Origin of the sequence: Streptomyces sp. NBRC 109706, from assembly GCF_000974485.1 — a bacterium.
In the GTDB taxonomy this organism is placed as follows: Bacteria; Actinomycetota; Actinomycetes; order Streptomycetales; family Streptomycetaceae; genus Streptomyces.
The window spans coordinates 745278-799776 of sequence record NZ_BBOM01000004.1; the positions used below are offsets into that span (position 1 = coordinate 745278).

56 protein-coding genes and 2 pseudogenes (2 of these 58 only partly in view) are annotated in these 54499 nt (G+C 71.6%); 28 read left to right on the forward strand and 30 right to left on the reverse strand.

All coding sequences use genetic code 11. The features are described 5' to 3' along the window. Positions 1 to 104: the start of a DUF2617 family protein gene (locus AOM46_RS02930; RefSeq protein ID WP_062205097.1), read on the reverse strand. Its footprint begins 415 nt before the window's first position; the window shows 104 of its 519 coding nt (coding positions 1-104); the start codon lies at positions 102 to 104; its stop codon lies beyond the left edge, outside the window. Then, a complete protein-coding gene (locus AOM46_RS02935; protein ID WP_062205098.1) occupies positions 101 to 730 on the reverse strand; it encodes a DUF4178 domain-containing protein in 630 nt (209 codons plus the stop codon). Before AOM46_RS02935 ends, AOM46_RS02930 begins: the two co-directional genes overlap by 4 nt. Before the next feature lie 408 nt (positions 731 to 1138). On the opposite strand from AOM46_RS02935, the gene AOM46_RS02940 reads away from it, so the two are divergent. Continuing rightward, positions 1139 to 2110, forward strand: coding sequence for a DUF5937 family protein (locus AOM46_RS02940; protein ID WP_062206338.1), 972 nt, complete (start codon positions 1139 to 1141; stop codon positions 2108 to 2110). Between the two features lie 22 nt (positions 2111 to 2132). Here AOM46_RS02940 and AOM46_RS02945 read toward each other — a convergent pair whose 3' ends face one another. Further along, on the reverse strand, positions 2133 to 2555 hold the full coding sequence (locus tag AOM46_RS02945; RefSeq protein ID WP_062205101.1) for a DUF4259 domain-containing protein: 423 nt from the start codon (positions 2553 to 2555) through the stop codon (positions 2133 to 2135). A gap of 130 nt (positions 2556 to 2685) precedes the next feature. On the opposite strand from AOM46_RS02945, the gene AOM46_RS02950 reads away from it, so the two are divergent. Further along, positions 2686 to 3024: a hypothetical protein gene (locus AOM46_RS02950; protein ID WP_078856408.1), complete on the forward strand. Its 339-nt coding sequence runs from the start codon at positions 2686 to 2688 to the stop codon at positions 3022 to 3024. Positions 3025 to 3045: 21 nt separating this feature from the next. On the opposite strand, the gene AOM46_RS02955 is transcribed toward AOM46_RS02950, so the two are convergent. The 7 genes from AOM46_RS02955 to AOM46_RS02985 all read right to left on the reverse strand — a co-directional run bounded on the left by AOM46_RS02955 (position 3046) and on the right by AOM46_RS02985 (position 11501). After that, entirely contained in the window at positions 3046 to 3759 is a 714-nt protein-coding gene (locus AOM46_RS02955; RefSeq protein WP_062205106.1) for a hypothetical protein, read from the reverse strand. 148 nt (positions 3760 to 3907) lie between these two features. Beyond that, a complete protein-coding gene (locus AOM46_RS02960) occupies positions 3908 to 4822 on the reverse strand; it encodes an oxidoreductase (protein ID WP_062205108.1) in 915 nt (304 codons plus the stop codon). A gap of 41 nt (positions 4823 to 4863) precedes the next feature. Then, positions 4864 to 7167, reverse strand: coding sequence for a glycoside hydrolase family 3 N-terminal domain-containing protein (locus AOM46_RS02965; RefSeq protein ID WP_062205111.1), 2304 nt, complete (start codon positions 7165 to 7167; stop codon positions 4864 to 4866). Positions 7168 to 7217: 50 nt separating this feature from the next. Further along, a complete protein-coding gene (locus tag AOM46_RS02970; RefSeq protein WP_062205114.1) occupies positions 7218 to 8120 on the reverse strand; it encodes a carbohydrate ABC transporter permease in 903 nt (300 codons plus the stop codon). After that, positions 8117 to 9019, reverse strand: coding sequence for a carbohydrate ABC transporter permease (locus AOM46_RS02975; RefSeq protein WP_062205117.1), 903 nt, complete (start codon positions 9017 to 9019; stop codon positions 8117 to 8119). The genes AOM46_RS02970 and AOM46_RS02975 overlap by 4 nt, the downstream gene beginning before the upstream one ends. 12 nt (positions 9020 to 9031) lie before the next feature. Further along, positions 9032 to 10336 (reverse strand): extracellular solute-binding protein, encoded by a 1305-nt coding sequence (locus AOM46_RS02980; RefSeq protein ID WP_062205120.1) that lies wholly within the window; start codon positions 10334 to 10336, stop codon positions 9032 to 9034. Positions 10337 to 10484: 148 nt separating this feature from the next. Continuing rightward, a complete protein-coding gene (locus AOM46_RS02985; RefSeq protein WP_062205123.1) occupies positions 10485 to 11501 on the reverse strand; it encodes a LacI family DNA-binding transcriptional regulator in 1017 nt (338 codons plus the stop codon). Between the two features lie 132 nt (positions 11502 to 11633). On the opposite strand from AOM46_RS02985, the gene AOM46_RS02990 reads away from it, so the two are divergent. Then, on the forward strand, positions 11634 to 12719 hold the full coding sequence (locus AOM46_RS02990; RefSeq protein ID WP_062205126.1) for an endo-1,4-beta-xylanase: 1086 nt from the start codon (positions 11634 to 11636) through the stop codon (positions 12717 to 12719). 97 nt (positions 12720 to 12816) lie between these two features. Here the strand turns inward: AOM46_RS02990 and AOM46_RS02995 are convergent, their stop codons facing one another. Next, positions 12817 to 13236, reverse strand: a complete 420-nt coding sequence (locus tag AOM46_RS02995) for a DUF5980 family protein (protein WP_062205129.1) — start codon at positions 13234 to 13236, stop codon at positions 12817 to 12819. Between the two features lie 264 nt (positions 13237 to 13500). Here AOM46_RS02995 and AOM46_RS03000 point away from each other — a divergent pair, with 264 nt between their 5' ends. The 3 genes from AOM46_RS03000 to AOM46_RS03010 all read left to right on the forward strand — a co-directional run bounded on the left by AOM46_RS03000 (position 13501) and on the right by AOM46_RS03010 (position 16754). Beyond that, positions 13501 to 13770 (forward strand): hypothetical protein, encoded by a 270-nt coding sequence (locus tag AOM46_RS03000; RefSeq protein ID WP_062205132.1) that lies wholly within the window; start codon positions 13501 to 13503, stop codon positions 13768 to 13770. Then, complete coding sequence (locus tag AOM46_RS03005) at positions 13763 to 14377, forward strand: DUF6879 family protein (protein ID WP_062205136.1); 615 nt, start codon at positions 13763 to 13765, stop codon at positions 14375 to 14377. Before AOM46_RS03000 ends, AOM46_RS03005 begins: the two co-directional genes overlap by 8 nt. Before the next feature lie 76 nt (positions 14378 to 14453). Further along, complete coding sequence (locus AOM46_RS03010; protein WP_158920216.1) at positions 14454 to 16754, forward strand: tetratricopeptide repeat protein; 2301 nt, start codon at positions 14454 to 14456, stop codon at positions 16752 to 16754. Between the two features lie 4 nt (positions 16755 to 16758). Here the strand turns inward: AOM46_RS03010 and AOM46_RS03015 are convergent, their stop codons facing one another. Genes AOM46_RS03015 through AOM46_RS03025 form a run of 3 tightly spaced genes read right to left on the reverse strand, consistent with a single transcriptional unit; the run spans position 16759 to position 18244 of the window. Next, positions 16759 to 17604, reverse strand: a complete 846-nt coding sequence (locus AOM46_RS03015; RefSeq protein WP_234313601.1) for a methionyl-tRNA formyltransferase — start codon at positions 17602 to 17604, stop codon at positions 16759 to 16761. A gap of 47 nt (positions 17605 to 17651) precedes the next feature. Then, a complete protein-coding gene (locus AOM46_RS33785) occupies positions 17652 to 18029 on the reverse strand; it encodes a hypothetical protein (protein ID WP_062205142.1) in 378 nt (125 codons plus the stop codon). 20 nt (positions 18030 to 18049) lie between these two features. Beyond that, positions 18050 to 18244, reverse strand: a complete 195-nt coding sequence (locus AOM46_RS03025; protein WP_062205146.1) for a hypothetical protein — start codon at positions 18242 to 18244, stop codon at positions 18050 to 18052. A 35-nt stretch (positions 18245 to 18279) separates the two neighbouring features. Between AOM46_RS03025 and AOM46_RS03030 the strand changes: the two are divergent. The 8 genes and pseudogenes from AOM46_RS03030 (at position 18280) to AOM46_RS03060 (ending at position 23065) form a co-directional block, all read left to right on the forward strand. Further along, positions 18280 to 18963: pseudogene (locus AOM46_RS03030) on the forward strand (DUF5753 domain-containing protein). Then, complete coding sequence (locus AOM46_RS03035; protein ID WP_062205151.1) at positions 18960 to 19187, forward strand: DUF397 domain-containing protein; 228 nt, start codon at positions 18960 to 18962, stop codon at positions 19185 to 19187. The pseudogene AOM46_RS03030 and the gene AOM46_RS03035 overlap by 4 nt, the downstream one beginning before the upstream one ends. After that, on the forward strand, positions 19168 to 19389 hold the full coding sequence (locus AOM46_RS33790) for a hypothetical protein (protein ID WP_158920218.1): 222 nt from the start codon (positions 19168 to 19170) through the stop codon (positions 19387 to 19389). Before AOM46_RS03035 ends, AOM46_RS33790 begins: the two co-directional genes overlap by 20 nt. Positions 19390 to 19659: 270 nt before the next feature. Further along, the gene (locus tag AOM46_RS03040; protein WP_107079961.1) at positions 19660 to 20964 is read left to right on the forward strand and encodes a WXG100 family type VII secretion target; all 1305 of its coding nucleotides are present in this window, start codon (positions 19660 to 19662) and stop codon (positions 20962 to 20964) included. Then, a complete protein-coding gene (locus AOM46_RS03045) occupies positions 20961 to 21536 on the forward strand; it encodes a hypothetical protein (RefSeq protein ID WP_062205155.1) in 576 nt (191 codons plus the stop codon). The genes AOM46_RS03040 and AOM46_RS03045 overlap by 4 nt, the downstream gene beginning before the upstream one ends. Positions 21537 to 21564: 28 nt before the next feature. Then, positions 21565 to 22140: a hypothetical protein gene (locus tag AOM46_RS03050; RefSeq protein ID WP_062205158.1), complete on the forward strand. Its 576-nt coding sequence runs from the start codon at positions 21565 to 21567 to the stop codon at positions 22138 to 22140. Beyond that, on the forward strand, positions 22140 to 22775 hold the full coding sequence (locus tag AOM46_RS03055) for a hypothetical protein (protein WP_062205160.1): 636 nt from the start codon (positions 22140 to 22142) through the stop codon (positions 22773 to 22775). Before AOM46_RS03050 ends, AOM46_RS03055 begins: the two co-directional genes overlap by 1 nt. After that, positions 22772 to 23065, forward strand: coding sequence for a hypothetical protein (locus AOM46_RS03060; protein WP_062205163.1), 294 nt, complete (start codon positions 22772 to 22774; stop codon positions 23063 to 23065). Before AOM46_RS03055 ends, AOM46_RS03060 begins: the two co-directional genes overlap by 4 nt. Before the next feature lie 14 nt (positions 23066 to 23079). Here AOM46_RS03060 and AOM46_RS03065 read toward each other — a convergent pair whose 3' ends face one another. The 3 genes from AOM46_RS03065 to AOM46_RS03075 all read right to left on the reverse strand — a co-directional run bounded on the left by AOM46_RS03065 (position 23080) and on the right by AOM46_RS03075 (position 26697). Beyond that, positions 23080 to 23829: an SDR family oxidoreductase gene (locus AOM46_RS03065; RefSeq protein ID WP_062205166.1), complete on the reverse strand. Its 750-nt coding sequence runs from the start codon at positions 23827 to 23829 to the stop codon at positions 23080 to 23082. A 133-nt stretch (positions 23830 to 23962) separates the two neighbouring features. After that, positions 23963 to 24496 carry a gamma carbonic anhydrase family protein gene (locus AOM46_RS03070; RefSeq protein WP_234313602.1) on the reverse strand — a complete coding sequence of 178 codons (534 nt, stop codon included), beginning with the start codon at positions 24494 to 24496 and terminating at the stop codon, positions 23963 to 23965. Between the two features lie 197 nt (positions 24497 to 24693). Continuing rightward, positions 24694 to 26697, reverse strand: a complete 2004-nt coding sequence (locus AOM46_RS03075; protein ID WP_267887789.1) for an NB-ARC domain-containing protein — start codon at positions 26695 to 26697, stop codon at positions 24694 to 24696. Between the two features lie 167 nt (positions 26698 to 26864). Here AOM46_RS03075 and AOM46_RS35975 point away from each other — a divergent pair. The 4 genes and pseudogenes from AOM46_RS35975 to AOM46_RS03095 all read left to right on the forward strand — a co-directional run. Further along, positions 26865 to 27029, forward strand: a pseudogene (locus AOM46_RS35975) (DUF6879 family protein); the annotation flags it as partial. Further along, positions 27005 to 27292, forward strand: coding sequence for a hypothetical protein (locus AOM46_RS33795; protein WP_062205171.1), 288 nt, complete (start codon positions 27005 to 27007; stop codon positions 27290 to 27292). The pseudogene AOM46_RS35975 and the gene AOM46_RS33795, both read left to right, overlap by 25 nt. Positions 27293 to 27362: 70 nt before the next feature. Next, positions 27363 to 27635, forward strand: coding sequence for a tetratricopeptide repeat protein (locus tag AOM46_RS03085; protein WP_062205174.1), 273 nt, complete (start codon positions 27363 to 27365; stop codon positions 27633 to 27635). 425 nt (positions 27636 to 28060) lie between these two features. After that, on the forward strand, positions 28061 to 28705 hold the full coding sequence (locus AOM46_RS03095; protein ID WP_078856411.1) for an OsmC family protein: 645 nt from the start codon (positions 28061 to 28063) through the stop codon (positions 28703 to 28705). A gap of 6 nt (positions 28706 to 28711) precedes the next feature. On the opposite strand, the gene AOM46_RS03100 is transcribed toward AOM46_RS03095, so the two are convergent. From AOM46_RS03100 to AOM46_RS03125, 6 genes are all read right to left on the reverse strand, one after another. Further along, positions 28712 to 29551: a DUF1684 domain-containing protein gene (locus AOM46_RS03100; RefSeq protein ID WP_062205180.1), complete on the reverse strand. Its 840-nt coding sequence runs from the start codon at positions 29549 to 29551 to the stop codon at positions 28712 to 28714. After that, positions 29548 to 31215 (reverse strand): ABC transporter ATP-binding protein, encoded by a 1668-nt coding sequence (locus tag AOM46_RS03105; RefSeq protein WP_062205184.1) that lies wholly within the window; start codon positions 31213 to 31215, stop codon positions 29548 to 29550. Before AOM46_RS03105 ends, AOM46_RS03100 begins: the two co-directional genes overlap by 4 nt. Beyond that, positions 31212 to 32117 carry an ABC transporter permease gene (locus AOM46_RS03110; RefSeq protein ID WP_062205186.1) on the reverse strand — a complete coding sequence of 302 codons (906 nt, stop codon included), beginning with the start codon at positions 32115 to 32117 and terminating at the stop codon, positions 31212 to 31214. The genes AOM46_RS03105 and AOM46_RS03110 overlap by 4 nt, the downstream gene beginning before the upstream one ends. Before the next feature lie 93 nt (positions 32118 to 32210). Next, the gene (locus AOM46_RS03115; protein ID WP_062205189.1) at positions 32211 to 33161 is read right to left on the reverse strand and encodes an ABC transporter permease; all 951 of its coding nucleotides are present in this window, start codon (positions 33159 to 33161) and stop codon (positions 32211 to 32213) included. Continuing rightward, the gene (locus AOM46_RS03120) at positions 33158 to 34861 is read right to left on the reverse strand and encodes an ABC transporter substrate-binding protein (protein WP_234313603.1); all 1704 of its coding nucleotides are present in this window, start codon (positions 34859 to 34861) and stop codon (positions 33158 to 33160) included. Before AOM46_RS03120 ends, AOM46_RS03115 begins: the two co-directional genes overlap by 4 nt. Positions 34862 to 35336: 475 nt before the next feature. After that, positions 35337 to 36044, reverse strand: coding sequence for a TetR/AcrR family transcriptional regulator (locus AOM46_RS03125; RefSeq protein ID WP_062205191.1), 708 nt, complete (start codon positions 36042 to 36044; stop codon positions 35337 to 35339). A gap of 149 nt (positions 36045 to 36193) precedes the next feature. On the opposite strand from AOM46_RS03125, the gene AOM46_RS03130 reads away from it, so the two are divergent. Then, complete coding sequence (locus AOM46_RS03130) at positions 36194 to 36670, forward strand: nitroreductase family deazaflavin-dependent oxidoreductase (RefSeq protein WP_062205194.1); 477 nt, start codon at positions 36194 to 36196, stop codon at positions 36668 to 36670. On the opposite strand, the gene AOM46_RS03135 is transcribed toward AOM46_RS03130, so the two are convergent. Together AOM46_RS03135 and AOM46_RS03140 are read right to left on the reverse strand one after the other, a co-directional pair. Next, the gene (locus AOM46_RS03135; RefSeq protein WP_062205197.1) at positions 36642 to 36980 is read right to left on the reverse strand and encodes a DUF1330 domain-containing protein; all 339 of its coding nucleotides are present in this window, start codon (positions 36978 to 36980) and stop codon (positions 36642 to 36644) included. The two genes, AOM46_RS03130 and AOM46_RS03135, sit on opposite strands and share 29 nt — an antisense overlap. Continuing rightward, positions 36977 to 40165, reverse strand: a complete 3189-nt coding sequence (locus AOM46_RS03140; protein WP_062205200.1) for a DUF6531 domain-containing protein — start codon at positions 40163 to 40165, stop codon at positions 36977 to 36979. The genes AOM46_RS03135 and AOM46_RS03140 overlap by 4 nt, the downstream gene beginning before the upstream one ends. A gap of 202 nt (positions 40166 to 40367) precedes the next feature. Between AOM46_RS03140 and AOM46_RS03145 the strand changes: the two genes are divergently transcribed. From AOM46_RS03145 to AOM46_RS03155, 3 genes are read left to right on the forward strand one after another with little or no spacing between them, the layout of a single operon-like run. Beyond that, on the forward strand, positions 40368 to 41837 hold the full coding sequence (locus AOM46_RS03145; protein WP_062205203.1) for a serine/threonine-protein kinase: 1470 nt from the start codon (positions 40368 to 40370) through the stop codon (positions 41835 to 41837). Continuing rightward, positions 41818 to 42378, forward strand: a complete 561-nt coding sequence (locus tag AOM46_RS34510; RefSeq protein ID WP_062205207.1) for a hypothetical protein — start codon at positions 41818 to 41820, stop codon at positions 42376 to 42378. The genes AOM46_RS03145 and AOM46_RS34510 overlap by 20 nt, the downstream gene beginning before the upstream one ends. Beyond that, on the forward strand, positions 42356 to 43501 hold the full coding sequence (locus tag AOM46_RS03155; protein ID WP_062205211.1) for a caspase family protein: 1146 nt from the start codon (positions 42356 to 42358) through the stop codon (positions 43499 to 43501). Before AOM46_RS34510 ends, AOM46_RS03155 begins: the two co-directional genes overlap by 23 nt. A gap of 34 nt (positions 43502 to 43535) precedes the next feature. Here the strand turns inward: AOM46_RS03155 and AOM46_RS31335 are convergent, their stop codons facing one another. Then, entirely contained in the window at positions 43536 to 44420 is an 885-nt protein-coding gene (locus tag AOM46_RS31335) for an RDD family protein (RefSeq protein WP_067225851.1), read from the reverse strand. Positions 44421 to 44571: 151 nt separating this feature from the next. Further along, entirely contained in the window at positions 44572 to 45282 is a 711-nt protein-coding gene (locus tag AOM46_RS03165) for an SDR family oxidoreductase (RefSeq protein WP_062205215.1), read from the reverse strand. A gap of 170 nt (positions 45283 to 45452) precedes the next feature. Between AOM46_RS03165 and AOM46_RS33800 the strand changes: the two genes are divergently transcribed. Further along, complete coding sequence (locus AOM46_RS33800; RefSeq protein ID WP_158920220.1) at positions 45453 to 45629, forward strand: hypothetical protein; 177 nt, start codon at positions 45453 to 45455, stop codon at positions 45627 to 45629. Positions 45630 to 45651: 22 nt separating this feature from the next. On the opposite strand, the gene AOM46_RS03170 is transcribed toward AOM46_RS33800, so the two are convergent. Continuing rightward, on the reverse strand, positions 45652 to 46566 hold the full coding sequence (locus tag AOM46_RS03170; RefSeq protein ID WP_062205219.1) for a 5-dehydro-4-deoxyglucarate dehydratase: 915 nt from the start codon (positions 46564 to 46566) through the stop codon (positions 45652 to 45654). Positions 46567 to 46704: 138 nt separating this feature from the next. On the opposite strand from AOM46_RS03170, the gene AOM46_RS03175 reads away from it, so the two are divergent. Then, a complete protein-coding gene (locus AOM46_RS03175) occupies positions 46705 to 47469 on the forward strand; it encodes an IclR family transcriptional regulator (protein ID WP_062205222.1) in 765 nt (254 codons plus the stop codon). Between the two features lie 1070 nt (positions 47470 to 48539). On the opposite strand, the gene AOM46_RS03180 is transcribed toward AOM46_RS03175, so the two are convergent. Beyond that, the gene (locus tag AOM46_RS03180) at positions 48540 to 49835 is read right to left on the reverse strand and encodes an SGNH/GDSL hydrolase family protein (protein ID WP_062205225.1); all 1296 of its coding nucleotides are present in this window, start codon (positions 49833 to 49835) and stop codon (positions 48540 to 48542) included. Positions 49836 to 50124: 289 nt separating this feature from the next. On the opposite strand from AOM46_RS03180, the gene AOM46_RS03185 reads away from it, so the two are divergent. After that, on the forward strand, positions 50125 to 51096 hold the full coding sequence (locus tag AOM46_RS03185) for an alpha/beta hydrolase (protein WP_062205228.1): 972 nt from the start codon (positions 50125 to 50127) through the stop codon (positions 51094 to 51096). Positions 51097 to 51109: 13 nt separating this feature from the next. On the opposite strand, the gene AOM46_RS03190 is transcribed toward AOM46_RS03185, so the two are convergent. After that, positions 51110 to 52240 carry a CdaR family transcriptional regulator gene (locus tag AOM46_RS03190; protein ID WP_062205231.1) on the reverse strand — a complete coding sequence of 377 codons (1131 nt, stop codon included), beginning with the start codon at positions 52238 to 52240 and terminating at the stop codon, positions 51110 to 51112. A 41-nt stretch (positions 52241 to 52281) separates the two neighbouring features. Here AOM46_RS03190 and AOM46_RS03195 point away from each other — a divergent pair, with 41 nt between their 5' ends. The 3 genes from AOM46_RS03195 to AOM46_RS03205 form a co-directional block, all read left to right on the forward strand. After that, a complete protein-coding gene (locus AOM46_RS03195) occupies positions 52282 to 53643 on the forward strand; it encodes a PHB depolymerase family esterase (RefSeq protein WP_078856413.1) in 1362 nt (453 codons plus the stop codon). 178 nt (positions 53644 to 53821) lie between these two features. Continuing rightward, a complete protein-coding gene (locus AOM46_RS33805) occupies positions 53822 to 54340 on the forward strand; it encodes a hypothetical protein (protein ID WP_062205234.1) in 519 nt (172 codons plus the stop codon). 59 nt (positions 54341 to 54399) lie between these two features. Further along, on the forward strand, positions 54400 to 54499 hold the 5' end (the start) of the coding sequence (locus AOM46_RS03205) for an iron ABC transporter permease (RefSeq protein ID WP_062205237.1). Its footprint extends 947 nt past the window's final position; only the first 100 of its 1047 coding nucleotides appear in the window; it begins with the start codon at positions 54400 to 54402; the stop codon falls past the right edge of the window.

A 54499-nucleotide genomic window follows, 5' to 3' on the forward strand; every position in this document is an offset into this window, starting at 1 on the left:
GGCTGCCGGGGCCGGTCCAGGGCGAAGCGGAGCTGTTCGGCGCTGGTGTCCCGGTAGGGGGCGGCCAGCCGGATGCCGCCGGTCGTGCGTATGCCGCCGGTCATGCGTCGCCCCCGGGGTAGATCACCAGGGTGCCGCGTGGCACGCGCTCGCCGAGGGAGACCTCCCAGTTCCCGCGTCCCTGCGCGCCGAGGAAGCGTTCGAACGCGAGGCCGCGGCCGCCGGGGGCCTCGAAGTCGGCGTACTCGACGCGGCCGCTGTCGCCGAGGCCCGTGGTGCCCTCGGCGCGGTAGCTGGCGGTGCCGTGTTCCGAGCGGCGGTAGGTGACCCCGTCGACGGTCAACGTCTTCTTGTCGGGGAGGAGTTCCGCATCGCCCCGGTACTCGGACCAGAGCATCACCTCAAGGTCCGGGTCCTCCTCGACGGAGATCCAACGGTGGCCGCTCTCGCCGTCGGCGCCGTCGTCCATCGGGTCGACGAAGTGTTCCGACCAGCTGAAGCCGCCCTCGGTCAGCCGGAGCGAGCCGCGGACGAAAAGCCGCTCGCCCAGGTACTCGACCATGTCGCCGGCCTTCAACGTCCGTGGGTCGCCGCCCGTCTCGCCGTCCGGCGCGAACGGGTCGCGTGGCACCTTGGGTGCGGTGGCCGGTGGTGTGCGGCGGGTGCGGAGCACCAGCGCGATGGCCACCGCCGCCGCCACCAGTCCGACGAAGGCCAGAACCAACCCCATGACAAGCCCCCCGTGACAACAACCGCTCGTCGTGTGCGGCTTTTTCGGCTGAGTATGGCACGAGAGTGGCTGGCTTTCGTGCCTGCGAACGGGAATGGTACGCCGCGCCCGGTGGTAGGGCATCAGCCGGGGGACAGGCCGGCGGCCGCTCGGGGGACCGTGCCGGGACGGGGTCGGGGCGCAGGCCCTTCTCCCCGTCGCGACGATGCGCTGGTCACTGGCGCTTGGTCACTGCGTGTTTCCCCCCGACCCGAGCGGCGCCGGACGGCAAGAGTGGCTTACGGCCGCCCGGGTGACCAGTCGTTTCGACGTAGGCTGAAACCGCCGGGTAGTCGCCGATCGCCGTACTCTCGCGCCGAGTTGGGGATGTCGCCGTCGCCCGGCCCGGTCGCGACGGGAGGGCTGACCATGGCACTGCGGGTGCTGTTCACCGGCGAGGATCTGGCCAGGGTGCGGCTGGCGAGCCGTGCCGATCCGCTGTGGGAAACGGTGCTCAGCGTGCATCGGTTACGGGATCGGCAGGCCGACCATGTGTACGGGCCCTGGCGGCGGCAGCAGTTGCGCGCGGGCGAGCCGGTGCCCGGCAGCCTGCGGGCGCTGATCCCAAGGCGGGGCTATTTTCCGGACTTTCTCAATCCGCCCGAGGCGTCGGCGGGCTGGCACGCCGGCCTGGAGGCGGTACGGGCCACCCCCCGGGCCCGGTTGCGCGCCGAGTTGGCCCTGGTGGGACGGGAGGCGCGGGCGTCGGGCTGGCCGTCGGCGCTGGTCGACGGGGATCCGGCGGCGCTGGTGCGGCTGACGGACGATCTGGACCGGCACTACCGGCGGGCGGTGGGGGCGACGTCGACCTGGTCCGGGATCGAGACCACGGTGGCCGCCGATCTGGCCTCCCGCACCCGGCAGTTGCTGGCCGGTGGGGTGCACGAGCTGCTGCAGGGGCTGCGTCCGGTGCTGCGGTGGAATCCGCCGGTGCTGGAGGCGGACTATCCGGTGGCCAGGGAGGTGCGCCTGGGCGGGCGTGGGCTGTTGTTGATTCCTTCCTACTTCTGTTGGCGCGGTCCGGTGATGCTGGCGGACCAGAGGCTGTCGCCGGTGCTGGTGTATCCGGTGCGGCACGAGCCGCGGGAGCCGGCGGACTTCGGGGCGCTCGGCCGGCTGCTGGGGGCGACCAGGGCGCGGGTGCTGCGGCGTGCGGCGACCGGGGCGACCACCGGGGACCTGTCCAGGGCGCTGGACATCTCGTTGGCCTCGGCGAGCCAACACGCCCGGGTGCTGAGGGAGTCGGGGCTGGTGCACTCGGTGCGTCGGGGCAACGAGGTGGTGCACAGCCTGACCCCGGCGGGCCGGGCGCTGCTGCCGCACGACGACGGGCGTCGTTGAGCCGCGACGCCCCGCCCCGCCGTCAGCCGACGGGCGCCACCGGCTGGCCGGGCGCGGCGAGCAGGGCGCGCAGCCGGGCTATGTCGACGGCCCAGTCGTCGCCGCCCGACTCGGCCCAGAGCTCCCGCAGTTCGGAGTCGTCGGCCACCACCCGGTCCAGCGCGCGGACGGCGAGGCCGCGCAGCGCGGTGAGGTCGGGCAGCGGCTCCTTGGGGCGGTAGTGCCGGTTGTCCGGCGTGCCGCCCGGCAGCTGCTCGACGATCAGTGCCGCCGCGGCGACGGCGCGACTCGCCTCGTAGGAGTCGAGATAGTCCTGGTGGTCCGCGGCCTCGGCGAGGGCGGCGCGCACCCGCTCGGCCCGCTCGGCCGGCTCGGCGTCGTCCAACGCGCCGCCGAAGTCCGCCGCCATATCGTTGTCGAACGGACCGACGCCCCAAGCGCCCATGGTTTTCTCCTCGTTGTGGTGCTCTGCGCTGTACTGCTTCGCATCCTGCCAGCCACCACTGACAACGCCGGTGCGGCCGCCCGCCGTCCGGGGTCTGTTTCAAGACGCGTCGAGCGGTAACCCGATCGGTATGACTGCGAAGAGCAAAGCCAAGAGGAACGACGAGTCGATGGCGACCAGGCTCGGCGCGCTCGGCCGGTCGACGCCCGCCGATGGCGAGTCGACGGGGCGCGCGGGCCGCGTGGCGGCCGCCGGTTGGGAGCGCGGTCAGCGGGCCGTCAGGTCGACGGCCGGCCGGGCGGCTTCCACGGCCGCCGTCGCCTGGGCCGCCGTCCCGCACCGCAGGAAGATCGCCGCCGGTACCGCCGTCGGCGTGGTCGGCCTGGCGGGCGGGGCGTTCGCCCTGGGGCGGCAGTCGGCCCACTCGCACGCCGGTCCGCTGACCCGACTCACCGGTGGCCGGATCTGATCCCGGAAGCAGCCGTCCCCGTCAGCGAGTTCGGCGCCTCCGCCGGTCGACACGGGTGCGGGTGTCGGTGTAGCTGTCGCTGCCGCCGTCGGAGATGTCCGCTCCCTCGACCGCGCGACGCCACCATGTCGGGCCGCCACCCGCCCGGCGCCCGAGCAGCCCGGACCAGGACAGGCCCCACACCACCGCGACGCCCGCGCCCCAGTAGCCGGCCCAGCGCGCGGTGTGCAGATCCTCCGGCAGGATCGGGGGCGTCGCGCCGTCCGGGTCCTCCACGACGGTGACGCGGTCGAGCACCTGGAACGAGGCGGATTCGGGCCGCAGTTCACCGCCCCTGACCTGGCCCATCCCGTTGGCCCGCTCCAGGGTGTAGCCGGTCCCGTCGGACGAACCGGCCTCGTTCGTCACCATCACCACGGCCTCGACCCGCTCGCCGCGCCGTTCGGTCATCAGATCGGCCCAGGCGGCGGCGCCACAGGCGCCGATCGGCCAGCAGCCGAGCGCCAACACGATCGCGACCAGCGGCCCGGCGGCGCGCAGCGCCCTGGCCAGCGACCACACCAGGGCGACGAACGCGGCGCCGAGCAGGGCCCCGCCGGCTAACCAGCCCCACGCGTCGGCGGCCACCCACACGGCTGCGAACGCGCCACCCGCCAGCAGTGCCAGAAACAGTGCCCGGCCCGCGCCCGGGCGCTGTGTCGTCGTCGCCCGCCGCGCGGACATCGCGGTCTCCATCGACCGTTCCCCCTTATGTCGTCGGGGCGAACGATACGGGCCCCGACGGGTCGGATGAGGTGTGCGAAGTGAGGCAATGGGGGAGACCGTTCGCGCGTCCTGGAACGATCGATGGAGTTTCCGTTCGCAACGCCCCCGCCGGGCCCTGCTAGCCGGAGAGCGCGTCGTAGCGGATGCCGGTGAGTTCCTCCGAGGCGCGCCAGAGCCGGATGGCGACCGCGTCGTTGACCGTCCAGGGCGCGCGGATCGCGCGCGGCGCGCGACCGGCGCGCAGCTGCGCCGGGCCGGTGAAGGAGTCGGCGGTGACCTCGGGCGCGGTGGCCGCGTAGAGGGTGGGCATGGCGCCGGCCTCGGGCCGGGAGGCGAGCAGCCTGTTGCCGAGCCTGGCGACGCGTTCCTTGATCTGGTTGCGTTCCAGCCGGGCGGCCCTGGTCTGGAGTTCGGTGTCGGCGTAGCCGGGGTGCACGGCGGCGGCCAGCAGATCGTGGTCGCGGCTGCGGCGGGCCAGCTCGTGGGTGAACAGCAGGTTGGCGGTCTTGGAGCGCCCGTAGGCGAGCCAACGACGGTACTGCTGTTCGGCGTTGAGGTTGTGGATGTCGATGTTGCCGAGCAGGTGCAGCATGCTGGAGACGGTCACGACGCGGGCGCCCGGCGCGTTGAGGAGGGCGTCGACGAGCAGTCCGGTGAGGGCGAAGTGCCCCAGGTGGTTGACGCCGAACTGGGACTCGAAGCCGTCGACGGTGGTGGCCTTGGGGACGGCCATCAGCCCGGCGTTGTTCACCAGCAGATGGAGCGGCGCCTCGCCCCATTCGGCGGCGAAGCCGCGTACCGAGGCGAGATCGGCCAGATCGAGGAGGCGCAGCTCGGCGCGGGCCTCGGGCACCTCGTCGAAGAGCCGGTTGAGCGCGGCCTCACCGCGCTGCCTGCTGCGGCAGGCCAGCACCACCCGGGAGCCGCGCCGGGCCAGTTCGCGCGCGGTGACATAGCCGATGCCGCTGTTGGCGCCGGTGACCACCGAGGTGCGGCCCTTGAGGTCGGGGATGTCGCGTGCGGTCCAGCCCATGGCCCCAGCGTAGGCCGCGCCTCGGTGGCGTGCGAGCCACCTCAGGAATCGACGTCCGTCGGTTCGGGGGTGAGGGTCGCCGGGCAGGTCATCCGCCGGTCGTGGCCGAGGCGCCGTTCGGGCCCGGTGAGGGTCAGCGGCAGGACGTGCCGGAGATCGCCGCTGGACGCGCCGAGGCGCAGCTCAAGCGCGCCCGGCTCCACGATCCGCCGCCCCGGCGTCGCCGTGTAGCCGGCGAGGTCGGCGTGGAAGGCGAAGTCGACCCGGGCGGACGCGCCGGCGGCCAGCGGCACCCGGGCGTAGCCGACCAGTTGGTTGACGGGGCGGGCGATCCGGGCCACCGGATCGTGCAGATAGAGCTGCACCACCTCGGTGCCGGCGCGTTCGCCCGTGTTGGTGACGGTCAACGAGACGGTGGTTCCGTCGGCGGTGTCCAGGCGGTCGGTGGCGATGGCGGGTTCGGTCCAGGCGAACTCGGTGTAGCTGAGGCCGTGGCCGAAGGGATGGAGCGGGGTCGGGTCGATGTTGCTGGCCTCGCCGGCGTGGCCGAGCGGCGGCGCGAGATAGGTCCAGGGCTGGCCGCCGGTGCCCCTGGGCACGCCGACGGGCAGCCGGCCGGCCGGGTTGGTCCGGCCGGAGAGCACGCCGGCGACGGCCTGGGCGCCCTCCTGGCCGGGGAAGAACGCCTGGACGGCGCCGGCGAGCCGGTCGGCCCAGCGGCCCAGCGCATAGGGCCGGCCGGTCAGCGCCACCAGCACGACGGGGACCCCGCCGGCCACCAGCTCGTCGAGCAACGCGCCCTGCTCGTCCGGGAGTTCGAGGTCGGCGGCGTCGCAGCCCTCGCCCGAGGTGCCCCGGCCGAAGAGGCCGGAGCGGTCGCCGACCACGGCGACGCAGACGTCGGCGCCCGCGACCTCGGCGGCGTTCCCCGCGCGGGTCACGGTCGCGTCGGGGAGTTCGGCCCCGAGCGCTTCGAAGAGGGTGGGCACGGTGACGCCCAGCGGCAACTCCGGGTGGTGGACGCCGACATGGCGGGGGAAGGTGTAGCAGCCGAGCAGCGGCGCCACATCGTCGGCGAGCGGTCCCGCCACCGCGATCCTGGCGCTCGCCGGCAGCGGCAGCGCGCCGTCCCGGTTGGCCAGCAGCACCACGGACTCCTCGGCGAGCCGGCGGGCGACGGCCCGCATCTCCGGCGGGTCCAGATCGACCCGTTCGCCGGCGGCGAGCGCGGTCGGCTCGGGGCTGTAGTCGGCGTCGAGCAGGCCGAGTTCGGCCTTCTGGGCGAGGACGCGCAGCACCGAGCGGTCCACCAGCTCCTCGGTGACCTCGCCGTTGCGGACGGCGTCCAGCAGCGGCGGGCCGTAGCAGCGCTGGGCGGGCAGCTCCACGTCGATGCCGGCGGCCAGCGCGGCGGCGGCGGCCTCGGCGGGGGAGCCGGCCACGCCGTGGTTCACCTCAAGGAAGGAAACCCCGAAGTAGTCGGAGACGACCGTGCCCTCGAACCCCCAGTCGTCGCGCAGCAGTTCGGTGAGCAGCGTGCTGTCGGAGCTGGCGGGGACGCCGTCGACATCGTTGTAGGCGGCCATCACGGAGCGGGCGCCGCCGTCCCGCAGCGCCATCTCGAACGGCGGCAGCAGCACGTCGGCCACCTCGCGCGGGCCGAGCGAGACGGGCGCGTGGTTGCGCGCCCCCCGGGAGGCGGAGTAGCCGACGAAGTGCTTGAGCGTGGCGACCAGACCCGAGGTCTCCAGGCCGCGCACATAGCCGGTGGCGATGGTGGCGACCAGGTACGGGTCCTCGCCGATGGTCTCCTCGGTGCGGCCCCAGCGCGGATCCCTGGTGACGTCGAGCACCGGGGAGAGGCCCTGGTGGATGCCGACGGAACGCATCGACTCGCCGATCAACCGGGCGGCACGCTCGACGAGTTCGGGGTGGAAGGTGGCGCCCCAGGCGAGCGGGGTGGGGAAGATGGTGGCCTGCCAGGCGGTGAAGCCGGTCAGGCACTCCTCGTGCGCCAGCGCCGGCACGCCGAACCGTCCCGCCGCGACGATGCGGCGCTGGTCCTCCGCGAGCAGCTTCGCCTTCTCCGTGGGGTCGACGGGCAACGTGCCGAAGGGGCGGGTGAGTTGGCCGAGGCCGGCCGGCAGCAGGGTGGCGAGGTCGGGCGTCCCGTTGTTGATCTGGCTCTGCAGCGGGGCCACATCGGCGTCCTCGTCGGCGCCGACATCCGAACCCGGCCAGATGCTGCCCAGTTGGGCAAGCTTCTCTTCCAGCGTCAACCGGGACAGCAGCGCCTCGGCCCGCGCGCGCGGGGAGAGGGCGGTGTCCTGCCAGGGGTGGTGCATGGCACTCCTTGTCTCGGCGGCCACGGGAGGGCGCGCCCCGGAATCGGGCCTCATTTGCCACCCACTCCCATCAGCCCGTTGATCAGCTGGCGCCGGGCGAAGAGATAGGCGGTGAAGATCGGCACGATGGACAGGACCACGGCGGCGAGCAGCGCCGGGATGTCCACCCGGAACTCGCCGACGAAGTCGTAAAGGCCCAGGGTGAGCACGCGGTTCTCCCGCGACTGGGTGAGGATCAGCGGGAAGAGGAACCCGTTCCAGGCGCCGAGCGCGGAGAACACCCCCGCGGTCGAGATGCCCGCCCGCGACATGGGGATGACCAGCTGGAACAGCATCCGCACCGGGGTGGCCCCGTCGAGCGCCATCGACTCGTAGAGCTCCTCGGAGATATCGCGCATCGTGCCCACCAGGATCAGCACGCTCACCGGCAGGGAGAACGCGGCGGTGGGCAGAATGATCGCCAACAGCGTGTCGTACAGCTGGAGTTCGGTGATGATCAGATAGATCGGGATGATCACCGCCTGGGAGGGGATGGCAAGCCCGAGGAGGAACAGCTGGAACACCCGCTGCGACATCCGGGACCTGGTACGCACGATGCTGTAGCTGACGGTCACCGCGAGCGCGATGACGATCAGCGCGCAGGAGGCGGTGACGATCAGGGTGTTCAGCAGATAGCGCGGGAAGTCGCCCTCCAGCACCTGCCGGTAGCTGTCGAAGGAGATGCTGGTGGGCAGCGACAGCGGCCCGTTGTCCAGATACTCCTGCCGGGTCTGGAGGGTGGACGCCACCAGGATGTACAGCGGCACCACCACGATGACCAGCCAGATGAACGCGCCGAAGCCCGCAGGGTAGTTGGCCTTCCGCCACTTGCTGGAACGGCGGCGCGGCGGCGGTGTCCTGGGCCCCTCCTGGCGCTGCGCGCGGGGGGCCTCGCGGAGGTCGAGGTCGGTCACATTCCCTCCCGGGTGCTGCGCATCCTGTTGAACCCGGTCAGCCGCACCAGCAGCAGCGAGACACCGGTGGCCGTGATCACGAGGGCGGCGGCGACCGCGCTGGCATAGCCCAGGTCGAAGGCGCGGAAGCCGGTTTCGAACATCAGATAGGGCACGATCGACGTGGAATCGCCGGGACCGCCCCTGGTCAGGATGAGCACCGTGTCGAAGTAGGTGAGCGCGCCCACCACCATCAGCACGGTGGAGGTGACGATGGTGTTCCGCAGCTGCGGCAGCGTCACATGGAAGAACTGCCGGACGGTGCCGGCGCCGTCGATGGCCGCCGCGTCGTAGAGGGACTGCGGGATGTTCCGCGCCCCGCCCTGGTAGATCAGCGTGTGGAAGGGCGCGAACTGCCAGCCGGTGACGAACAGGATGGCCACGAAGGCACCGGTGGGCGAGCCCAGCAGATCGGAGCTCTCCAGGTTGAACCAGTCGGCGATGTCGGGCGCCAGGCCCAGATTGGGGTCGAAGATGGTGCGCCAGAGCAGCGCGAGCGCCACCGAAGAGGCCAGCAGCGGCAGGAAGAAGATCGCCGAGAGAACGGCCCGGTTGCGTTGCCTGCCGGCGGCCCAGACGCCGAGCAGCAGCACGATGGGGGTCTGCGTCAGCCAGGTGAGCGCCGTGAGCAGCAGGCTCAGCCAGATGGCGTTGCGCATCCCGTCGTCGTTCCACAGCCGGGACCAGTTGTCCGTGCCGGTCCAGCTGGGGTCGCTGAGGCCGTCCCAGTCGGTGAAGGAGAGGTAGCCGACGATCCCCATCGGGGCCGCGGCGAAGAACACGAAGAAGAGCACGGCCGGGAGCGCCCAGGCGATGCCTGGGCGCCCGGCGCGCGGGGTGTGGGTCGTCTCGCGCTTCACGTGGCGTTACCCCTACAGGTCCAGCATCGCGTCGACGAACTGCTGGGCGCTCAGCTGGCCGCTGAACAGCTCCTCGATGTGGTTGATCATGGGCGTGGACTGGCTGGCGGGCAGCGCCTGGTCCCAGGAGAGCGTGAAGCTGGGGGCGTTCTGCACCATCTCGTACTGGAAGCGCGCGTACTCGGGCGTGGGCGCCTCGTCCAGCAGGTCGGCGGCGTCGGCCGTGGTGGGGATGTCGCCGTTGGCGATCAGCGCGCTGGCGTAGTCCTGGGTGGCGTGCAGCTTCAGGAACTCCAGGGCGGCGTCCAGCTTCTCGCCCTCGACCTGGGCGTTGACCGACCAGTAGTTCGTCGGGTTGCCGACCAGCGCGGCCGGGTCGCCGCTGCCGCCGGCGATCTCGGGGAACGTCGCCCAGGCCAGGTCGTTCTCGGCGAACTCCTGCTGGTTCGACAGCTGGTTGGCGAACTCCCAGCTGCCCATCAGGTGCATCGCGGCCTCGCCCTGGGCGAAGAACGTCGAGGCGCCGTCGGTGGTGTAGCTGACCGAGCGGAAGTTGTTGCCGAACGCCCCCGCGTCCACCAGGTCGATGGCGTCCTGGGCGGCCTGGAGCACGGCCGGCTCGCCCCATGCCCCGGAGTCGCCGTTGCGGATGCGGTCGAAGATGTCGGCGCCGCCCCTGCGGTCCAACAGGTACTCCAGCCACATCAGTTCGGTCCACGGATCGGCGCCGGCGAGCACCGAGGGGGTGATGTCCTGCTCCTGGAACGTCTCCACCAGGCCGAACAGATCGTCGAGGGTGGCGGGCGGCTCGACGCCGGCCTCGTCGAAGAGCGTCTGGTTGTAGAACAGGATCACCGGCTGCACGCCGCGCATCGGCACGCCGTAGTGCCGGCCTTCGATCGCCCCGGCGTCGAGGATCGAGGGGATGAACGCGCCGCCGAACTCGGGGTCGTCCGCGAGATGGTCGGTGAGGTCGATCAGCATGTCCTCGCGGACGAAGTCGGCGATGCTGCCGCCGCCCCAGTTGAAGAAGATGTCGGGCGCGTTGGAGCTGCCCATCGCGGTCCGCATGCGGTCCTGGTAGTTCTCGCCTGGTATCTGCGTCAGCGTGATCTGGACGTCCGAGGTCTCGTTGAACCGCTCGACGAAGTCCTCCTGGATCGTGGTCGAACCGTCCTGGTAGACCCAGACCTGCAAGCTGTCCGAACCGCCGCTGGGGCCGTCGCTGCCGCAGGCCGCGAGCGTCGTCGCGGTCACCACGGTGGCGGCGGCCACCGACAGGACACGAAGTCGTGGTCTCAGGTTGGGGCTTCGCATCGCGCACCTTCCGGAAAATCGCCGATAATTATCGGGTGAATGCCGATGCAAGTTACGGCGATGTCAGCGCTCCGTCAACGGTGCGGACAAAACTCCGGCCCCCGTGGCCAAACGGTGATCAGAACCGGCCAACCCCCAGCGGGTTGGATCAACGGGCCGGCGGCGGCGCCGTCGAGGCCCTGACCACCAGTTCCGTGGCCAGCTCCAGCCGGGGCGTGTCGATCTCCTCGCCCCTCGCCTGCCGCAACACCGTCCGCGCCGCCACCTTGCCCATCTCGGCCAGCGGCTGGCGGACCGTCGTCAACGGCGGCGCGGACCACCGCATTTCCGGAAGATCGTCGAAACCCACGACGCTCACCTCCTGCGGAACCCGCAGCCCACGCCGCCGCAGCGCCTCCATCGCGCCCATCGCCATCTGGTCGCTCGCCGCGAACAGCGCGGTCGGCGGGTCCGCCAGCTCCATCAGCCGCTCACACCCGGTGAACCCCGCCTCGTGGTAGAAGTCGCCCGGCACCGTCAACGCCTCGTCCACCGGTACCCCCGCGCCCTCCAGGGCCGCCCGGTAGCCGTCCAGCCGCGCCCGGCTGCACAACAGCCTCGGCGGCCCCGCGATAAAGCCGATCCGTCGATGCCCGAGCGAGAGCAGATGCTCGGTGGCCGCCAGACCGCCCGCCCAGTTGGTCGCCCCCACCGTCGGCGCGTCCAACGGCGGCGCGCCCGCCGGGTCCACCACCACGATCGGCACCCCCAGCCGGTGCAGCTCCTTGTGCAGCAGCGGCTCCAACACCGAGGTCACCATGATCACGCCGTCCGAGGCGCGGGCCCGCAGGTTGGTCATCCACTGCCGCGCCGCGCCGGCCCGGTCGTGAATGGCCGAAACCACCGTGCCGACGCCGGCCGCGTGGGCCACCTCCTCCACGCCCCTGATGATCTCCACGGCCCAGGGGCTGTCCAGATCGTTGAAGACGAGGTCGACCAGCGCCGCCCGGTCGCCCGGGGCGTGGGTACGCCGCCGGTAGCGGTACTGCCGTAGCAACTCCTCGACCTTGGCGCGGGTTTCCGGCGCCACGTCGGAGCGCCCGTTGACCACTCGCGATACCGTGGGCACGGACACCCCGGCCTCCCTTGCGATGGCCGTGATCGTGACCTTGCGCTCCGCTGCCATGGGGTACCTCTTCGTTGGTTCTCAGTCTCCGGAAGTTTTTCAACATTATTCCGGAAGGGTTGACGGTCTCCCAAGTGCCCCATAGAACGGATCCGTCAGCCTGCGGGGGCATGACAACGAAAGGGGTACCGTATGTTCCCCCTGGCACGCGGAGCCGCGGTCGCCGTCACGGTGGGAGCCCTGCTCTCCGGCGTGGCGCTGGTCAGCGCCCAGGCCCAGGAGACACCGGCCCAACAACCCAACGCACAACAACCCTCACCGGCGGCGGAGACGCTGCGCGAGGCGGCGGCGGCCCAGAACATGTTCGTCGGCACCGCCATCGCCGACCACCGGCTGAGCGACAGCACCTACAACGCCATCGCCTCAACCGAGTTCTCCAGCGTCACCGCCGAGAACGTCATGAAGTGGGAGTCGATCCAGCCCAACCGGGGCCAGTTCAACTTCGCCGGCCCCGACCGACTGATCGACTTCGCGAACGCCAACGACCAGCAGGTGTGGGGCCACACCCTGGTCTGGCACAGCCAACTGCCCAGCTGGGTACAGAACGGCAACTTCAGCGCCCAGGAACTGGACCAGGTGGTCCAGGAGCACATCAACGGCGTGGCCGGCCGCTACGCCGGTGACATCGCCTACTGGGACGTGGTCAACGAGGCGTTCAACGAGGACGGTTCGCTGCGGCAGTCCGTCTTCCTCAACACCCTCGGCGAGGACTACATCGCCGACGCGTTCCGCTACGCGGACGCGGCCGACCCCTCGGCCAAGCTGTGCATCAACGACTACAACACCGAGCACGGCAACGCCAAGAGCGACGCCATGTACCAGCTGGTCTCCGACCTGCTCCAGCAGGGCGTGCCGATCGACTGCGTCGGCTTCCAGTCCCATCTGATCCTCGACAACAACTATCCCGACAACATCAGGACCAACCTCCAGCGGTTCTCCGACCTCGGCCTCGAACTGGTCATCACCGAGCTGGACATCCGGATGAACACCCCCTCCGACCCGGAGAAGCTGCAGCGCCAGGCCGAGCAGTACCGCGACGTGGTCGCCGCCTGCGTGGCCGTCTCCGGCTGCACCGGCGTGACCATCTGGGGCTTCGGCGACGCCGACTCCTGGGTCCCCGACACGTTCCCCGGCGAGGGCGCGGCCCTGCCCTGGGACGAGAACTACCAGCCCAAGCCGGCCTACAACGGCATCCTCCAGGGCTTCGGCGCCAGCTGACCCCGGTTGCCGCCCGTACGACATCCCCCAACGGGGCCCCGGTGGCACTCCCCAGGTGCCACCGGGGTCCTGGTCGTCGCAGCGGGAGAACCCGGTATCAGTAGCAGTCCTCGCTGAACGAGATCGTCACCGGGGCCGTCTGGATTTTCGTTCCGTCATCGGCCCAGAGCGTGGCGATATAGTCGCCGACGGGCGCCGGGGCGATCGACACATGGACCATTCCGATGTACTTGTCGCCATTCCCGTCCCCGGGATGAATCGCCCCACCGTTGCTGTACGAGCCGGGCGGCAGATCCGAAAGCCCGGTCGTGATGACGGTGGACCAGGTGCCCCGCACCGGAACGAGGAAATAGGTGTTGGGCCACCCCTGCTCCGGATGAACACAGACCCGCTGCGGCACCTGCTCCAACTCCCACGTGGCAGCCGACGCCGACGCCGGCGTCGCGCTGACCAGCGTCAGCGACAGCGCGGCGACCAGCCCGAGAAATAATCCGGTCACGCGACGGATGAGCTTCATCCATACCTCCTGAGAAAACGCGGAAATCCGCCGGAAGGGGGGTTATGGATGAGTGTCACCGAGCAAGAGCAAGGAAACAAGAGGTAGTTGAGCAATAAATTGCCCCTATTCCGCGCCGGCCGACATCCCCTTTCGAGACGGACGGGAAATGGCCGCGGAACGGCTCACGGGGCGATAGGACGGGGCCCGTTCCAGCCGCAGTCATGCCGACACGGGGAGTGATAACCTCGACGATGCGGCCAAGACCTCGTCAGGGGAGGGCACATGACCGACAGGTGGCAGGCGGACCCGGAGGCGCCGTTCGCGCGGCGGCTGGGGAAGTCCTCACACGAGCTGGGGCAGACATCGGGGAACGCCAGCTGCCCGGATGTCTGGGAGCTGGAGAACGGGGACGTCGCCGTCATCGGCAGCGATCTGACCCGGGCCTACGAAGGGCGGCTCCCCGAAGGGGTGAGCGTCGACCCCGGCGAGCGGCTGGTCATCATCCCCCGCGCGACGATCGTCGCGGCGAAGGCGGACATCCCGGATGCCTAGTCCGCTGGCCGGCACGGCTGGCGAGTTGATGCCGCTCGACGCCTACTACGCCGACTTCGAGAAGCACTTCTGGCGCAGCGCCGATCTCGGCTTCTGGAAGCTGGAACGCCAACAGACGTTCCGCGAGCCGGGCTACGACAGCTGGGAGGCGTTCGCCCGTGGCGACTGGGACGAGTCCCTACGGCTCCTGGAAGCGGGCCGATCCGATATGGCGGACTACCACCGCAGGGCCGAACGCCATGGCTTTTCACCTCGCCGGATCCGGGTGGTCAAGGAGCCGTTGACCGCCTATATGCAGTGGGAGTTGCACGCGCTACGGGTCCGGGACGAGTGCGGCGGCTCCATCCGCGTCATCGATGCGGACAAGGTCGTCCGGCACGAGGCCGACGGCCCCCTGCCGGAGATCTACACTCTCGGCTCCCAGGTGCTGTACGAGGCGGTCTACGACGAGCGCGGCGTCCTGGAGGCCGCGCGGAGGTTCGTCGATCCCGACCTGATTCGTCGATCCCAGCGGTTCATCGAGGACCTGTACGACGCCGGCGAGCCGCTGGCCGGCTGGTTCGACAAGCATGTCGCGCACCTGCCGCCTCCGCCGGCACAGCCATAGCGGGTCCGCCGAGACGATGGGCGAGGTGCCGGGGCACGCCAATCGGATCGAGGGCCGTGCGACCGTACACCAGGTCGTGCAGACCCGCGACGTACACGGTGGGGTGCACATACATCAGCACCCCGCGACATCCTCGCTCGTCATTCCCCACCAACTTCCGGGAAGTGTAAGGCACTTCGTCAACCGTTCCCGGGAGCTGGCTCGGCTCACCACCCTCCTCGCGGGCCGGGACGCCGAACCGCACGCGGCGCGCGTGGCCGTCATCACCGGCACCGCCGGCGTCGGGAAGACCTCGCTCGCGCTGCACTGGGCCCACATCTTCAGATCCCACTTCCCCGGCGGAGAGCTGTACGCCAGCCTGCACGGCTACGCCGCCCCGGCTCCGACACCACCGGAGGTGGTGCTCGGCCGCTTTCTGGAGGACCTCGGCGTTCCCACCGCACAGGTGCCGGTCGCGCCCGAACGAAGAGAGTCCTTGTTCCGCTCGCTGTTGGCCGACCGCCGCATGCTGATCATCCTCGACAACGCTGTCGACAGCACCCAGGTACGACCCCTGTTACCGGGAACGTCCCGGTCCCTGGCGCTCGTCACCAGCCGGGATGATCTGACGAGCCTGGTCACCCAACAGGACGCGGTGCGCGTCCGGGTGGCGACGCTGCCGGCGTCCGATGCCGTCGAACTGCTCCGCGTGACCACCGTGGACGACCGCCCAGGCGATCGGGTCGCCGATCTGCGTGAGCTGGCCCTGATGTGTTCGGGGCTGCCGCTGGCGTTACGTATCGCGGCCGAGCGGGCGGCCGGTTGGCCGGCACTGCCGCTCGGCGAGTTGGTCGACGAACTGCGGGACGAGACGGCACGGTTGAGCGTGCTCACCGCCGATCCCGAGTACGGAACCCAACAGGAGGTCGACGCCGTGCGTAGCGTCTTCGAATGGTCCTATCGGGCGCTGCCCGAGGAGGCGGCGCGGCTGTTCCGGCTGCTGGCCCTGCACCCGGGGAACGAGTTCGGGCTTCCGTTGGCCGCCAGTCTGGCCGGCCGTGAACCCTCCCGCGTGCGCGCGTTGTTGGAGATCCTGGTCCGCGCCCATCTGCTGCGGCGGCGCCCGGGCGGGCGATATGAGTTCCACGATCTGACGAAGGCATACGCCGGCGAACGCACACGACGGGAGGAGAGCGAAGGGGAACGGTCAGCGGTCGTCGAACGCTGTGCCGCCTGGTACCTGCACACCGTGGACGCGGCACAGCGGTCCATCGCGCCCCATGACAGCTGGCCCATGGACGACCGGGTCCCGGCCCCGAACGGCACATTGCACTTCGCCGGCTATCAGGACGCGTCCCAGTGGTACCAGGCCGAGGCCACCAATCTGGTGGACTGCACCCGCGCCGCCGCCGACGCGGGCCTACCGGCGACCGCTTGGCGCCTGGCCGTGGCGGCGCGGGCTATCCATATGCACCAGAACACGTTCGACGCCTGGCGCACCACGGCTCTGGTCGCCGTCGACGCGGCACGCACCGCAGGCGAGGAGGACGGGGAGGCGGAAGCGCTGGAAAGCCTGGGCAAGGTCGCCTTCCAGGCGATGCGGCTCGACGAGGCCGAGGAATGCCACCGGGCGGCACTGGCCATCCGCCGACGCGTCGGCGACCGGCGTGGCATGGCCGTTTCCATCAACGCCCTTGGGCTGCTCGGACTCCGGCGCCGCCAACTGGCCGAGGCAAGGGCCCACTTCACCGAGGCACTGGGGCTCTTCCGGGAGCTGGGCGACCGACGCTGGAGCACCCTGCTGCGGAGCAACCTCGCCGAGGCGCTGTGCGAACTCGGCCGGGGCGAGGAAGCGGTTGCCCTGATCGAGCCGGCGCTCACCGACTTCAGGGAGCTCGGCGACCACGCCGGCGAGGGGAACGCGCTGTGGTTGCTGAGCTGGGCCCACCGCGAGGCGGGCGACCCGGGCAGAGCCGCGTCCGCGATCGCCGAAGCCCTGGCCCTGGCCGAGGCGCGGGACAACCAGCTCTGGCGAGGCCATTGGCTCGCAGAGTCGTCCCGGGTGGAACTTGCCCGTGGCAACGCGGCTGCTGCGCTGCGCCAGAGCCGGGAGTCCGCCGAGGTGCAGCGACATCTGGGGGACGCCGCCCGCGAAGCCGTCGCCCTCGACGGCGCGGGCCGGGCCTGTCAGGTCCTCGGCCGCTACGACGACGCCGTAGAACTGCACCGCCGCGCCGTCGCCGGCTTCCGTGCCGTGGATGCCCGGTGGCAACTCGCCCACGCCCTTGCCCACTTGGCCGACTCCCTCGACGGATGCGGCGAGGGAGTGGCGGCCCTGGCCGCCCGGGAGGAGGCGGCGGGGATACTGGGCCGGGCTCCGGATCCGGACGTCGGCTGAACCGTCAGCTCGCGGGCTCGCACTCGGTGATCCACAGCGGTCCGTCGGCGCAGTCCAGACGCGGTCCGTCCGCTGGAACGAGGCTGGTGCGCAGGACCTTCAGCCGTTGGCCCCCGACCTGGGCGACCGGCCCCCGGCCCGCGCCGATGTACCGGAAGGTCCGCACCTGGTTGTGCACCTCATGCGCGGTCCTCGTCGGATCGACGACGAAGAACGCCGGCTCCAACAACCCGCCGTAACTCGCCCCCTCCTCCGACTGGGGCTCGCCGGCCCCCGGGTCCGCCGCGCGGCTCAGGGCGCGGGCCACGACGCGGCGCAGCACGGGGGACAGCTCGGGCCACAGACGTTCGGGCGTCACATCGTCGACGATCGGGACTCCGTCCTGCTGGGCGAGGATCGGCCCGGTGTCGAACCCCTCGTCCATGCGGTGAGCGGTCACCCCCAGATGCGTGTCGCCGTTCCGGATCGCCCACAGCACCGGCGCCGGGCCACGGTACTTCGGGAGCATCGAGGAGTGGACGTTGACCACACCGTGGCGCGGGATACGCAGCACCGATCTCGGCAGACGCCACGAGAACCCGAAGCAGACAAGGAGATCGAGGTCGTATCCGCGCAGTGCCGCGCCCAGCCCTTCGGAGCTTCCCGGCAGCAGGAGATCCATGCCGGCCGGCAAGGCCGCTGAGATCTGCCCGATGGACTCGGCGGCCCCGGCGTCGGTGGCGCGCCTCGGCCGCATGGAGCGGGAGTACGCGTAGACCACCGGGAGGTGCCCCTCCTGGACGCAGGTCTCGTGCAGCGCGGCGAACTCGGCCGCTCCGAACGAGAGCAACCCGATACGCATGCCGTTCATGGTGGCTCAGCGTAGTGGGATCGCAGGGAGGTTCGTTCACATCCGGTTTATGTGGTGGGGAGTTGGATGCTGGTGTCGGATTCGATGGCGTCGAGGGCTTCCTGGGCGGCCTGGTCCTGGGCGAGGGAGGTGAGGGGTGCCCAGCGGGCGTCGGGGTGGGTGTCCTCGGTGACGTCGGGGACGGTGTCGAGGGTGCCGCCGTCGAGGACCCACAGCTCGCCGTCGTTGTCCGGCCCGGTGGCCCGGACGGTCCAGGCGCGGGTGATATCGGCGAGAAGTCCCGTCTGGCGGGCGAGCGTCAGCCTGCCGGTGAGGGCGAGGTCGCCATGGGCCGGCACGGGGGCCTGCGGCAGCCGGTCGTGGTGCAGAAGGACATAGCCGTTACGAGTGGTGAGGAGGACGAGGACCTGGATCTGCTGAGACATGCGCTTCTTTCGGCTATCGGTTAGCAGTAGGCGGCGTCGGGACGCTGGCCGTTGACGAGGACGGGCAGCCGACGGCGTTGGGTGGCGGCGCTGAGGGCGTACTGCACAATCCCCGGCGGCTCGTGCAGCTCGCGCAGCGGAAGCCAACCGGCGTTGGCGGGCAGGCGTTTGTGCGCGTTGCGGGGGATGGTCGGCGTATGCCCGCCGTCCAGCACAGCGGCCCTGCTCGCAGGAGATCTTCGGGAAGTTGATGCACGTCTTCGGAGTGCCCACGGACGAACGCGAGGAGTTGGCTCAGCTGCAGGCGGCCTCGAACGAGCGTCGCCCGCCGTGGTGGCACAGGTACCGGGAGGTCGTGACGTTCAGCTACGAGCAGATCATCGCCTTCGAGGACGCTGCGGAAAGCGTCTCCGAGTTCCAACTGGGCCTGCTTCCGGGGCTGGTGCAGACGGAGGACTATGCCAGGGCGGTGACCGGTGTCGGTTTCGCCTCGCTGGGCCCAGACCAGGTGGAGGGGCTGGTCGAGGTGCGCATGGTCCGCCAGCGCAAGCGCCTCCTTGAGACGGAGAACCCGATCAGGTGCCACTACCTGATCAGCCAGGCTGCTCTGGAGTTCCGCGTCGGTGGCGAGGATGTCTACCGGCGGCAGCTGCAACACCTGCTTGACCTCTGCGACCACCCGAGCCTGACGATGCAGGTCATCCCCTATGACAGGGGCGAGGAAGCCTGCTAGATCGCTGGGTTCACCATCTACCAGTTCCCGAAAGGCGACCTGCCCGACGTAGCTATTGGCGAGTCCGTCTCAGGTCGCCTGACTATGGACGATCCGCGTGACCTTCGCCGGATGCACCGCCTCCTCCGAAGCCTCACGAAGGTCGCCCTGTCTCCCGGTGAGACACGTGACCTCGTGGCACGCATCAAGGACAGGGAATGATGGAGAAGGACGATCTGTACTCGCTCGACACGGCGGCGCTGACCTGGCAGAAGAGCAGTCTGACGGCCAACAACGGACAGTGCTTTGAGTTGGCGCCGTTGCCTGATGGTGGTGTGGCGGTGCGTGATTCGAAGAACCCCGGCCGGCCGCACCTCTGCTTCACGGCGGGTGAGTGGGCGGCGTTCAAGGGCGGAATGGCGAAGGGTGACTTCGACAACCTCTGACCAACCAGCCGACCGGCGCCGGGGCCAGTGGGTGGTGCGTCCGGGCGGGCCGCTCAGGCTCTGGGACGACATCGAGGCGGCGGTCGGCTCCTGGCAGAACGTGGGGTCACCGCCCCAGTCCGCCTTCACCATGACCATCGCGGAGAACACCGGCCAGCGGGTGCACGCACCCGGCGGGCTCAGCTGGCTCCTGCCGGAGTGACGGCCGGCATCTCGCGGCAGCGCGACCGGGTTTGATCAGCGGTCTGTCATCGAATGCATACCCAGTGGCAGAGTTGATCGATGTGTTGGCAATACTGGTCACTGTCTCTCTGGTGCGTGCGCGTCACCATGCGTGACAGTCCCTTTGGGCTGCCCGCGCGCACCGTGGGGGCGCGGCAGTCGGAGTTCGGGCTGCCGCCGATGAAGTCACGAGGGGGGACCAGATGACGGATGCCGTGCTGTTCGAGAAGCGGGGCCAGGGGGGTGCCGGATGAACCTCTTCCCGTCGGTACCGGTGGAGCCGGACGCGGAACAGGCCGGCCTGTACCCGGCGTTGGGGTTTGTGCCCTGTCCCGGGAGGCAGAGCGCCATCGACGATGTGGCCGGTGAAGTCAGAAGCACCGCCACCGCGCTCAGCGACATCGTCGCGCTGCTTCGCGGGACTGGGCAGGGGCAGTGGCGTGGCCGGTCGGCCGAAGCCTTCCGGGAGCGGTTCGACGACGATTTCAAGCCCAAGGTCGAGCAGGTTCGCGAGTCGTTCATGATGGCCGCCCAGGCTCTGGAGGAGTGGGCCGGGTTTGTGTCGGGGGAGCAGCGCGCGGCGCTCGCCCTGGAGGAGCAGGCGCAGACGATCCAGACATCCCTGGACGCCCTGCCGCCCGCGCCCAGTTGGAACGAAATCCTCGGCCGCGAGGACGACGAGGCGGACGAGGCGGAGGCGGAGCGCGCCGCCCAGGAGCGGATGCGGCTGCTCCAGGAACGCCAGCAGTTGCAGGACCAGCTGGCCGCGTTACGCGAGCAGGCCGAGCGGCTGCGCGACAGCTTTATCGAGTACGGGGACGGTGTCGCCGACCGCATCGCCCACGCCATGGCGATGGCCCCGAACGAGCCGGGCTTCTTCTCCCAACTGGGCGGCATGCTGGTGGATGCGGCCAACGACATGGTCGAGTCGATCGGCGAGATCGCCAGCGGGCTACGCGACTGGATCGTCGAGAACGCGCGGCACATCGCGCTCATCGGAGATGTCCTCGCGGCGGTGAGCACGGTGCTGGGGGTGATGTCGCTGTTCGCGTACGCCTTCTCGCCGGCTACGAGTGGGGTGGGAGCATTGGTCGGGGCAGCCCTCAGCGGGGTGTCCGCAGGGTTCGCGGCGGGCGCGCTGGTCTGTCATGGGGTGGCCAGGCTGGCCGGCGCCGATGTCTCTTGGCGGACCATTGGGCAGGACGCGATCGGTGCCATTCCGGTCGTCGGTGTCTTCGCCCGGGTGGGCGGCACGATCGGCCGCGCCGCCACCTCCATCAAGGACAGCGCCCATGTCACTGGCCTGGGGAACATCGCGCTTGTGGACAGTCTCGTCGGAATGTTCGGAAGTTCTACCAGCATCAGTGATCTTATTCTCCAGGACCCCAGCCTCTGGCCGGACTCCGAGGTGACGGGCGGGGCGCTGCTGATCGGCTTCGAGAACGCCTGGCGTCTCGGTGGGGCCGTCCGCCCGGGGGAACGGGCCGGAGGCGTGGGTAGGGAGGACCTGACTCGCCCTGCCGAAATGGCCGAACCCTATGGGAGCCCCGTGTGAAGGATCACCAGATCATCGCGCACTTCGATGGGTCTCCCGAGGTGAAGGTGGTGACGCAGAGTCGGATACTTCCGGTGCTGGCGATCGCCCATGAGTTTGGCTATGTGCTGACCTCGCACCAGTTCAGTACGACCGGAATCACCAAGTTCATGTTCACGCGTGACGACAGTGAGTTGGCGCGGCGGCGGGCTGCTTGGGCGCGGTATCACTACGAGATCAACGGTGCCTGGTGGGCGACGGCCGCGCCGCGCCCGACGGACCCGATCTCGCCGATACAGGCGGGCGGCGCGAGGCTGAGCCTGTACCAGATTGAACGAACGCCCGCGCCGCGATATGTGCGGAAAGTCGCCGCATTCACTGCGGTGGCCGTGGTGGCCGGCGTCGTGTTTCTCGCCAACGACGCTATGGGGTACGCCGTGTTCTGCCTGCTGGCCGCTCTGGGGTCGGGCGCGCTGTTGCTCTGGGGGCCGGGTCTTCGGGCGCGGAAGGAAGTGGAGTATCGGCAGACTCTGGAGACGTTCGATCGGCAGCGGTTGTTCTGGAGTTATGACGAGGGAGGGGGCGGCAGCTGATGCGTCTCGCGTTCGATGGGAGCCCGGTGTGAAGGACCACCAGATCATCGCGCACTTCGATGGGTCTCCCGAGGTGAAGGTGGTGACGCAGACCCGGATGCGTCCGGTGCTGGCGATTGCCCATGAGTTCGGGTATGTGATGACCTCCTGCCGGTTCAGAACGAGCGGGGTCGCCAGTTTCATGTTTGCCCGCGACGATAGTGAGTTGGCGCGGCGGCGGGCTGCTTGGGCGCGGTATCACTACGAGATCAACGGTGCCTGGTGGGCGACGGCCGCCCCGCGCCCGACGGACCCGATCTCGCCGATTGCTGCGGGAGAGGCGCGGCTCGGACTCTACACGTATGAAAAATGGCCCCTGCGGCGATATATGCGGATGGTCGCCGCATTTACTGTGGTGGCCGTGGTGGCCGGCGTCTGGTTTCTTTCCAGCGACGCTCTGCCGGCGGCTGTGTTCTGTCTGCTGTCGGCTCTGGGGTCGGGCGCGCTGTTGATCTGGGGGCCGGGTATTCGAGCAAAGAAGGAAGTGGAGTATCGGCAGACGCTTGATGCCTTCGATCGGCAGCGGTTGTTCTGGAGTTATGACGAGGGAGGGGGAGTCGGCTGATGTATGTCGCGTTCGATGTGCCAGAGCATTTTCGGCAGTTGCCGATCGGGATGAGCCCGGAAGAGAGCTACGCGCACGCGTCCGCCAATGCCAGGGAGGTGGCGGCCGGGGACCCGGAGGTGGAGCGGCGCATTCTGCGGGAGGTGCACGGCAGTTCGCAGGCGCTGGCGCGCGTCGGAGCCCTGTATTCGGGCGCGGTGGTGGGGACGCTGGGAGGCGAGCCGTCGCTGGCGACGCTGACGGTCACGGCCACGGAGTTCCCGTACGGGGACAGCGCGCGGATTGCCGCCGAGGGCACGTTGCAGTCGTTGGTGGCGTCCCGGGGTCCGCTGTGGAGCGGCAATGTCTATCCGTTGCCGTGTGGTCAGCCGGCCACGGTGGTGACGGGGCCCCGAGTGTATCGGGTGCCGCAACTGGAGCCGCCCGACGTGCGGTTCGCAGAGTTGCAGGCGTACGTTCCGGTGCCCGACGGGCCGTCGTTGCGGGAGCAGCACATGTTGACGGTCGGCTTCGCCACTCCGGCCGCCAAACACTGGGAGCAGTACATGCCCGCTCTGGTGCGGTTGTTGCGCAGCCTCGTCTTCACCACCCAGCCCAGTCCAGTGAGCACGGCCGAACTCCAGGAGTCCGCATGAGTGACAGCGATATCTATCTCGACTACGAACTGCTCGGCACCAATCGCGACAACATTCGCAGTATAGCGAACCTGTTGGAGGGGCCCTGCCGGTCGATGGCCAATGTCAACGGCTCCGATATGGGCGTGGACCGGCTGGAGCAGCGGATGGACGATTTCGGCGACGAGTGGGAGTACGGCATCGGAAAGCTTGCCGAGTTCTCCGATGCGGCGGCGACCTGCCTCGACGAAGTGCTGAACGGATTCCGTGATATCGACGAGGAGTTGTCCCGCGCCTTCCAGGAGAACTGACGGGCCGGGAGGTGTCAGCGGGTGGTGTACCCGCCGTTGGGGAAGAGCGTCTGGCCGGTGAACCAGCCGCCGTCGGTGACCAGATAGGCGATGAACCGGGCGATGTCGTCGATCTGGGTGAGCTGGTCGCCCATCGCCTGCGATCGGTGGAACTCCACCCGTTCGGGGGTTTCCTGCGGGTAGAAGAACGGGGTGTCCATGGGCCCGGGGGCGACCACGTTCACGCTGATCCGCCGTTCGGCGAACTCCTTGGCCGCCGCCCGGCTGAAGTGCTCCAGGGGGGCCTTGCCGCCGGCGTAGGTGGCGTACCCGTCGGTGAAGGCAGCCAGCAGCGAGGTGCCGAGGCTGACGATCCGGCCGTTGTCGTTGAGTCGGCGGCCGGCCTCCTGGATGAAGAAGAAGCCAGCCTTGGCGTTGATGCCGAACATTTGGTCGTACTCGTCCTCGGTGGTCTCCAGGATCGGCTTGCGCAGCACCATTCCCGTGGTGTTCACCGCGATGTCGGCGCCTCCGAAGGACTCCACCGCCGTGTCGAAGACGCGGCTCACCTCGGCGGGCCGGGTCAGGTCGCCCTGGACGGCGACCGCTTCCCCGCCGGCCTCCTTGATCGCCTGGACCGTCTCCTCCGCCTCGTCCCGGCCGTGGTGGTAGTGCACCACCACGCGGGCGCCGCCATCGGTGAAGGTCCGGCTGAGCAGGCCCCCCAGGTTCTTCTCGCCGCCGCCGATCACCGCGACCTTCTCCCGCAGCGTGCCTTCCGTCATACCGCACACCCTCTCTTCCAGCGTCTGTTCCGTTCGGGCTCTCTGTTCAGCCCCATGGTGGGGGATGCGGGCATGCACGGCATTTCGATCTTCACGGGTGTATCGGGTCGTGAGTACGTGGGCGGGGGAGGCGTCAGCCGAGGTTCCGCACCTCGTCGTCCGCCTGGGTGCCGAACTCGGCGACGCGCACCTCGGCGATGTGCTCGTACCGGCTGATCCGGTCGGCCCACTCCGCGTCGACGCCGAACGCCACCCGCGCGAAGCCCACCCGCCCGACGGCCTCGGCGAGGCCCGGATCGCCGGGGGCCACCAGCCGCACCGGCGCGTCGAGCGCCACCGTGTTCGGCGGCACGAAGTACTCATCCGGCAGAACGGTGCGCGCATGAACGAGCGCGCCGACCGCGACAACCGAGCCGGCCCCCAACCGCGCGCACCGCAGGACCGTCGCCCCGGTCGCCCCATAGACACACCTGCCGACCTCGCAGCCCAGCAGCGTGGCCTGCGGCCCCACGAAGCCATGGTCGCCGATCAGCACCGGCTGATCACCGGCGACCGCGGACCCCCGCAACACCGCGTTCTCGCAGATCACGGTCGCCTCCCCGACCTCGATCCGCGACCCTTCGGCGTCGAGCACCGCGCCGTACATCACCCGCGCCCTCGTCCCCACGCGGACATCACCGACGAGCGTGGCCGTCGGGGCGACATAGGCGGTGGGTTGAACCTGCGGTACGTGTCCGCGATGCCGGATACGGATTCCCTACGTTCCAGCGATCATGGAACCAAATCCCTACCCGCCCGAACACGGACACCCTGGCGGATTTCGGGCGTCACGGCCGCCGCGACCCGCGCCGCCAGCGATCTGAATCACCTGCTCTCCGCGGCCGGCAGCCAGCGTCGTGCGTCGGCCGCCGCCTGGTGGAAGCTCGCCGCCTCTGCCGCCCGGTCGGTCCGGAGCAGGGCATCGCCGGTCGCGTCCCAGGTGGCGGCCTGAAGGTCGGATCGGCCGACGCGTCGGAAGAGCGTCGCCGCCTGATGGAGGTGGCTGAGCGCGTCGGGGGCCTCGTCGCCGGCCAGTGCGATCCGGCCCAACTCCAGCAGTGCCAACGCCTCGAACAGCGTTCCGTCGGATTCGGTCGCGAGCGCCAGCGCCTGTTCGGCCGTCGCGTTCGCCTCGGCGATCCGGTCCGACCGCCGGTACACGGCCGCCAGCAGTGTGAGCGCTTCCGCCAACTCCAGTGGTTCGCCGGCCCGTTGCAGGATGTCGGCGGCCTCGTGGAGCGTCGCCTCGGCGCGTGGGAAGTCCTCGTTCTCCAGCAGCGCCCAGCCGACGTTGCGGGTGAAGGCGCCGACATAGGTCGGATCGTCGGCGTCGCGGGCCAACGTCAACGCCTGCTCGAAGCAGGCTCTGGCCTGGTCGACGCGGCGTCCCAACATATGGGTCACGCCGAGACCGTTGGCCGCCCGGGTCGCCCCGACGGGCTGGCCCAACTCCTGGAAGGCGTCCAGGGCGGCCTGGAAGCACTCCGTCGCCTCCGGGAGCCGGAAGAGATGCCGGTGGGCGATGCCCAGATTGTCGAGGGTGATCGCCTCGCCGTAACGGTCGCCGGCTCGACGCGCCGCGTCGAGGGCCGTCTCCTGGGCGGCGAGCCAGGTGCCGGCGGGTTCCCGGTCGGCGACGACCATGGTGAGGACGGCGGGAATCTGCCAGGCGATCTCGAACTCTTCGGTCGTGTGCGCCGTGTGCACGGCGGCGATCAGGTTCTCCCGTTCGGTCTCGTACCAGGCGATGGCGGCTCTGGCGTCGTCGAACTCCTGGCTGACGACGCCTTCGGGCAACGGCGCCAGGTCAACGGGCAGGGTGTACGCACCGGCCCCGGCCCGGGCCGCCGCCGCCGCGGTGTGCGTGTACCAGCCGAGAACGCGACGCCGGGCCGACGCCAACTCCGCCGTGGACAACTCGGTTTGGGCCTGATCCAGGGCATAGGCGCGCAGCAGGTCGTGGAACTGGTAGCGATCGTGGCCGCATTCGTCCAACAGATGCGCGCCCGCCAGGGTGTCCAGCTGCAGACGGGCCCGGGACGGGGTGAGTTGGGCCAGGGCCGCTACCGCGCCGACGCCGAAGTCAGGGCCGGGGTGGAGCCCCAGCAGGCGGAAGAGGCGGGCGGAGGCCGGGTTGAGGGCCCGGTAGGACCAGCCGAAGACCGTGCGGACCGCATCGGCCTCCTCCGCGCTCTGACCGTCGTCCACCGTCAGCGCCTCCCAGAGCCCGCTTTCGTCGCGCAGATCCGTGATCAGATCCCGCAACGGCATCCGGGGCCGAGCGGCGGCTCGTTCGGCGACGATCCGCAGTGCCAGCGGCAGATGCGCACAGAGCCGCGCCAACTCGGCCAGCTCCGCCTCGTCATCACCGCTGCGGTAACCGGCGAGGACCGTGCGCAACAGCTGGACCGCCTCGATCGACGAAAGCGTCTCAACACTCACGCGATGCGCTCCTTCACGTGCCACTAAACTGGACATACGGGTGCGGCTAGTAATCATTGCCAGGCATTGAGGCGCACCGGGGAGCAGCGGACGAATCTGCGCCACCGTTGCCGCGTTGTCCAACAGCAGCAGCATCCGTCGCCCGGCCAGCAGAGTCCGAAAGAGGTCTGAACACGCGTCCTCGGTGGCGGGAACCCGGTCGACAGGCGTCCCCAGTGCACGCAGAAAGCGCCCGAGCGCGTCATGCGCGGTCACCGGCGCGCCGGGATCGTAGCCTCGCAGATTGACGAATAACTGCCCATCGGGAAATGCGTCTTGCGCGCGGTGGGCCCAGCGCACCGCGAGCGATGTCTTGCCAACGCCCGCTGTTCCGACGATCGCCAGCACCCACAACGGACTCGTGCCCTCGGCGCCAGCGTGGGCCCCGCCACCGGCCAACGCGGCGTCCAGGAGCGCCAACTCCCGTTCGCGATTGACGAAGCCACGTGCATTCAGCGGCAGTTGGGCGGGCCGGCCGCTGGGGGCCGGAGGAGGACGCGGCGAGCAAGGCCGGATGGCTTGCCCTGATGCGGGGCACGGCGGCGCGGGGTGTGCGGTTGCGGAGGGCGCGCGTTGTGTCCGAACCGGTCTCCGAATACATCAGGTTCGAGCATGAGGGGACGCCACAGAACATCGATGCGGGGGAGGACGTGCGATGGCTGCCGCGCACTCGTGCGTCAGGCGCATCGCCTTCTATGAGGAATACGGCCTGTTCAACGATCTGGGGGTGCTGCTGGTGCAGGACGTGGTCGAACGAGCGCGGACGTTTGGCCCCGACCACCCGGAGACGCTGACCATCCGCCGTATCCATGCCTCCGCACGTACGGAGATCGGTTTGTATCGGGACGTACCAGCGCTGCTCCGCAACCTGATCTCGGATTATGAGCGGGTGGCGGGGTTGACCATCCGGACGTTCTGCGTCTCCGACTCGACCGCGCCCTGAGTCTTGAGGAAACGAGAGAACACGCGGAGGCCGCACGGCTGTTCGCCGAGTTGGTCGAGGTTACCGGCGGTTGGTCGGCGCTGATGATCCGGAGCTGCTGCGGGCTCGTTACCGCCAGGCGGTGTGCCTTGGGGAGACGGGGGAGCATGCGCAGGCGTCCCGGCTGTGGGCGGGGGTCGCGGAGGATCGGGCGCGGCTGTTGGGGCTCGACCATCGGGAGACGCTGGACGTGCGCTACGACCAGGCACGGAATCTTGAGCGGGCAGGGGAGTTCGTTGAGGCTGCGCGGTGGTTCGGTGAGGTGGCGGCCGGTCGAGAGGGGGTCATATCCTCAGGGGCCTGAGATGCCCTTCATCGGCAGGCGCTGAATCTCGCGAAGGCGGGGCGACGGGCTGCGGCGGCCCGCCTGTTTGTGGAGCTTTTCGCGCTGGCGGAATATCGGGTGACGTCCCCCGGTCCTCGCCCGCTCGCGGACTTCCGCAAGAATCAGGCGTGGAATCTTCAGGAGATGGGGGAGTACGTGGAGGCGGCGGGGACGGCCATCCGGAAACGGAGCGTGCTCGTCGGGCCCGTGACGGATTTATGTCGGGTAATGGCGGTTAATGGGGGCGACATATTGTGTCGCATCGCCGGGGGCAATTCGGCCTTGACGTAGGGGAATTCGGGTGGTTATCGTCGGCGGCGGGGTGGGGATGGGGGGATCGTATTTCCCTTGATGTCGCGTGGCGGCGGGGTTTTTCGCTCGTGGCCCTGGAGAGGAAGAAATTGATGAGTACCGCGCAGCGCAATGCGAAGAAGGTCCAGCCGGCGGAGTCGGCGGAACGGGAAGAGGCCGCCGAGGAAATACTGTTGGAGACCGCGCCCGATCCGCAGCCCGGGTTGCGGGAGTATCTGACGGTGAAGCGGGCCGCGTTGTTGGCCCGGGAGGAGGCGGCGCGCGCCAACCCGCCGGGGCAGCCGCACCGGTTGCGGGCCAGGGCGGCCGCCGAGGCCCGCAGTGGGGTGCGTCGTATCCGGATCCGGCACCACCAGATCGTCAGTGACTCGCCGTTGGACTTCGCGGGCTACGATCTGGGCCCGTCCTCGCCGGAGATCCAGCTCGGGGTGCTCTCCAGCTGCCTCACCCATGTGTTCCTGATCCAGGCGGCGCGGCTGCGGGTGCCGCTGGACGCGTTGGAGGTGCAGGTCGAGGCCGACCAGGATCCGCGGGCCGGGGAGTCGGGCCATGAGCAGGTTCCGATCTATCCGCACAACATCAGCTACACCGTCCATCTGACGTCGCCCGCCTCGGCGGAGCGGATCAGGGAGCTGCACGAGACGGTCGAGCGGGAGTGCCCGATCTACAACCTGCTGATCAACCCCCAGGAGATCACCGGTCGGGTGGTGTTGACCGGCAGTCCCCGGGAGGTCTGAGCGGGGTCAGTCGGGGGTGCCGCCGCGTTCCAGGGGGAGGCGTTCGCCGGCCTCCACGGCGATGGGGAGGCGGTTCCCGGCCGGCGGCAGCGGGCAGGTGGCGTGGTCGGTGTAGGCGCAGGGCAGGTTGGCCGCGCGGTTGAGATCGACGGTCAGCCGCCCGTCCGCGTCCGGCGGGTCGATGGCCAGGGAGCGGCTGGCCGCATAGGTGGTCACCCCGGAGGTGGCGTCCGTGAACAGCACCAGCAGCGCGTCCGGGCGGCCCCCGTTGAACGCGGTCAACCGGTGCGTCCGGCCGTCCCGTTCGAACTCGACCGCGCCCGGTGCCTGGTAGACGTGCTCAAGCCCGGGGACGGCCGCGCCCACCGTCACGGAGCGGGGTTCGTCGAACGGTACGAACCGGCCCCGGAGCACCCAGGCGGGGTCGGGGGCGTAGGTGGGGGTTCCGGTGTAGCCGGTGCGCAGCGGGTGGTCGGGGTGGCGGGGGCGGAGGATGTCGTGGCCGCCGCGTTTGGCGATCTCCAGCACGGTGTCGCCGGCCTCGGCGGTCACCCCGCCGCGTTCCGGGAGGTGGCCGAAGACATGGCGGCCGACGATCGTCCGGCCCTCGAAGGTCAGCTTCTCGTCGTCGGCCAACTCGACGACCACGCCCTCGTGTTCGGTGCTCGACCAGGTGCCGGGCGCGTCCTCGAAGCGTTCCGGGTCCTGGCCCAGCCAGTGCAGTCCGGTGACCGCGAGGAAGCCGTGGGGCGCGGTCAGCGCGGCGTCACGCTGCTCGCGCCACCGTCGCCAGGCGGCCTCGAAGGCGGCACGGTCGGCGTCGAACGCGGTCTCGGTGGTCGTCATGGTGTTCCTCCGTTGCTGGTGAGGGACGAGGGGGCGGCGGTCTCCACCGGTGCGCTCCGGTCGCCGCCGGGGATGGCGGCCAGCAGCTCCTCGGTGTAGGGGTGTCGGGGGTGGGTGAACACATCGGCGACCCGGCCGTGTTCCACGATCCGGCCGTGCCGCATCACCAGCACCCGGTCGCATACCTGCCGGATCACGGCCAGATCGTGCGAGATGAAGACATAGGAGAGGCCCAACTCCCGGCGCAGCTCGGCCAGTAGGTCGAGCACCCGGGCCTGTACGGACACGTCCAGCGCGGAGACCGGCTCGTCCAGGACCAGCAGCCGGGGGGTGAGGGCCAACGCGCGGGCGATGCTGACGCGTTGCCGCTGTCCGCCGGAGAGTTCGGCCGGTCGCCGGTCGCGCACCGAGGCGGGCAGCCTTACCAGGTCCAGGAGTTCGGCGACCCGGGCGGCGCGGCCCCGGACGCGGAAGGCGCGCAGCGGTTCGGCGATGGCCCTGGCCACGGTGAACGTGGGGTCGAGCGAGCCGTAGGAGTCCTGGAAGACGGGCTGCACATGCCGGCGCAGCGCGCGCAGTTCGGCGGGGGAGACGCCGGCCAGATCGGCGCCGTCCAGCACGATACGGCCCGCGTCGGGGCGGTCGAGGCGGAGCAGCAGCTGGGCCGTGGTGGTCTTGCCCGAGCCCGACTCGCCGACGATGCCCAGCGAGCCGCCGCGCGCCAGGGTGAAGCTGATGCCGTCCACGGCGGCGATCTCCTGGTGGCCGCCGGTGGGTTTGCGGACCCGGTAGACGCGGCGCAACTCCTCGACGGTCAGCAGGGGTTCGGCGTCCTCGGGGGTCTCGACGGCGGGCGGCGACGTCATGGAGGGGGCGGCGGCCACCAGCTCCCTGGTGTAGGCGTGGGCGGGCGCGCCGATCACCCGGGCGCTGGGCCCGGACTCGACGATCCGGCCGCTGGACATCACCGCGACCCGCGCCGCGCGTTCGGCGGCCAGCGCCAGATCGTGGGTGATCAGCAGCATTCCGGCGCCCGTCTCGGCGGTCACCTTCGCCAGATGGTCGAGGATGCGGCGTTGCACGGTGACATCGAGGGCGCTGGTCGGCTCGTCGGCGATCAGCAGCTTGGGCCGGCCGGCCAGGGCGATGGCGATCAGCACCCGTTGGCACATGCCGCCGGACAGCTCGTGCGGGAACTGCGCGGCGACCCGGGCCGGTTGGGGCAGTCCCGCGTCGGCCAGCAGTTGCCCGACGCGTTCCGTGGTCTCGGCCGCGCCCGTCACCAGGCCGTGGATGCGCAGCGCCTCGGCGACCTGGGCGCCGACCCGTTGGACGGGGTTGAGGGACGCCTTGGGGTCCTGCGGGATGAAGCCGACCTCCCGGCCCCTGAGGTGGCGCAGCCGCCGGTCGGGCAGGCCCAGCAGCTCCCGGCCGGCCAGCCGTATCGTGCCGCGCACCGTTTCGGTGCCCTCGGGCAGCAGGCCCAGCACGGCGAGGCCGAGCGTCGACTTGCCGGATCCCGACTCGCCGACCAGCGCGACGGTCTCGCCCGGTGGCACGGTCAGTGAGGCGCCGCGCACCGCGTCCACGACCGAGCGCCTGGTGCGGTAGGTGACATGCAAGTCGTCGACGGAGAGCAGGGGTTGGGGGTGCGGGTCGTTCACGACGGGACTCCGGTGCGCTCCAGGGCGCGGGCGACGCGGCTGGTGGACAGGACGAGCAGGGCGATGGCGACGCCGGGGAAGGTGGTCAGCCACCAGGCGGTGGCGATGTAGTCGCGGCCCTGCGAGACCATCGCGCCCAGCTCGGGGGCCGGCGGCGCGGCCCCGAAGCCGAGGAAGCTCAGCGCGGCGATGGACAGGACCGCGCCGCCGATGTCCAGCGCGGCCAACACCAGCACGGGCGGCGAGGCGTTGGGCACCACATGGCGCAGCAGGATCGACGGGGTGCGGTGGCCGCTGGTGACGGCGGCGCTCACATAGGTGCTGCCCCTGATGCGCAGCACCTCGGCCCGCACCACCCGGGCGAAGCTGGGGATGCCGGCGATGCCGACGGCGATCGCCACATTGGTGGTGCCGAAGCCGAGGATGGAGACCACCGCCAGGGACAGCAGCAACCCGGGGATGACGACGAGGACTTCGACCAGCCGCATCAGCACCTGGTCGAGCCAGCCACCGGCATAGCCGGCGAGCACGCCCAGCAGCGAGCCGACGACCAGCGAGAGGGCGACGGCCAATATGCCGGCGACCACCGAGACCCGGGTGCCGTGCACCACCCGGGTGTAGATGTCACGGCCCAGGTTGTCGGTGCCGAACCAGTGCGCGGACCCGGGCTCCGACAGGCTCTTGGACGCGTCGGTGAGCAGCGGGTCCTGCCCGGTGAACAGCCCGGGCGCCACGGTCCAGCCGGCCACCAGCAGGAGATAGAGCACCGCGAGCAGCAGCAGCGGGCGGCCCAGCAGCTCCCGGGGCCGGAACCCGAGCCGCGCCAACGGCCGACGCCGGGGCGAACGGCCGGTGGCCGCCTGGGACTTGGCGAGGGTGACGGCTGGTGACTCCTGGGCCATGGTGCTACTCGTCTCTTCTCTGGCGGGCCGCGGTCTCCGGCCGGATCGGGGCAGGTCTCCGGCCGGGTCCGGTCAGACGCCGGCCGGGTCCGGTCACGCGCCGGTCGACCGCAGGACGATCCGGGGATCGACCTTGGGATAGATCAGGTCGACGGCCAGGTTGACCGCCACATACAGCGCGCCGGCGAGGAAGACCAGCGCGCGGATCACCGGGAAGTCATGGGCGCCGATGGCCTCGGCCGTCAGCCGGCCGAGGCCCTGCCGGGAGAAGACGCTCTCCGTGATGATGGCGCCGGCGACGATGCCGCCGATCATCAGCCCGAAGAGCGTCATCGCCGGGATGGCCGCGTTGCGCAGCGCGTGCACCGTCACCGCGCGCAGTTTCGACGCGCCCTTGGCGCGCGCCGTGCGCACATAGGGCTCGGCGAGCGCGGTGCGCAGGCTCCGGCCGAGCACCTGGGTCAGCAACCCGATGCTCGGCAGGGCCAACGCGATGGCGGGCAGCACCAGTTGGGCGAACTCGCCGTTGCCGTAGGCGGGGAACCAGCCGAGGCCGAAGGAGAACACCTGGAGCAGGATGATCCCGACCCAGAAGCTGGGCAGCGCGTTGCCCACCACGGTCGACGACAGCACGGCGGACCGCAGCCGGGCGGTCGGCAGCAGGGACGCCCCCACCGCCGTGGTCACGCCGACCAGCAATGCCAACAGCAGGGAGGCGCCCGCCAGTTCGAGGGTGGCCGGCAGCGCCCTGGAGAGCACCGAGGTCACCTCGTCCCCGGTCTGGAACGAGGTGCCGAAGTCCAGCCGGAGCGCGTTTCCGACAAACTCCAGATACTGCCGGTACAGCGGCTGGTCCAGGCCCAGATCGGCACGCAGCTCGTCGGCGAGGGAGCGGTCGACCGCCACCGCCTCGGAGCCGCCCGTGCGCAGCATCACCGAGACCGGGTCGCCCGGCACCAGGTGCAGCACCAGGAAGGAGACGGTCAGCGCCGCCCACAGCACGAACAGGCCGTTGACGATCCGGACCAGGACATAACGCGTCACGATGCCAGCCAGACCTCGTTGAGCAGCGCCTTGCCCTCGATGTCGGTGGCGAAGCCGCCCAGTTCGTTCGGATAGCCGTAGGCCCACACCCGGTCCAGCACCGGCACCGAGTAGCCCTGCTCGATGATGCGGCGCTGCGCCTGCTCGGCGATCTCCTGCCGTTCCTCGGTGTCGACGGTGGTCTGCAACGAGCTGAGCAGCGCGTCCAGTTCCTCGTCGGGCTGGCCGTAGAGCATGCTCATCTCGGGGTGGAACGAGGAGTAGACCAGCCGGATGACATCCACGTCGGCGCGGGTCTGGCTCCAGGTGGCGATATCGCCCGGGTACTCGTCCATGTTGACCAGCGGCAGATCGGAGACCGGGTCCAGCTTCAGCTCGATGCCGACCTCGGCCCACTGCTGCTGGGCGAGCTGGTGCTGCTGTTCGGACTCGGGGTTGCCGCTGGCGTAGGTGATGGTGAGGCTCAGCCGCTCGCCGTCGGCGCGCTGTCGCACCCCGTCGTCGCCGATGACGTTCCAGCCGGCGCGGTCCAGCAGCTCCTCGGCCGCCGCCGGGTCGTATCTGACGTCGTCCGACTGGTCGAGATAGCCCGGGTTGGTGGTGGTGAGCACGCCGGTCGCCGGCTGGCTGACGCCGTTGTAGACGGCGGTGACGATGGCCTCCCGGTCCAGCGCGAGACCGAGCGCGCGGCGGGTGTCGGGATCGCTCAGCTTGGGGCTGTGCACCAGCGGCACATAGGGGATGGCGATGGCCGGCAGCACCACGCTGTCCACGGTGAACCGGTCGTCGCTCTCCAACTGGGCCAGCCCGGCGGCCGGTACGGACTCGATGACGTCGACCTGGCCGCTGGTGAGGCTGCCCTGCCGGACGCTGCCCTCCGGGATGCCCTCCAGAACCACCCGTTCGACATGCGCCGCGCCCTGGTTCTCGGCGATGGGTGAGGCCCAGGCGTAGTCGTCGCGGCGGACCAGCTCGACGGAGGACTCCGGGGTGAACTTGTCCAACGTGAACGGGCCGGAGCCGGCGAAGTCGCCCTGGCACAGATCGGCCGGGTCGTTGCCCAGGGAGGCGGGGGAGAGCTGGATCAGCGACTGGGTCGCGGTCGCCTGGAGGAACTGCGCGTTGGGCTCCTCGAACTCGACGGTGACGACGAAGTCGTCGTCGACGACGCTCTGTCGGTAGCCGGCGAGGAAGCTGCTGCCCTGCGGGGCGAGCGCGCCCAGCTCGACGACGGCGTCGAAGTTGGCCTTCACGGCCTCGGCGTCGAACGGTTCGCCGTCGCTGAAGGTGACGTCCTCACGCAGCTCGAAGGTGAACGCGGTGACATCGTCGCTGACCGTCCAGGAGGTCGCCAACCAGGGCAGCAGCTCGCCGGTCGCCGGGTCCTGTTCGGTCAGGGTGTCGGCCAACTGGCGGCCGATCGTCCGGGAGTTGAGCTGAGGGCGCTGCCGGGAGTCCACGCAGTCGGGGGCCGCGGTGAAGCCGTAGGTGAGGGTCCCGCCCTCGGTCGGCTCGCCGGACGTGGCACCGTCGGAGGTGTCGGAGCCGCCGTCGGAGCCGCAGCCGGTCACGGCGATGGCGAGGGCCACGGTGATCGCGGTGGCGACCGTCCAGCCTCGTCGGCCGGGCCGACGCCTCGGGCTCGGCAGCTCTCTCGGGTCGGGCAGCTGTCTCGGGTCGGGCAGGGGGGAGGAGGGCACGGCGAAGGACTTCCTTCCAGGGGAACGCACCCGGACGCGGCGCGACGGCGGCGCGCGGGCAGGCGGGGCGATGGGGCACCACCCGCGCCCACGCGCCGCCGTGCCACGGCGGGCAGGCGGACGGGGGCTCGGGCGGTGGGGTGACGAGCGTCGTCTGTGGGCCGCGCCGCGCGGGGCGGCGGGCGGTTGCCTCAGGTCAGGGGCGCGGGTCGCCGAACGGCTGGCGCGCGGCGCCGACTGGCCCGGGCGGGGCCGGCGTCAGAAACGACAGGAGGCCGAGGTGACACGTCCGAAGTCGACATGGCGGCGCAACGTCAGAAGCGGTTGCATGGGGAGAGATTGCGCCACGCGGGGCGGAACGTCAATGGCGCGTATCACACGCGGCGCCGGGAATGCGGGCGTTCGTTCGGGTGTGGACGCCCAACGAGCCATGGCGGGACGGGAGTTGCCCCCCGCGCGATCGGGCGGGCGCGGCCTAGGGAATCTCGTCGCCGATGCCGACGCCGGCGGCGATGCGGGTGGTGGCGTCGGTGAGGAACGCTCCGCCGTCCGTGATCACCCCGTTGAACTGGCCGAAGACCTCGGCGCTGAGCAGGCCGAGGAGCTGCCCCCAGGCGGCGAGCAGCAGCGCCAGGGTGGTCGGGTCCAACTCCGGTGCGTGCTCGGGGACATGGTGCGCGATATCGGCCAGCACCTCGGGCGGGGGCGGGCCGCCGGGCGGCTGGTGCAGCCGGCCGGCGCGGCGCGCGTCGGTGGCGATGGCGACCAGCGCGAGGGGGAGCCGCACGCCGGGGCCCGAGGTGTCGTCGGGCGCGGCATAGCCGGGGACGGGGGTGCCGTGGATCAGTCCGTACTCGTGGGGGTGGGCGACGGCCCAGTCGCGGGCCGCATGGCAGGCGGCGAGCCAGCGGACCAGCGGCGACTCGTCGCGGGTGCGGTGCACGGCGGCGTCCACGGCGTCGCCGAGCGCGTTGTAGGCGTCGACGATCAGGGCGGTCAACAGCTCGTCGCGGCTGGGGAAGTAGCGGTAGAGCGCGGAGGAGACCATGCCCAGCTCGCGGGCGACGGCGCGCAGCGAGAGCTTGGCCGCGCCCTCGGCGGCGAGCTGCCGGCGGGCCTCGTCCTTGATCGCCCGGGTCACTTCCTGTCGCGCGCGTTCCCGCGCCGTGCGGATGGCTGCCATGGGGGCAGTCTGCCAGCTTTCGGAGCAGTGGCCAACTTAGAGAGCGGTGCTCTTGTTTTTCGGCGCCATCGATGTCACAGTTGCTCTCGACGGAGAGCGGTGCTCTCTCTGTTCGCCAGGGTTTCTCAGGTCCCGCTACGGAGGTTGTCATGGACGCGAACCACCCTCATGTGATCAAGCCCGACTGGGTCACCCGCAGGGTCGCCAACCCGCTGGTCTCGCTGCTGCACCGGTTCGGTTTCGGCGTCGCCGGCTCCCGCCAACTGGCCGTCCGGGGACGGAAGTCGGGGGAGCTGCGACACGCCCCGGTCAATCTGCTGAAGGTCGAGGGACGCTACTACCTGGTCGCCCCCCGCGGCCATGTGCAGTGGACCCACAACCTCCGCGCCGCCGGCGAGGGCCAGCTCACGCTGGGGCGGAAGGTCACCCCGTTCACCGCCGTCGAGGTCCCCGAGGACGCCAGGCCCACCCTGCTCCGCGCCTATCTGGCCCGCTGGAGCGGCCAGGTCGGCCGCTTCTTCAAGGGCGTCACCGCCGACTCCACCGATGACGAGTTCCGCGCCGTCGCCGGTGACCACCCCGTCTTCGAGCTCACCTTCACCAAGCCGACCGGCTCCGCCGGCTGACCAAGGGCTGCTGGTCGTCGGACAGTTCGGCGCGCATCTCCTGGGCGGTGGCGGCCGGGTCGTACCCGTCGGGGACCCCCTCGACCAGGATGATGTCGCCCTCGATATGCCGCGAGCGCAGCGGGGCGATCTCCTGGTACGCCGGCGAGTCCCACCAGGCGCGGGCCTCGCTGATGCCGGGGAAGCCGATCACGACGACAGCTCCCGGCCAGTCGCCCTCCTTCACCTCGTGCTCGGTGACGTGCACAAGGAACCGGCCGCCGTACGGCTCGAAGGTGGCGCCGATGCGCTCAAGACAGGCGGCGATCAGGGTGCGGGGCGCGTCGGGAGCAGGGGCCCGAAGGGGTCGGTGGGGTGCGGAAGCGGCGCGAGATAGCGGGCGTTGACGGGGTCGTAGGGGCGGTGGCCCCGGTGGAAGTCGTAGAAGAGACCGGTCTCCTCGTCATAGAGCTGGCCGGCGAAGCCCAACGGGCAGTGCGCGGTGTCCGAGCCGAGACCGGTGGGGGCGCCGAACGGGGTGGCGCGGCGGCGCCAGGCGATATCGCCCCGGATATCGACCAGTTCGGTCGGGGCGCCGTCCGGATCGGTCACGATGCCATGGAAGACGGGCGCGAACGAACCGGCGATCCCGGTCTGGGCCAGCGGCCGACGATGATCCCCAGGGGCCCAGTGCCAGCTGGTCACCGCCCCGTCCGGATAGGTCTGTTCGACGGGCAGCCCGTCCTCCCAGTCCAGCAGCACCCGTTCCCGGACCTCGCCGAAGTCGTCCAGCAGCTGTTTGGCCACCCGCCGGCCCAACGGATCGTGCACATAGTGCCAGTGCCGGCCGTCCGGCATCACCACGTCCGTCAGCCGGTCCAGCGCGTCCCAGGTGTAGTGGCAACTGCCCACCGACCCGGACGGCAGCCGGCGGGGCGCGGCCACCACCCGGCCCCTGGCGTCATGCCGATAGGACACCCCCTCGGTGTCGACGACCAGCAGCGGGCCCTCGAACTTCCGCCCTTCGCCGCCCAGTTGGCCGAGCGCGTCATAGGAGTAGGGGTGCGAGCCGGTCCGGTCCCGCACCAGCAGCGGGCGGCCGGCCGGATCGCGTTCGAACTCGACCGTCCCCGCCACCTCGTCCCAGGTCCGCCACAGCCGGCCGTCCACCCCGTACTCCCAGGTGCGGCGGCGGCGCGACGAGCCGGACAGCAGGGTCTGGTCGGCCAGCCGGCCGGCCGGGTCCCAACTCTGCCGCACCGCGCCGGAACCGCCGATGGTGGCCCGGCCCGACTCCCGCCCGCAGGCGTCCAGTTCGATGGCGACGGCATGCCGGTCGACGCGCAGCCCCACCAGCCGGCCCACCGCGTCATAGGACCAGGCCGTCTCCGTGCCGGACGGGGTGCGCCGCCCAGCGCGGCGCCCGGCCGCGTCGTAACTCAGCGCCACCGTGCGGCCGTTGACCGTCTCGGTGAGCACCGCACCCGAGCCGTCCAGGGTGCGGGCGACGGTGACCTCGCTGCTCTCCGCGCCGACCAGCCGGCCGACCGGATCGTAGTGGAACAGCTCCCGATCCAACTCGCTGCGCCGCTCGACGAGTCGGCCGCGCGCGTCGAAGCGCAGCGAGATCCGCTGGGCCGCGCCATTGGTCACCCCGACGCACTGTCCGGCCGCGTCGTACCGCAGCCGGATGGGCCGTTCGCCCAGGTCGGACGCCTCGACCAGCCGGCCGGCCGGATCGTGGACGTACTCCCAGTGCCGGCCGGTCGGATCCGTGATCCGCACCGGGCGCGCCTCCCGATCGTGGCGGTAACGCACCACCCGCCCGTCCGGATGGCACACCGCCCGGCACAGCCCCAGCGGGCCACGTTCCCAACGGGTGGTGCGGCCGGCCGTGTCGGTATGCGTCAGGGTGCGGCCCAGGGCGTCGCGGGTCCAGCGTTCGACGGCGCCCGAGGGGTGCGTCAGGGCGGTGACGCGCCCCAACGCATCGCGTTCCAGGCCCAGTCGCTCGCCCTGCGGGCTGATGATCCGTACCACGGCCCCGAGATGATCACGCTCCAACCGGGTGGTCTCGCCCACCGGATCCGTCACCGCCGTGGGCAGCCCGGCCCGGTCGCAGGCGTAACGCCAGACCGCGCCCAGCGGATCGGTCAACGTGGCCAGGCCGCCGCCCGGATGGTGGCCGATCCGGGTCACCCGTCCGCCCGGGGTGGTGATGCTTTCGAGCCCGCCCTGATCGTCCCAGCTCAGCAGGGTGGTGCCGCCGTCCTCCGCGATCCGGACCAGCGGCCGGCCGCGCGGATCGTAGCGGGTGGCCGCCCGGGTGTCGTCCGGGAACCTGCTCGCCACCCGGTTCCCCAACCGGTCGTACCGGTGGGCGGTGGTCCGCTCCAACGGGTCGGTCACGGCGCCGGGGCGGCCCGCGCGGTCCCTGGTGTAACGGGTGGTGTTCCCCGCCGGATCGGTCTCCGCCACCAGATGACCACGGGTGTTGCGTTCGAACGTCCAGCGGTGCCCCAGCGCGTCGGTGACCGTGGTGCGCCGCCCCGCATAGGAGACCGTGCGCGACAGCAGACCGTCGGGCCCATCAACCGTGCACACCCGCCCGTTGCCGTCATAGCCATACCGGAAGGTGTCGCCGGCCCGGTCGGTAAACCGCACCATGCGTCGCGTCTGGTCATAGGCGTACCGTTCCACGCCCCCCGCCGCGTCCTCCGCCTCCGCCAGATTGCCCGCCTCGTCATAGCGGCAGCGCAACAGCGGTGCCAGGTCGGGGGCGTTGAGCAGCCGCACCGACGCCACCCGTCCGGCTCCGTCGCCGTCGATCGCCAGCCGGTGCCCCGCACTGTGCACGATCTCCACGGGGCGGCCGAACGCGTCGTGCCGCAACGCAAGATGGTTGCCCCGGCCGTCGGCCAGCGACGTCAACGGCAACTCGGCCCCCGGGCCGCCCGGCAGGGGGCGGAACCGCAGGGTCTGCCCGGTGTCGGCCCGCCAGACCGTGATCGGACCGCCCGGGGTTCCGTCCCAGGTCAGCGGCCAGTGCGGACCATGGAACGGGAGCACGGGCCGGCCCGATCCCGGGCGCGGCGACGGATAGGTCAACAGCCGGCCGTCCTCGGCGACCAGCAGCACCGACGACTCGCGCAGCAACAGCCGGATGTCCAGCGTGGACGCCCAGACCGCGCCGAACGCCCGGCCGGCGCGCGTCCGGCCGTGATGCCAACGCGCCAGCACCAGCGGCAGCACCCCGGGCAGCCGGACATCCTCCGCCCGCAACATCAACCGGCCCCGCACCGGGTCGAGGCCGGTGGTTGTGGCGCGCAGCGCGTGTCGGGGCCCGGAAGCGGGGGGCGGCGCGGTTGTGGTGGACGGCGCCGGCAGCAGCGCGGCCGCGTCGAAGGGGCCGAACGGGTCGACGGGGGCGAACCGCAGATGCGGCGTCAGCAACTCGGGTTCGACGGACGGCGGCGCCGGCACGCGGGGCGCCCACCCGTCGGTCGGCCCGGTCATCACGGTCCTCCCGCCCGGCTCGCTGTCCACACACGCCGTTTGTCGTGCGCACCGACCGTAAGCCCGGCCGTGCGAGCGTTCAACAGACGTTCGGCACAACGGACTTGGCTGTTAGGGTGGGCCGGTTTCCGGCCTTGCCTCCCGGTGGCGGCCTCGTTCGCCAGGTTGCTCGTGGTCACCGGGGCGCGACAGGATGGTGCCCATGGCAGAGGGGGAGTTGCTGGGCGGGCGTTATCGTCTGATCCGCGTGGTCGGCTCCGGCGGCATGGGCGTCGTCCACGAGGCCAGGGACGAGATGCTGGGGCGGCGGGTCGCCATCAAGCGGCTGCACCGCTCGGTCGGCGACGGCAGCGTCGACATGCGGCGCTTCGAACGCGAGATGCGCGCGCTGGCCCGCATCCGGCACCCCAATGTGGTCACCCTCCATGACGTGGGCGCCGCCGACGGCCAGCCGCATCTGGTGCTCGAATGGGTGCCCGGCGCTGACCTCTCCCAGCTGCTGCGGGAGCACGGCACCCTCTCCGCCGAGGCGACGCGCGCGGTGGTCATCGGCGTGGCCGAGGCGCTGGGCGCCGCACACCGGGCCGGCGTGCTGCACCGGGACGTCAAACCGTCCAATGTGCAGATCGACATGGGCGGTCGGGTCGTGCTCGGGGACTTCGGCCTCGCCCGGCTGGCCGAGGATTCGACGGTCACCCAGACCGGCGCCTTCGTCGGCAGCCCCGGCTATATGGCGCCCGAGGTGATCCAGGGCCAACCGCCCCTGCCCGCCTCCGACTTCTACGGCCTCGGCATCTGCCTCCACCAGATGCTGACCGGCCGGCATCCGCTCGGCGGGAGCGACGAGATAGGGGTCATGATCATGCGCGCGGTGGTCGAGGGGGTGCCCCCGCTCGCGCTCGACGACCCGCGCCGGCTCGCCACGGACCTGGTCGAGCTGGCCAACGGCCTGACCCGGCGCGACCCCGCCGCCCGCCCGTCCACCAGCCAGGAGATCCTGGAACGACTGACCGAGGCCGATCCGCGCCCGGGCACGGACGAACTGTGGCGGCTGATGGCGCTCTCCACCCTGCGCAGATCGCGGCCGGGCGGTGGCCGGCCGTCCGGTGCGCCGGGCCGGCCGGCCGGAGGGCGGAGCTGGGACACGGCCGGGGGTCCGGACGGGCCCGCCGGGGAGCCGGCCGGGGAGCCGGAATACCTCGATGTCGCGCCCGAAACGCTGGTCGTGGACGGCCCGGGGAAGCCGGACGGCGAGGGCCTGGCCCTCCAACTCGGCTCGCCCCCGGCCGCCGGGGACAGCTCGCCCGAGGGGGCGCTGTCGTTGAGCGATGTCACCCGCAGCTTCGTGCTCAGCCGGATCACCCCGGCGAACGCGGTGTCCCGGCTGCGCGAGGCCGTCGGCATGGTGCGCCGTGGGGAGATCCAGCAGGCCGTGGACATCCTGAGCACCATCGACACCGTCTGCTCCGAACGGCTGGGGCCCGACCACCCCACCACGCTCACCGCCCAGTTCTGGCACGGCGTCTGCCTGGCGCGGCTGGGCGCGGGGAGCGCGGCCATCGCGCTCTTCTCCCATGTCAACGCCCATACCGAGCCGGGCGGTTCGGCCGAGACCGACACCGACCCCGTCGGGGAACGGGAAGGGATGGACAGTGACCAGCGGCAGGAGTGAACCGGAGCGGACGGTGCGGGTGTGGCTCCGGGACCCGGACGGAGCGCCGCCCGGCGGCGGCCTCGACCGGGAGGACGAACTGCGCTCGCTGCGGCGCTGGCTCGACGAGGACGAGAGCCTGGACGGCGCGCTGCACACCCGGCTGGCGAGCGGGACGCGGACCCGGCCGGGCGAGATGGGCACGATCATCGACGTGCTGTCGCTGGCCATCGGCTCCGGGCTCTCCTCCGGGGCGCTCGCCGTCTCCCTGCTGCAGTGGCGCGACGCGCGGCGCACCCGCCGCACCGTGGTGCTGCGCCGGGGCGAGATCGAGATCGAGATCCCGGCGACCGGCCCCAGGGACGACGGCGCCCTCGCCCGGGTCATCGCCGGCCTGCTCGCCCCGGCGCCGGTGCCCGGCTCGCCGCCGCTCCCGGTGCCGGCGCCCGCGCCGCCCCCTGCGGCCGCCCCGCCGGCGCCGCCCGCACCGCCCCCGCCGCGCCCGGTCGGTGGGTCGGGGGGCGAGGGAGGAGACGGGGATGACCGGGCCGAGCCTGCCTGATCCGGCGGCCTCGCGGGCGGTGCTCATCGGCGGGGCCGAGTACGAGCGGCTGGACCAACTCCCGGCCGTGCGGGCCAATCTGCGGGATCTGGCGGCCAGCCTGCGCGATCCGCTGCTGTGGGGGCTGCCGGAGCAGCACTGCGTGGTGGTCGGGGACCCGACCTCGGCCGTCGGCCTGCTGGACCCCGTGCACCGGGCCGGGGAAGAGGCCGAGGACACGCTGGTGGTCTACTACGCCGGGCACGGCCTGCGGGACCCGGACTCCGCCGACCTCTATCTGGCGCTCAGCGGCTCCCGGCCCAACACCGGTTACACCGCCGTGGCCTACGAGCATCTGCGGACCGCCCTGCGGCAGAGCAGGGCGCGGCGCAAGGTGCTCATCCTGGACTGCTGCTTCAGCGGCCGGGCCGCGCGCACCTTGAACGGCACCGAGGACATCGCCGCGCTGGCCGCCGTCGACGGCACCTATGTGCTGACCGCCTCGCCGCCGAACCGGGCCGCGTTGGCCCCCGTCGGCGAGACCTACACCGCGTTCACCGGGGAACTGCTGCGGCTGCTGCGGTCGGGCATCGCCGATGGGCCCGAGGTGATCGATCTCGACACGATCTACCGGGAGTTGGCCGACCGGCTGCGCTCCCGATCACGGCCGAGCCCACGGCGCAGCCAGGAGAACGACATCGGCCGGCTGCCGCTGGTCCGCAACCGGGCCAGGGCGGCGCCCGACGTCCCGGCAGGACCGGTGCTGGACGCCGATGTCCGCACCGCCATGACCGCAGCGGGCCTGCGCCTCGGCCGCCTGCTGCGCGGCAGCGGACGCAACCGCGACGCGCTGAGCGTGCTGCGCATGGCCTTCGACGAACGCGTCGGCAGCGACCGGGACACCACCTTCGCGCTGCAACTCGAACTCTCCGAGCTGCTGGCCGACTCGGGACGGGCCAGGGAGGCCGTCGAGGTGCTGGAACAGGCGTTCCACCAGACCAGGGAGACGACCGGACCCGAGGCCGTCCAGGTCTGCCGCCGGCTGGCCGAACTGCTCCAGGAGTCCGGCAACCATGTCCAGGCGTGCGAAGTGCTCAAACACGCCCTGGACCTGGTCGAATCACGCTCTCCCACGCCCCGTTGACGACCAGGGACGACCGGCACCGACATCCGAGGGCTCAGGGCGCGTCGACCTGGCTCGCGCCGTCCAGCGGGGGCTCCGCCGGGCGGCGCCCCGGTATCAGCCGGCGGCCCCGCGCCATGGCCGCGCGGGTGCGGTCCGCCTCGGCGACCCGCTGGGCCGCCTGCCGGGCCGCCCGACCGCTCTGCGCCGTGTAGTGCGCCGTGAAATGGGCCGTCCGCCGCGCGGTGGCCTGGAGCAGCCCGCCGCTCACCTCCGTCCCGGCCAGCCGGTCGGCGAGGGAGCGCCGCGCGCCCACCGCAGCCGGTATCCCGTTGACCAGGAAGACCACCACCGCCAGCACCACCACGAACCCCGCCAGGAGGAACGCCCCCGCCACCAACAGACAGCAGGCCAGGGCCAGCAGACCCACATCCGCGACCGATGTCACCGCCGCCCGCACGGCCGCCGAACGCCGCGCCGGCCGACGGGACCCGGCGCCCGCGGCCGCCGGCACCACCCGCAGCCCGAGCAGCGCCTTGCCCAACGTGGTGCCGGCGAACGCCAGCGCCAGGAACTGATAGAGGAAGGTGCCCAGGAACAGCAGCACAAAGCCCTGTTGGACCGCGCGCAGCGAGCGGTTCCAGAGCGATTCGCCCAACGCCTGCCCGGCGCCGGCCAGATCGCCGTCCGAGGTGATGACCTTCCACACCCCGGTCTCGGCCAGCCCCGGCGCGTCCGTCAGCATCGCGCTGATGCGGTTGAACGTGAAGAAGCCGAGCAGCACCGCCAGCGCGATCACCAGCGAGAAATCCACCGCCCAGGCCAGTCCGCGCCGCCAGCCCGAAGCCCGCGCCAGCTCCGGCGGCACGCCGCCGTCCTCCGGCGCTCCCGCGCCATGGCCCTGCCAGCCGGCGGCCCCCGCCGCCCCGTCGTTACTCATACCGATCCCCCGACCAGTGCTCATCGCAGCCGAACGCCGCGCCCATCCGGCCGCCACGCTCCGGCTCCACCCCGAAAGCCCCGGACCCGCCTACCCGTTCCGGAGGCCCACATCGTAGCGACCCGCACTGACAACGGCGCCGGGAGCGACGTCAGACGGGCTGTCCCACCGGCCGGATCGTCACGGTGTTCACATCCACTCCGGCCGGCTGGTCGAGCGCCCAGACGACGGAGGCCGCGACCTCGTCCGCGCTGAGCAGCCGGCCCTGCGGCAGCCCGCCGGGACCGTCCCAGAAGGGGGTCTCGGCGCGCCCCGGCGCGATCAGCGTGACGCCGATCCCGTCGGCCGTCACCGCCCGCCTGGTGTTCTCGGCCAGCCCGGTGACCGCCCACTTGGTGGCGCCATAGAGGTTGCCCGGGGTGTGGATCATGCCCGCGACGCTGCCGACCAGCACGATCCGCCCCGCCGAGGCGCGGAGCGCGGACACCGCGGCCCGGATCAGCAGGGCGGGCCCCAGCACATTGGTCAGCACCATTTCCCGCCACTTCTCCGGATCGCCGTCCACGACCGTGTCATGGGTGGCCACCCCCGCGTTGGCGACCACCGCGTCGAGCCGCCCGAAGCGCTCCACCGTGACGGCCACCGCGTCGCGCACCGTCGGCCAATCGGAGCTGTCGCCGGAGATGGTCAACAGCTCGTCGGGCGCGTCCAGTTCCCGTTCCAGGGCGCTCAGCCGCTCCCTGCCCCGTCCCATCACCGCGACCCGCTGCCCGGCAGCGCGCAGCCGCCCCGCCACCGCGGCGCCGATGCCGCTGCCGCCCCCGGTGATCAGCGTCACCGCGCCGTCCCGTTCCCTGCTCATCCTCCGCCTCCGGACCGTTGGTCGCCGCGCCGGGCGGTCGCCCGCGCCGCAGGAGTCCAGCAGTTGGAGCGCGCTCGAAGTCAAGCTTCCCGAAGTGCCGGGAACCGGACGGGCCGTTCCGTGCGTCCAGGGGGCAACGGGATCAACGCGGCGTACGGGGGTACGGGCGGATGACCAGTAACAGTGGATGGCGGATGGTGTGCGGGGCCGTGGCCGTCGCCCTGCTGGTGGCGTTGGGGTTTCTGGTGCGTGACGCCGAGGCCGCGGGGAGGGAGCGGCCGCCCGCCGGCGACCGGGGCGGCGCTCTTGGCGCGCCGCCCGATCGGTTGGGGGCGTGGCGCTACTGAGCCGCCGGAGGGGCCCGCCGGCTCAGGCGAGGGCGGCGTGGCCCCGCTCGATCAACCGGGCCAGCCGCTCGCGGTGTTCGGGGCTGACCTCGACCAGCGGCGGCCGGACCGGACCCGCGCTCCGGCCGCGCACGGCGAGACCGGCCTTGACCAGCGAGACGGCGTATCCCTCGGTGGTCAGCCGGAGTTCGGTCAGCGGCACATAGAACTCCCGCAGCAGCGTCCGCTGCACGGCGTCGTCGCCCCGCACGAACGCGTCGTAGAAGCCGCGCGCGATGGCCGGGGCGAAGGCCAGGGTGGCCGACGAGTAGGCGCGGGCGCCGACGGCGGCATAGGCGCGGGCGAACGTCTCGGCCGTCGGCATCCCGTTGAGCACCGGCAACGCGCCGCCGGTCGCCGTCTGGACGCGCTGCAGCAGCTCGATATCGCCGTGGCCGTCCTTGAACGCCACGATCCGGTCGATTTCGGCCAGTTCGGCGACCGACTCCGGGGTGAAGATCGCGTTGGCCCGCTGGTAGGGGATCAACGGCAGGTCGGTGGCCTCGGCGATGCCCCGATAGTGGGCGACCAGCCCGGCCTGCGGCCCGACCTGGAGATACGGCGGCAGCACCAGGGCGCCGCTCGCCCCGGCGGCCTGGGCCGCGCGGACGAACTCGACGGCCACCCCGGTGCCGCCGCCCGCCCCCGCGTAGACCGGCAGCGCGCCGCCGACATGCGCCACGGCGACGCGGACCACCTCCCGGTGCTCTGCCAGTGTCAGCGAGGCGAACTCGCCGGTGCCGCAGGCCACGAAGAGGGCCGAGGGCCCGGCCTCCACCACCTCGCCCAGATGCTCGTCGAAACGCGCCAGATCCAGCCCGCCGTCCGCCCCGAACGGCGTGACCGGGAACGCCAGTAGCCCGCTGAGGGAGTTGCTCGACTGCGCCTGTGCCTGCACCGGATCGACCCCTTGTGCTGTCCGTGTCTGCCGTCTACATATGGAGACGTTGTCTAACCTTGTAGACGGGAGTAAAGTCCTGCCGGGTGGGGCGCGTCAAGGGGTGAAGAGGGACGAAGGGAAGGCGAAGGGAAAAGCATGGCCGAATCGGACGCGGGACGAGTGCGCACCGTCAAGTCCGCCGACCGCACCGTCGCGTTGCTTGAGTATCTGAGCGCGGCGGACGCGCCGCGCTCGCTCCGCGAGGTCACGGACGATCTGGCCATCCCGCGCGCCAGCGCCTATGCGCTGCTGGTCACGCTGGTGCGCGCCGGCTGGGTCGAGGCGAAGGGGAACGGCGCGGGCTACCGCCTCGGCATCAGGGCGCTGCGCGCCGGCGCGGCCTATGTCGAACACGACGACGTGGTGCGGCGCGCGCAGCCGGTGATGAACGAACTGGCCGAAAAGCTCGGCGAGACCATCCATCTGGCCCGCCTCGACGGCCACGAGATCGTCTACCTGGCGACGTCCCCCTCCCGCCACTCGCTGGCCGTCGTCTCCAAGCCGGGCCGCCGACTGCCCTGCTGGGCCACGGGGTTGGGCAAGGCGATCCTCGCCCACCGCCCCTGGCCCGAGGTGGACGCGCTGCTGCCGGCCCCGCTCACCGCGCGCACCGAGCACACCCTCACCGACCGGGACGCGCTGCGCGAGGAGTTGGCCACGGTGGCCCGCCGGGGGCATGCCGTCGACGAGCAGGAGTCCACGTTGGGGCTGCGCTGCTTCGCGCTGCCGCTGTGGTTCGGCGGTGCGGTCCACGAGGCCCTGAGCTGCTCCGTCCCCCTCGTCCGCCTCGACCCGTCCCGGGAAGCGGCGATCGTCGCCGCCCTCCGCGCGGCCCGCGGGCGGCTGGCCGCCGAAGCGTGACGCTGCGCTTACTACCGCCGGGCCTCCGGGCCTGGCGGCCCGATTCGGCCGTGAGGGGGGGCGACGCGGGCGGTTTTCGGCCTGCCGGCCGGGGGATGGGAGGTTGGGTAACTCTCCGGCTGGCGCCGGCATGTGGGTTGTGAGGGGGGAAGCCTGTGGACTGGTCGCTGTTCTGGCGGGCTTGGCTGTCTGTTGGGGCCTCGGGCGGATGTCCCTGTGCTGTCGCCGGTCTTTGCCTCGGCCCCCTCCGCCTCTGGCGCCTGGGCCTTCCAGCCGCCGACCTTTCCGGGCCCCGGACATGTCCCTGACCTTGCCGGCGCTCCGGGCCCGGCGGCTTCGGGCACAGAGCCTGGGCGTTGCCCACTCTCCGGCCGTGCCGGTCCCTTGGCCTTGCCGCCCCACGGGGCCCCGGGCGCGGGCCTCCGGGCCTGGCGGCCCGATTCGGCCGTGAGGGGGGGCGACGCGGGCGGCGTTGTCCGGGCCTCCGGCCAGCGGGCGGCTTTCGGCCTGCCGGCCTCGGACTCAGGGCCAGGCCCCGGCCGTGCACGGGGCGCGGCTGGGGCGGGCCCCGACGATCAGCGGCTGGCGGGCCCTGGCCTATGGCTCTTCGGCCTTATTGGCCTTCCGGGCCCCCGGCCTCGCCTTCCGGCCTTCCGGTCTCCCCCGGCCTTGCCGGCCTCGGGCCCAGGGCCTGGCCCTGGGCTTGCCGGCCCCCGGGCCGCGCCCCCGGTTTCGCCGGCCCCTCCGGCCTCGCCTGCTGGCCTCCCGGTCCCCGGCCTTGCCGGCCCCGGGCCCCCGGCCCCCACGGGCCCCGGCCCAAAGGGGGCCGAAGGCCCCGTGAGGGCCTGGCCCTGGCCTTGCGGGCCTTCCGGCCCCTGGGCCCCCGGGCCGCGCCCCCGGTCCTTGCGGTGCTTCCGGCCTTCCGGCCTTCCGGCCCCTCCGGGCCCTCCGGTCCTTCCGGCCCCTCCGGGTCCCTGGCCCCCGGGCCCAGGGGCCCGGAGGGCCAGGGCCCCGGGGGCCTCCGTTTAGCGCCCCGCAGGGGGTGGCGCCCCGCAGGGGATGCCCGGGTGTCAGGGGAAGAGGTGGGTGGGGACGGCGTTGGCGAGGAGGGTGTAGCCGGTGGGGGTGAGGTGGAGCCAGTCGCCGTCGTGGATGGTGGGGAGGAGGCGGTGGGGGTGGGCGGGGTCGCGGGTGGCGGCGTCGAAGTCGAGGACGGCGTCGAAGCGGCCGCTGGTGCGGATCCACTCGTTGACCGCCTGCCGTGACGCCTCCCGCAGTCCGGCCGGGTCGTCGTACATCTCGTTGTCGCCGAACGGCGTCAACGTCGCGCCGTAGACGGCGATGCCATGCGCGTGGGCGCGGCTGATGATCTGGTCGTAGGCGACGATCAGCTCGTCGGTGACGGCCTGTTGGGCCGCCTCCGTGGCGTCGGCGGTGCCGATGTCGTTGACGCCCTCGAAGAGGATCAGCTGGTCGACGCCGCTCTGCGCGATCACGTCGCGGTCGAGTCGCGACAGCGCGCTGGGGCCAAGGCCCTCGTTGAGCACCCGGTTGCCGCCGGCGGCCTGGTTGAGCAGGGCCTCCCGTTCGGTGTCGGGGTCCTCGGCCAGTCGGTCGAAGAGCTGGTCGGGCCAGCGGTTGTTGGCGTTGGTGGTGGAGCCTCGGCCGTCGGTGAGGGAGTCGCCCAGGATGGCGGTGGCCCGGGTGCCCGGCGGGGACCACGCCTCCACCACGCTGAGGAAGTACCAGTGGTCGGTGGGGGTGGCGCCCGGCAGGTCGGCGGCGTCCACATGGTTGCCGGCCAGCAGGTGGGAGGTGGTGCGCGAGCCGGGGTGCGAGGTGATCGACCGGGACGCCTGGCCGTCGGCCAGATAGGCGGTGACGGTGAGGTTGGCGCCCGGTTCGAGCGTGATGTCGATCGGGTCGGAGACATAGCGGGCGCCGATGGGGATGGTCACCGACTCCCGGCCGCCGCTGAAGGTGACGGGCCGGACGGTGTCGGGTTCGATCGCGCTGACGCCGGCCGCGCCGTCCAGCGGCAGCGCGACGGAGAGGTCGGTGAGCGGCAGCGGCGCGCCGCCGAACTCGTTGGAGAACGCCAGCCTGATCCGTTCTCCGCCGACCGTGACCCGCACCGTCTGCCGCAGCGTGGTGTCGTCGAGGACCACGTCGTCGCCGGTGAAGGGCGGCGGCGGCATGTTTGACTCCTCGGTCAGTTGGGGCATCGCCGTCCAGGTGCCGACCCAGCTCGATTCGGCGTCGGTGGGGGGCGCGGCCGTGGCCTGGCTCGCCGCCGGGCCGGCGAGCAGGGCGACGGGGAGGGCGATGGCGGCGAGCAGCCGTCTGAGGGCGCGGGTTGCTCTCATGGGGGCGGGGCTCCTTCGCGGGGGCGGTGGGGAAAGGGCGGGAAAACCGACGGGGCTCGACGGCGCCGTGACAGTAGGAACGGGCCCCCGTCGCGTCAAGGGGGCGCGGGGGCACGGACGGTGACGGTTCGACCGGTCGGCAGGCCGGGCGGAAGGGGCCCCGCGCGGATGTCGGATCGGGCCCGCCGTTTCCCCGACACCCGTCTGGTACCGACGGTGAGCGGGTCATGACACCTTCGCATCAGGATGCGCATCAGGCGCACGACATGAGCGGAAACGGAGACGCGGGATGGGCGACTTCCCCGGCCGGCGAGCTGGCCGGCCCCCTGGCTACGCCTTCGATCCGGAGTTGGCGGCGGCGCTCGCCCTGATGGCCGAGGTCGACATCTCCGATCTGGCCGCCGCCCGGCGGGCCCAGGCCGCCGAACTGCGGGAGTCGACGGCCCGGGCGGACGAACGCGGCGTGCGGGTGCGGGAGGTGTGGGCGCCGGGCCGGTCCGGTGGGCCGAAGGTGCCGCTGCGGATCTACCGTCCCGCCGGGGTGTCGGGCCCGTTGCCCGCCGTGCTCAGCCTGCACGGCGGCGGCTTCGTCCTCGGCACCTGGGACGTGGACCACGACGGCAATCTGCGGTTCTGCCGCGAACTGCCGGCCGTGGTGGTCGCCGTCGACTACCGGTTGGCGCCCGAACACCCCTTTCCCGCCGCGCTGGACGACTGCCACGCCGCCCTCCGCTGGCTCGCCGACCACGCCGGGGAGTTGGGCGTCGACCCCGGACGGATCGGGGTGTGGGGCGACAGCGCGGGCGCCGGGTTGGCGGCGGGGCTCGCGCTGCTCGTCCGGGACGCCGGCGGGCCGGCGCTCCGCTTTCTGCATCTGCACAGCCCGGCCCTCGACGACCGGCTGACCACCGAGAGCGCCGTCCGCTTCACCGACACCCCGGTGTGGAACCGGCGAAACGCGCGGCTGAGTTGGGAGCGCTATCTGGGGGCCGGCCGCGCCGAGGTCCCGCCGTATGCCGCCCCGGCCAGGGCCGATGATCTGACGGGGCTGCCGCCGACGTTTGTCGCGGTGATGGAGTTCGATCCGCTGCGCGACGAGGGACTGGCCTTCGCCGAGGCGCTGACGGAGTCCGGGGTGCCGACCGAACTCCGTTTCTATCCCGGCACGTTCCACGGCTGCGCGGCGGTCGCCCATGCCGGTGTCGCGCGGCGGATCGCGGCCGACGGGCTGGCCGCGCTGCGCGACGGGCTGTCCGGATGAGCGCCGGGCGCGCTCAGTCGGACCGGATCAACCGCCAGGCATGCAGGGCGAGTTGCGCCCGGAACCGGCCGTCGGGATGGTTCAGCCGCCAGCCGAGGGCGGTCTCGACGCCGGCCAGCCTGGCCGCGACCGAGCTGTGGTGCAGATGCAGCGCGTCGGCCGCCTGGCGCAGCGAACCGGTGCGGCAGAACGCGGCCAGCGCCGCGATGCCCGCCAACCCGGCGTCCCGTTCCGCCAGTTCGGCGAGCGCCCGGACGCCGGGCTCGGCCCGCAGCCGCGCCGCAGGCACCTCGGCCAGCAGCGTCAGCGGGCCCAACTCCGCGTGGTCCATGACCTGTTCCGCCACCCCGCCGTCGCCGGCGAAGCGGAGCGCGGCGCGCGCCTGCGCCCAGGACGTCGCCGCGTGGCTGGGCGGCACCCCGCCGCCGACGCCGAACCTGACGTGGGTCCCGGCGCCGTCGGGCAGCCCGTCCCGCACCCGGTCGGCGAGTACCGCGCGCAGTTCGGCGGCCGGCGAGGCGCTGCCCTGCCGGGGCTGCACCATGGCGGCGGCCAACGGGCCGACGGTGGCCACCGGGACGGTGGCGGCCAGTCCGCCACGGGCCAGCAGCGTCACGGCGACCACCCCGACGTCCGTCTCGGCGCCGGCGGCGACCGCCACCACCCACAGCGGCAGCGCCGGGTGCAGGCCGAGCAGCCGCACCGCACGGGTGCGGTCCTCGATGCTCTCCCGTTCGGAGAGCACCCGTTCCACCAGCGCCGGATCGGCCGCCCTCGGGGCGGATCCGGGGGCGCCGGGGCCGACCCGCGCCGCGATGGCCATCCACTCCAGCACCAGCGCGTCGAACGGGGCGTCGGCGCCGTCCCGTTCGAGCCAGACCCGCCCCCGGGGGCGCAACTCCACGCTTCCGGAGACATGTCCCGGCACCCCGGGGAGGGCGACCCCGTCGGGCGCGAACCGCACCGTGCGGCCGTCGGCCAGCTCAAGACCGGCCGCGCACTGGGCCAGCCCGGCGGTGGACCGGGCCAGGGCCACCGGATCGACGGCCCCGCCGCTCAACAGCGCCTGGTAGTGGGCGATCACCCGCACCGCGGCGGCGGCATCGGCGTCCAGCGAGGACAGGCGCCGCAACAGACCCTTCACGAAAGACCCTTCACACCGCGCAGTCTAGAAAGGGCAGGTACATGACCACCAGAGCCGCGTCACTCCAGGCCAGCTCACCCCCGGCCAGCTCGTCCCCACCTCGCTCGTCCCCACCCCGCCGAGGCCGCCTCCGCTCGGGCCTGGTCGCGCTGGTCTGCGGGGTACTCCCCGTGCTGGCCGTGCTGTTGGTCGGCGCGCCGCCGGCCGCGGCGGCGACCCTCACCCAGGTCACCGACTTCGGCGAGAACCCCAGCAACCTCGATATGCACCTCTATGTCCCCGACACCGTCCAGGACGAGCCGGCGGTGCTGGTCGCCGTCCACTACTGCACCGGCTCGGGGCCGGCGTTCTACTCCGGCACGGAGTTCGCCCAACTCGCCGACCGGCACGGCTTTATCGTGATCTACCCGTCGGCGACCAGGTCAGGCCAGTGCTTCGACGTCTCGTCGCCGCAGGCGCTGCGGCGCGACGGCGGCAGCGATCCGGTCTCCATCCGCTCGATGGTCGGCTATGTGGAGGAGCGGTACGGCGCCGACCAGGACCGGATCTTTGTCACCGGGGCCTCGTCCGGCGGCATGATGACCAATGTGCTGCTCGGGAACTACCCGGACGTGTTCGCCGCCGGCGCCGCGTTCATGGGCGTCCCGTTCGGCTGCTTCGCGACCAGCGACGGCTCCGGCTGGAACAGCGCCTGCGCCAACGGGCAGATCAGCCACACCCCGCAGGAGTGGGGCGATCTGGTCCGCGCCGCCCATCCGGGATACGCCGGCGAGCGGCCCCGGATGCAGCTGTGGCACGGCACCGAGGACGACATCCTCTACTACGCCAACTTCGGTGAGGCGATCAAGCAGTGGACGGATGTCCTCGGCGTGAGCCAGACGCCCGCTCTCTCGGACACCCCGCGCCCCGGCTGGGACCGCACCCGCTACGGCGACGCCGGGGAGACGGCCCCGGTCGAGGCGATCAGTCTGCCAGGCGTCGGCCATTCGCTGCCCGCCGGCGGCATGGCGGCCGAGGCGATCCGGTTCTTCGGCCTGGCCGACGACGAGCCGGGCGGCGGCGACCCGGGCAACCCGGGCGAACCAGGTGACGCCGACTGCGCGGTGACGGTCACCACCAACGCCTGGAACAACGGCCTCACCGGCGAGATCACCCTCACCAACACCGGCGGGAGCACCCTGGACGGCTGGCGGCTCGACTTCACCCTGCCCGCCGGACAGACCCTCACCTCCGGCTGGAACGCCGAGTTCACGGGCAGCCAGGGCGCCATCACCGCCGCCGGCGTCGGCCACACCCGGGTCATCGCCCCGGGCGCGGCCGTCAGCTTCGGCTACCAGGCCAGCCATACCGGCGACGCCGCCGGTCCCAGCGGGTTCTCCCTCGACGGAGCCGCCTGCTCCTGACCGGGGCCATGTCCGCCACCGCCGCCGGTCACGGGTCCTGGGGGGCACCCGTGGCCGGCGGTGCTTCTTTCGTTCCGCGAACGATAGCAGGGGCGTCAAATAGCCTTAGGCCGCTGGTCTCTTGGGGGCATCGGGGTCGTGGTTAATCGCAGTTGCTAAGGATGTCATGATGGGTCACATGATGTTCACCCGCAGCAGACTCGTCGTTGCCGCCCTGGCCACCGCCGCCTCGCTCACCCTCGCCGGTTGCGGCGGCGACGACGACGATTCCGAGTCGACCACCAACGGCGGCGCCGACAGCCAGGACACCGTCGACAGCCAGGACGGCGAGACCGAGGACGAACCGGCCGACGGAGGGGGCGCTGCCGACGAAGGCGACGAGGCCGCCGCCGGCGACGAGGCCGCCGTCGAACAGTCCGTCCGGGACTACACCGTGGCCATGTTCGCGCCGGACGCCGACACCGCCTACGGGCTGCTGTCGGCCCGCTGCGCCGCCGAGATGCCAGCCGCCACGTTCGCCGCCCTGGCCGACCAGAGCCACCAGCAGTTCGGCGCCCAGGAGGTGGAGAACTTCAGCGTGGACGAGATCGACGGCGATGCGGCCATCGTCTCCTATGGCATCGGCATCCCGCAGTTCGAGACCGAGGGACAGCGCTGGACCCGCGAGGACGGCGTCTGGCACTGGGACGCCTGCTGAACGACCCCGGACGCGGGTGAGTAAGGTTAGCCTTACCTACCACGTCGAGAGGGCGGCCGATGCGTGTTGCCGAACGAGGCGTCGGCGTTGCCGGGCCGGTGCGGCGCGGCTCCTCGTTGAGCCGGGCCGCCTGGCTCGCTGTGGCGCTGGCCGTCCTCG

What these genes read in the sequence shown, in the direction of transcription:
- AOM46_RS02935 (WP_062205098.1), bottom strand. Translation starts at nt 730, where the DNA reads ATGGGGTTGGTTCTGGCCTTCGTCGGACTGGTGGCGGCGGCGGTGGCC.
- AOM46_RS02940 (WP_062206338.1), top strand. Translation starts at nt 1,139, where the DNA reads ATGGCACTGCGGGTGCTGTTCACCGGCGAGGATCTGGCCAGGGTGCGG.
- AOM46_RS02945 (WP_062205101.1), bottom strand. Translation starts at nt 2,555, where the DNA reads ATGGGCGCTTGGGGCGTCGGTCCGTTCGACAACGATATGGCGGCGGAC.
- AOM46_RS02950 (WP_078856408.1), top strand. Translation starts at nt 2,686, where the DNA reads ATGACTGCGAAGAGCAAAGCCAAGAGGAACGACGAGTCGATGGCGACC.
- AOM46_RS02955 (WP_062205106.1), bottom strand. Translation starts at nt 3,759, where the DNA reads ATGGAGACCGCGATGTCCGCGCGGCGGGCGACGACGACACAGCGCCCG.
- AOM46_RS02960 (WP_062205108.1), bottom strand. Translation starts at nt 4,822, where the DNA reads ATGGGCTGGACCGCACGCGACATCCCCGACCTCAAGGGCCGCACCTCG.
- AOM46_RS02965 (WP_062205111.1), bottom strand. Translation starts at nt 7,167, where the DNA reads ATGCACCACCCCTGGCAGGACACCGCCCTCTCCCCGCGCGCGCGGGCC.
- AOM46_RS02980 (WP_062205120.1), bottom strand. Translation starts at nt 10,336, where the DNA reads ATGCGAAGCCCCAACCTGAGACCACGACTTCGTGTCCTGTCGGTGGCC.
- AOM46_RS02985 (WP_062205123.1), bottom strand. Translation starts at nt 11,501, where the DNA reads ATGGCAGCGGAGCGCAAGGTCACGATCACGGCCATCGCAAGGGAGGCC.
- AOM46_RS02990 (WP_062205126.1), top strand. Translation starts at nt 11,634, where the DNA reads ATGTTCCCCCTGGCACGCGGAGCCGCGGTCGCCGTCACGGTGGGAGCC.
- AOM46_RS02995 (WP_062205129.1), bottom strand. Translation starts at nt 13,236, where the DNA reads ATGAAGCTCATCCGTCGCGTGACCGGATTATTTCTCGGGCTGGTCGCC.
- AOM46_RS03000 (WP_062205132.1), top strand. Translation starts at nt 13,501, where the DNA reads ATGACCGACAGGTGGCAGGCGGACCCGGAGGCGCCGTTCGCGCGGCGG.
- AOM46_RS03005 (WP_062205136.1), top strand. Translation starts at nt 13,763, where the DNA reads ATGCCTAGTCCGCTGGCCGGCACGGCTGGCGAGTTGATGCCGCTCGAC.
- AOM46_RS03015 (WP_234313601.1), bottom strand. Translation starts at nt 17,604, where the DNA reads ATGAACGGCATGCGTATCGGGTTGCTCTCGTTCGGAGCGGCCGAGTTC.
- AOM46_RS33785 (WP_062205142.1), bottom strand. Translation starts at nt 18,029, where the DNA reads ATGTCTCAGCAGATCCAGGTCCTCGTCCTCCTCACCACTCGTAACGGC.
- AOM46_RS03035 (WP_062205151.1), top strand. Translation starts at nt 18,960, where the DNA reads ATGATGGAGAAGGACGATCTGTACTCGCTCGACACGGCGGCGCTGACC.
- AOM46_RS03040 (WP_107079961.1), top strand. Translation starts at nt 19,660, where the DNA reads ATGAACCTCTTCCCGTCGGTACCGGTGGAGCCGGACGCGGAACAGGCC.
- AOM46_RS03055 (WP_062205160.1), top strand. Translation starts at nt 22,140, where the DNA reads ATGTATGTCGCGTTCGATGTGCCAGAGCATTTTCGGCAGTTGCCGATC.
- AOM46_RS03060 (WP_062205163.1), top strand. Translation starts at nt 22,772, where the DNA reads ATGAGTGACAGCGATATCTATCTCGACTACGAACTGCTCGGCACCAAT.
- AOM46_RS03065 (WP_062205166.1), bottom strand. Translation starts at nt 23,829, where the DNA reads ATGACGGAAGGCACGCTGCGGGAGAAGGTCGCGGTGATCGGCGGCGGC.
- AOM46_RS33795 (WP_062205171.1), top strand. Translation starts at nt 27,005, where the DNA reads ATGGCTGCCGCGCACTCGTGCGTCAGGCGCATCGCCTTCTATGAGGAA.
- AOM46_RS03095 (WP_078856411.1), top strand. Translation starts at nt 28,061, where the DNA reads ATGAGTACCGCGCAGCGCAATGCGAAGAAGGTCCAGCCGGCGGAGTCG.
- AOM46_RS03100 (WP_062205180.1), bottom strand. Translation starts at nt 29,551, where the DNA reads ATGACGACCACCGAGACCGCGTTCGACGCCGACCGTGCCGCCTTCGAG.
- AOM46_RS03110 (WP_062205186.1), bottom strand. Translation starts at nt 32,117, where the DNA reads ATGGCCCAGGAGTCACCAGCCGTCACCCTCGCCAAGTCCCAGGCGGCC.
- AOM46_RS03125 (WP_062205191.1), bottom strand. Translation starts at nt 36,044, where the DNA reads ATGGCAGCCATCCGCACGGCGCGGGAACGCGCGCGACAGGAAGTGACC.
- AOM46_RS03130 (WP_062205194.1), top strand. Translation starts at nt 36,194, where the DNA reads ATGGACGCGAACCACCCTCATGTGATCAAGCCCGACTGGGTCACCCGC.
- AOM46_RS03140 (WP_062205200.1), bottom strand. Translation starts at nt 40,165, where the DNA reads ATGACCGGGCCGACCGACGGGTGGGCGCCCCGCGTGCCGGCGCCGCCG.
- AOM46_RS03145 (WP_062205203.1), top strand. Translation starts at nt 40,368, where the DNA reads ATGGCAGAGGGGGAGTTGCTGGGCGGGCGTTATCGTCTGATCCGCGTG.
- AOM46_RS03155 (WP_062205211.1), top strand. Translation starts at nt 42,356, where the DNA reads ATGACCGGGCCGAGCCTGCCTGATCCGGCGGCCTCGCGGGCGGTGCTC.
- AOM46_RS31335 (WP_067225851.1), bottom strand. Translation starts at nt 44,420, where the DNA reads ATGAGTAACGACGGGGCGGCGGGGGCCGCCGGCTGGCAGGGCCATGGC.
- AOM46_RS03165 (WP_062205215.1), bottom strand. Translation starts at nt 45,282, where the DNA reads ATGAGCAGGGAACGGGACGGCGCGGTGACGCTGATCACCGGGGGCGGC.
- AOM46_RS33800 (WP_158920220.1), top strand. Translation starts at nt 45,453, where the DNA reads ATGACCAGTAACAGTGGATGGCGGATGGTGTGCGGGGCCGTGGCCGTC.
- AOM46_RS03175 (WP_062205222.1), top strand. Translation starts at nt 46,705, where the DNA reads ATGGCCGAATCGGACGCGGGACGAGTGCGCACCGTCAAGTCCGCCGAC.
- AOM46_RS03180 (WP_062205225.1), bottom strand. Translation starts at nt 49,835, where the DNA reads ATGAGAGCAACCCGCGCCCTCAGACGGCTGCTCGCCGCCATCGCCCTC.
- AOM46_RS03185 (WP_062205228.1), top strand. Translation starts at nt 50,125, where the DNA reads ATGGGCGACTTCCCCGGCCGGCGAGCTGGCCGGCCCCCTGGCTACGCC.
- AOM46_RS03195 (WP_078856413.1), top strand. Translation starts at nt 52,282, where the DNA reads ATGACCACCAGAGCCGCGTCACTCCAGGCCAGCTCACCCCCGGCCAGC.
- AOM46_RS33805 (WP_062205234.1), top strand. Translation starts at nt 53,822, where the DNA reads ATGATGTTCACCCGCAGCAGACTCGTCGTTGCCGCCCTGGCCACCGCC.